The organism is Salirhabdus sp. Marseille-P4669 (assembly GCF_900240405.1).
Taxonomy (GTDB): Bacteria; Bacillota; Bacilli; order Bacillales; family Alkalibacillaceae; genus OEQK01.
Map to the genome: position 1 here is coordinate 115,343 of NZ_OEQK01000001.1, position 57,671 is coordinate 173,013.

Sequence of the window (57,671 nt, forward strand, 5' to 3'; positions counted from 1 at the left end):
CTTTTAACAAATGTACAACGAGAGGATTTGTTTTCTTCCGAAGAGGAAGCTATCTCGGTATTAGGTGAACCTCATGACAAGCAATATATAGAGGAAATAAATATCGAAAGCTTAATTTACACACTAGACCAATATGAGTTGTCTGTTTGGATTGATGCAGAGGATAACGTTACAAAGGTTATGCTGTATGAGATTCAACCGAGTGATGGGAATGTAGATGATAACCAAGGTGAACATAGCGAAGAAGCTGAGCGAGCTATAATAACAGATGAAATCACGACAGACCTTATGGATGGGAGCTTTGTAACCATTCAGTTTAAACTCGTAACGGATTCGGAACAAAGTAAAGTTGAATTAGAAGATAGAGGATTTCAAGTTACAAATGTTTTAATGAATGAACTTTCTCAAATGACAGCAGCCCAGCTGGAGCAGGTTGAATTTGTGCAGACTACTTTTAAAGAAAGTATTAACCAGCTCCTGAGTGAGGGCGGTATTATCGAGGTTGAGATGATTAATAAAGCTATACGATGAGAAGTTAAAATCGTTGTATGAAATATAATGAGGGTATCAGATTTTACATAATTTGATGCCCTCTTTTTAATGCTATTCCTGTGTTAAATATTATAATGAGGGGGATGTAGTTAAATTTGCAAGGATTGTAATAATTGCTGGATTGTTGCAGAGAAAAATAAGGTGTTTAATAAAATGCATTAATAGTTAAAAAAATAATTAAATTCCTAGCCTTTACACTAAATTTAAATTTCAAACTAGATCCATTGTTAGCCTAATAAGCAAATCCTAAATTTCACATAAAATGTGATTCAAGAGAGACATTAGTAATAAAAGGAGGTATTAAAAAATGAACTACTTATTTTTCCATTATTTCTTCGGTCGTTTTTTTATTTTACCAATTCCAAGTACTTTTGCTTCCTGTCGTAATGCTTTCAATAAGCTTACTGCCATCAAGGCAATGATTATGGAAAAGGGTAAGGCAGCTATAATCATCATATTTTGCAATGCTTGTAAGCCACCGGAGTAGAGAAGAACGACGGCTATTGCCGATAGTAAGATGCCCCATGTGAATTTTATTTTATTACCTGGTGAATGGGATCCGTTCGTTGTCATCATGCCTAATACATATGTTCCCGAATCAGCAGACGTAATGAAAAAGGATCCGATAAGTACCATTGCTGTAATTGAAGTTACAAATGACCAAGGATAATGAGAAAAGACCCCAAATAGTGATTCCTCTGTAGAAAGACTTGAGATGTTCGCTATACCATTGTGTTCCAGTGAAATTGCCGAACCACCGAATGTAGAAAACCATAAGAAAACAACGAGTGAGGGGATGAGTAGGACAAAAAAGACAAACTCCCGAATACTCCTTCCTTTAGAAACCCGTGCAATAAAGATGCCTACAAAGGGTGACCATGCAATCCACCAAGCCCAATAAAAAATAGTCCAAGAATTTATCCATCCCCGAATGTCTTCATTTAACGGGGCAATACGAAAGCTCATTTGTGGTAGCGTTTGAATATAGGTACCAATTGTATTGGTGAATAAATTTATAATAAATAACGTAGGACCTACTATAAACATAAGTAAAAATAGAGCCCCTGCTAAAATCATATTAGCGTTACTTAATATTTTTTATTCCCTTGCCTAATCCAGACCAAGCAGAAATCAAAAATAATACAGTAACAACCGCAATAATAATAAATTGAATCCAAATAGAAGCTGGTACATCGAATAGATAGGCCAAACCACCATTGATTTGCACTGCTCCAAATCCTAGTGATGCCGCAACCCCTAGTACAGTTGCCAAGACGGAAAAAACGTCGATAGATTTTCCGGTAACGCCATTCACCTTATCCCCGAAGATAGGGTGTAAGGTTGCACTTATTAAGCCCAATTTATTATGCCTAAAATGAAAATTATGCTATTGCTAGAGCAACGATGGCGTATATAGCCCAAGCATGAATGCCCCAATGGAAAAAGGTAAATCGAAGGGCATCCTTTATTGCTTGATTGGTACCAATTTCACCAGTAGGGGAACTGATTGCATAGTGACTGATTGGTTCCGAGGATCCATAAAATACAAGCCCTATTCCCATACCAGCACTAAATAACATCGCAATCCAGGTAGGTCTAGAGAATTCTGGCTTTTCATCCTGATTGCCAAGCTTTATCCGACCAATAGGCGATATTAGTAGGAATAGGCAGATAACAAGTATAATGGTGACCAATATCAAATAGTACCAACCGAATGCATCAGAAAAGAAGGATTGAATATTAGAAGTAACCTCCTCTAATACATGTGGCATTAGAATTCCAGCAATAACAAGTAAAGAAAGAATCGATATGGAAATATAAAATACGATATAGCGTTGTTTCATCAAGTAACCTCCCTAGATGTGTCAACGCTTTTAGTATCTTCTTTTTCACTGATATCATGTAAAAAGTAATGAAAAAATTGGTCTTGATTGGGGTCATTTTAGTATTTTAAAGGTCTATTGTACTGTGAGTCATTCCTACTCTCTACCAATTAGCGAATTTTTAAAAGTGTTTACGAATCTAAATCATACGTATTAAGATAGATATAATACATTACAATTTTCAGATAATTTACTGGGGTGAACGTATGTATACGATTGGACAGGTAGCTCAGTTCCTAGGTATTTCTCGAGATACATTAAAGTATTATGAGGAAAAAGAACTGGTTAAGCCAGTGCGTGATGATAATGGTTATCGTAAATATAATCCATTTGATATTCATGATGTGATTACAACTAATTTTTATCGAGAGCTCGACCTTGGGATTAAAAAAATTCGAGAGATAAAAGAGAGTAGTAGCATAGAAACAGTAGAACATATTTTAGAGGAGAAGGAAGCGGATATACTGGCGGAACTAGAGTATAAAAAACGACTTTTAAAACAAATAAAAGCAGCGAAGGAGGAATGTAATAAAATAAAGGAGCTTTTGGGGACGTATACGATTAAAGAGATGAAACCACTTGAAGTAATTGGGGAAATTTCAGACTATAAAGCTTACCATGAATATGAAATGATCCGGAGACATACGGAGGGCTTGAAAAAGGCAGTGACATTAAAAAGTGTGAGACGTGTTATCCATTTTGATGAAAATGGGATAAAGGATGATCGTTTTATCGTAGTGAAGCAAGTAGAAGATACAGATGATTCTCTTAAAGGGGAAGTCCTTGCTCATCCGAAGTGTATTTATATGGTTGTGGAAAATGGTAGAGCTGTAGAAGGTGAAAAAAATATCGATAATGAGATTGGGGAAAGAATTGTAACAATTGCGAGTCAGGAAGGTTATGAATTAACAGGTATTACATACATTAATATATTATTGACGATATATGAAGATGGATTTGAACGTGTGTTTTTAGAATTATACTCCCCTATTACATAATGCTTGAGCTGGGGGTAACCCACAGGTTTAAAATGAGGCTATTAAGTAATCGTTGTGTTTTAAAGGAGTGGGTTATCATGAATAAAGCCTTCAGAAGGCCGTTGTTAAACTTTGTTCTCTTAAGCTATGGTATTTTTTGCATTTTTTACGGCAATTGGATTTGGTATATTGCTAGGTGTACCTAAAAGCATTATGACTATTTTACAAATTATCTCGGCATGGTCCTCCACCTTTGCATTTATTTTTTTATTTAAGCGAATCTATCCCGGAAAGACTTTAAAGAAATTTATCAGAGATCAATTTGCTCCAAGAATTAAGGTTTCCGTTCTTTGTACAGCAGTAATTGTACAAGGGATTATCATAGCCTTGTCTTTCACCTTGCTCTCAGTTTCAACAGAGACTTCACTATCAAATGCTGGTTTGGGGCTATTCATCCTTGTATTTATCGATAGTTTCGTAAGAGGGCCATTAGGAGAAGAGTTGGGCTGGCGCGGATATGCATTAAATGAATTGCAAAAGAATCACTCTCCACTGAAGTCAGCACTAATCGTTGGTGTCTTGTGGGGATTTTGGCATACGCCACTATGGTTTGCTTCAGGGTATGTGGGTCTCGATTTAGTTACCTATATTCTGCTATTTATGATTGGTATTGTATCTTTTTCCATACTTGTGACCTTGTTTTTCAATTTAAATAAAAACCTAGTAATACCGATTGTTCTCCATCAATTCTTCAATTTTTCGCTTGCATTATTTCATGGGAAATTATTAGATGTGTTGACATATGTAATGCTGTTATACTTTGTTGCTGCACTCCTTGTAGTGGTGCTGAATCCTAGGGGAATTTTGTATAAAAGAATCGAAAAAGACCATCTATAAATAGACGGTCTTTCCCCAGTAAAATCAGACTGTAGCCAAAACCTCAATGTTTCGGTGTTCTAATTTCCGATATAGGAAAGCTAGCAGAATAGAAGGGATTGTACAAACAACCATTCCAATAAAGGCAAGTCTTGGCTCGATTTCGTATAAGTATCCACCGAAAATAGTAAATACAGCGGTGCTCCAGCTAAGTGCTAGTGCAGAGTATATACCTTGTGCTTTTGCGATTTGAGCGTGCGGGATATTTTGAATTAAGTATTTCATAAATGCATAATGTGCCATGGCGAACGAAAAAGCATGCAACGTTTGTGCGATACTGAAAACAAGGACATTTGGAAATAGAAACACCAATATCCAACGTACAGTGGAACCAATAGCCGCAAGCGTCAGCAGGGAGCCTACTGAAAAATTACGAAAGCCTTTGTCTGCAATTGAAAAAAATAAAATTTCTGCCAATACCGCAATGTTTATAATTAGGCCGATTAAGTAAATCGGTGCATTAATATCCTGGAGAAAGATATAACCATAATTATAGTAAGTAGCATGGGCTGCTTGTAGTAAGATTGCAATTAGTATCACTAAGCCAAAGTGTTTAATACGAAATAACTGGAGCATACCCACTTTTTCTGTTTGATCCACCTTTGGCTTTTCCGACAAGATATCTGGTGCACGCATAAACCCTAGAGATACAAAGCCAACTGTCCCCAGTAGTAGCGCCCATAAAATGATTTCATCACCGAATTTCCCTGTGAAAACAGTTAAAAGAATACCTACGGACACAAAGCCAATGGATCCCCACTGCCGACTTCGACCATAATGCTTTAATTGTTTGCTTTGTACAAGTACACTTGCTGCACTATCTAATGCAGGCATAAGTGTTGGGTAAAATACGTGTATGACCATCGTTACGATTAACAAACTCGTAAAGGAATTTGCTGGTATATAACAAAGAATAGACACGAGAGTACCGATCCCAGCAACACGTAATATTCCTTTACTGCTAAACTTACTAGATAAATAAGGAAATGCAAATAAAGTAGCAAGTCCTCTAGCAGCTAATCCTAAACTCATAATTAAACTCGCCTCAGGTACGGAAATGCCTTTTGTATAAATCATCCACCCTGACCAATAAGGTAGAAATATCCCCCATGTTAAAAAGAAACTAAAAAAGTGCATACTCATCCAACGCTGTGTGTTCATTCTATCGCTCTCCTTTGCTAGCATGATATAATGAATTGGTGTTGAAAAATAGGAGATATCTCATATTTTGGGGTGAATCATGGAAATTTATAAAAATGAAAAAAGACAACGTTATCTGGATGAGACTAGATTTGAGCAATTGTTTTCTTTTCCAATTGATGCATTCTTAGAGGTGCATGAGTATAAACGAGATGAGTGGATCATCAAAGAAGGGAAAAGACCTTATTATTTATATTATGTCATTGAAGGAAAAGCAAAAATATATGTAACACATCATAATGGAAAGGTGTCTTTAATTAATTTTGTTAACCCAAATGAGTATATTGGGGAAATGGAATTATTACATGATGTGTATTATACAAAAGGGATACAGGCCGCCACGAAAACCATTTGTTTTGCTCTCCCTATATCCCACTATCGGAAACATTTGCTAGAAGATACAAAGTTCCTACGTGAGTTAACTAAAATTCTCAGTGTAAAGGCCACTGTTATGGCAGCTAAATATTCACAAAGTCTCGCATTCCCGCTTGAGAATCGCCTAGCCGATTTTATATTGCAAACAGGGGACGAAGGAGTGTACAAAGAAAAACATGTTACAGTTTGTGATTATTTAGGTGTATCCTATCGACATTTATTACATGTGCTTACCCAGTTTTGTAATAAAGGCTACTTGAAAAAGCTTGGTCGAAATTATCATATTGAACAATATGATGCCTTACGTGAACTTGCTGATGTATTGAGGAATAAGTGATGAACTTATTCTTCCCTCCCCTTTTCTTCGAGATTACTTCAAAGTTATTCCCTTTTAAAAAAGCTTAAATGACAATCATATAGACTCTGAGAATGAGAGATAAAGGAATGGAGATATTATTTATCTACTTTTCTATGTATAGAATCTATTTTTTATGGCTAGGATGACATCTAAAGAGAGGTGTTATCAAATGAAACAACAATTATTAAGAGGAAGCTTAATCATTTTAATGGCTTTAAGTGTATTCTGTGCAACCTTTATTACGATTTCGCATGTGTCTGCTATGGATATCAGTGTAGATACGTATCAAGAAGGAGCGCAAATGGACTCTAGTAATCTAGAAATGTTAGGAACAGAGATTGCTAGATACCAATACCATGAAGAGCGAAATATAGAGTTACGTAAAAAAGAACTAAAGGAAAAAGCACAAGATAAAGCCACCATGTCAAAACAAGAAAGTACAGAACAAGATAGCTCCATCCCAGATGAATCAAAGGAAGTGAAAGAGACTCCTAAGACATTAGAAGAAGCAGCAGATTTGTCACAGTATCCATCAGTAACAGTTATGGCTACTGGCTACACAGCAGGACCAGAGTCCACAGGTAAAAGCCCTGGACATCCTCAATATGGGATAACCTATTCTGGTGTTGAGGTACGAAGAGACTTATATTCTACGATTGCAGCAGACTTAACTAAATTTCCAATTGGAACAATCCTGTTTATTCCAGGTTATGGTTATGGAGTAGTAGCGGACAAAGGTGGCGCGATTAAAGGAGATAAGATTGATCTTTACTATGAGACTGTAGAGGATGTTTATAATTATTGGGGCAAGAAGGAAGTAGAGGTCTACGTAATTAAAAAAGGAAACGGTGACATAACGAGTGAACAATTGGATGAATTAAATGAGAAGGAATCCTTACAAGTATTCCGTCAAGATATTTTAGAAGAATAGACTTTGATTTCGGACTAAGAAAATAGAAAAGAGGAAGAACCCCTTTAAGGTGTTTCTTCCTCTTTTTACTTCCATTATTCAGCTGCTACATCTGCCCATTTGTATTCATATGTTGCACCAAATGGATTTACAAAGACTCCTTTTACTTTTGGAGAAATCAATTGTGCTCTAGAAGCTTGGTATACCGGTGCAATGACCGCATCTTCAAATAATAGCTTTTCTGCTTCTAAGAAGTTTTCATAACGTGCTACATTATCCGTAGCAAGTGCAGAAGCGGTATCTAGTACAAGCTTGTCATACTGCTCACTAGAATATCCTGTCTTATTGTTTCCACTATCTGTAGTAAATAAGTTCATAAATGTAAATGGATCAAGGAAGTCTGGTCCCCATCTAGTAAGCTGAAGCTCATAGTCCATATTGTTATCTAAATCAAGTCGTTGTTCTTTTGGAACCTGCTTAATTTTAACCTCTAAACCTTCTAGATTTGTAGAAAGCTGGTTCGCAACATATTCAACCAACATTTTAGTAGTTTGGTCATCATCCGTTAATAATTCAATTTCAACTGTTTCCGTTCCTAGCTCTTCAAGTCCTTTTTCCCAATAATCCTGTGCAGCTTCCAAATCGTATGTCACAAGATCTCCACTAACCTCTCGGAAATCCTCTCCAGTTTCAGGCATTGGCGTAAAATCAGCTGGAACAAGTCCATTTGCAACAATGGAACCATTATTTAGAATTTCACTTACTAATGCTTCTTTATCGAACGCTCTGCTTATTGCTGCACGAATATTTTTATTCGCTAAAGCATCTGTTGTTGTTTGATTAAACTTTAAGAAGTAAACAAATGTATCTGCTGAAACAACATACTCATCATCTGTAGCATATTGATCCACAAGGTCAGAAGTCAAATCGATTCGGTCTACTGTACCCTCTTCATATAAATTTAGAGCAGTTTGAGGATCTTTTACAACCTGGAATGTTAATTTATCCATGTTTACACTAGCTGCATCCCAATAATCTTCATTTTTTACAAGATCCCAGGAATTACTTGTGCTTTCCCATTCGGAAATTTTATAAGGTCCGTTTGCTAATAGATTGTCAGAACTTGTTGCAAAGTCATCCCCTTTTTCTTCCACAAATGCCTGATTTAATGGGAAGAATGTTCCAAATGTCGTTAATGTTTCAAAATATGGTGTTGGGTTTTCCAATTCTACGACTAGTGTATAATCGCCATCAGCAGTAACGCCTAAGTCTTCAGCAGGAAGCTCACCTTGACTGACTGCAGTAGCATTTTTAATAACACCATTCATCATGTAAGGACCATACTCTGATCCAGTTTCAGGGTTAACAGCTCGTTGCCATGCATAAACAAAATCATGTGCTGTAACAGGTTCGCCGTTTGACCAAACTGCATCTTCACGTAATGTAAACGTCCAAGTAAGACCATCATCACTTACTTTATGTTCAGTCGCAATACCAGGAGATGGTTTCGCACTTTCATCTAAACGATATAGCCCTTCCATTGTGGCAGCTAAATATACAAATGAAGATTCATCTGTAGCGATAGCTGGGTCCATTGATGGAATAGCCTCTGGGTTTACAAAGTTTAGTACCTTTTCATCTGCGCTTTCTTCACTATCCTTACTAGATGAATCTGCTGCCTTATCGTCAGAACATGCAGCCAAAGCACCTAGTACCAATATAAATGATAAAAATAATAGCCAATTTTTAATCTTCATCTACTTTTCCCCCTTAGCAAAATAAAGTTTTTCGAATATTTCATATGTACTGAAAATTAAAAAGTATAAAAAAGATTATATCTATATCTCGTGAACTTGTAAAGCTATATTTAAATAATGCATCTTGTTATTTATCGCGTTTAAAGTCCAACTCTTTCGGTTAAAGTACTGTAAACATACTAATACAGAGGCTTTTATAAATCTTTGGTCTTCATAAAATTTGCAATAAATCTTTGGTGTTAAAGAGGTCATATTGTTAATGGGAAAAGGATAAAGGGGAGGATTGCCAAAAACTTTATAAAAATTACTTATAAAACAGAAAGGATATTGCAAATATAAAAAGTAAATAAATAGAGTGCGTTTTTTTAAAACGTGTATTCGGAAGGAGAGATATATTGGAATCTATTTTATTAGAATATGCTTGGGCGTTGCTTATCTTAATCGGTCTCGAAGGTTTATTGTCTGCTGACAATGCTCTTGTTTTAGCTGTCATAGCAAAGCACTTGCCTGAAGATCAAAAGAAAATAGCAATTAACTACGGCATTATCATGGCTTTCGTTTTTCGGTTTGCGGCGTTATTTGCAATTTCTTTCATTGCAAATGTTTGGCAGGTTCAAGCTATTGGTGCAGCATATCTTCTCTATTTAGGGCTCAAACATATTATCCAGGCCCGCTTTGGTAAAGAGAACGAAAATATTCGCGAGGATGTAGAGGAAGAAGCGGATGGCAAAAACTTTTGGCCTACCGTGGGTAAAATTGCTTTAGCGGATTTAGCGTTTGCAATTGATTCGATTCTTGCGGCTGTTGCGCTTGCCCTTGGTCTTCCTGATTCGCCACTTGGAGATTTTGGCGGTATGGATGGAGGTCAATTCATAGTAGTTGTACTGGGAGGTATCGCTGGCTTAATATTAATCAAATACGCTGCTACCTGGTTTGTTAAACTGTTAAAGCAACGACCTGCATTGGAGACAACTGCATATGCCATTGTTGCATGGGTAGGTGTTAAACTGGCAGTTATTACTCTTGCGCATGATCAAATTGCGATATTAGATCACGATTTCCCGCATAGTACAGGCTGGACGTTAACGTTTTATGGAATTTTAATTGCCATTGCGTTAATAGGCTGGTTTGCACCGTCAAAAAAAAATCAAACTGAAGAGACATAGAAAGCAGGAGAAAGTATGTTCTGCTTTCTCCTGCCTATATCCTTACTAAAGAATTATGGATTCGTGATAAACACCATAAAGGATTTATCTTCTTCAATATTCCAATCAATAAAAATGTCCTTTATGTCTTCCTTGAAAATTTCATTAAATCGTCCATATCGATGAAAATAACTTTTTTCAAGATTATCTTTCGTTAGGATGAGCTCGGAGGTAAAGCCCTTTTTTATCAGTGCTTTCTCTATCGGGATTAAGATGTTTATCCGTTCTACTAAGTAAAGAGATGGGGATAAGTGAAAAACATTTATTTGATCAGGTGCCTTCTGTACTAGTTCACTAATTCTTTTGACTTCCTTTTCTAATAAAGATACATCAACAATCGAATTTTGATGTTCCTGCTTTTCAGTATTGTTAAAAACAAAGATGATTACCCCTGACTTATTGGGGATATTCCAGTCATGATAACATTCATCTACTTCCATATCCAATGATACTTGTACTACACCTGTTAATTCCTCTATCATATGATCGATAATAACAGTCCTTGCTTTTTCTACTTGGTCCCGTTGCCCCTGTGACAATAAAACCTCTTCCATTGGGGATAAAAAACCTTGAATATAGGTAACAAGAAAATGGCGATTTGCTGTTGTACGACAGGACTTTGGCCCCCTACCAAACTTCTTTCTTATTAATTTACTAACATAACTACTTATTGTATTTAACTGGTCATTGTTCACACTATACCCTCCTAAGACAGCCGATACTTAAAGTAAATGGACAGGAGTTTTACGATACATTTCAAGTTAATTGCCAATTTATATTAAGAGTATAACCAGCATGAATTTAATTACTCATTTACCATACCAATGGAATGTCTCTAAGGAATTCAGTGTAAAGAAAATCATATCTAGAGCGGAATGGAGGGATTCCACTACGTTTCGGTAACCTATAATTTACTGAAAGGAAAAGAAAATAGAGCATTGTTCTTTTTGATAGTCCCATATCATGTAAATATCATTTATCACTCTATCAAATAGCTGCTCAAACTTATTTATTTGACTTCGATATACTTCTCGAATCTCTCTTGTTCGAATTCTTAAAATATCTGTATAGCCTTGTTCGTATAATACGTGCTCTATCTTAAGCAAAACGTGCTCACATTTTATGGCAAACAATTTATGGTTTAGCATAGTCATATGTAATGTTGAAGGAGCCTTATGATAGTTAGCACTTACATTCCTAATAGTCTGCATGAATGCCGAATGTAATCTAGCATTTTCAATACCTCTCCAATTGGAATTTTCGTTCTCAAAAACAATGATACCCGCGTTTTTCTTGAAATTCCAATCGCTAGAAAAATGACTAAATTCTAATCCAAGCACTTCTCTAATTTCCTCAGCAAATTCTTTATAAATGGTATCCATTACCCCATAGCGAAAGTCATAAGCTAAATTCAGGTTATTATTTTTAATTAACGTTTCCTCTGCAGGAGTTGCAAAATTTTTAACTTGAACGATTAATATATTTTCATATAAAGTAGTAAAACAATTTTCTGGCCCTTTTCCATATAATCGTTTTAAGAGCTTGCTAAACGTAGCATTAAGTGTTAGAAGGTTCTCCTGGTGTAGGCTATTACTGTTATTCATCTTTCTGCCACCTTTTATGATATTTAAAGTCAAAAAAAGGCCTAACTCCTTATGGTATAAGAAGTTAGGCCATGGATAGACGATCTATTATTTGAATAGTTTCTACCATTTACCATACTATTTTAAACGTAAGTCTCTATTAAATTAATAAGTAGTGAGTCAAAATCATTACTAATGACAGTAAGACATTAGTCTTAAATATCTTATCATCATGGAATTTATTATGCAAACCTCATTCCTCGAAGGATAAAATTTCACCAATGATATGCTCAATGTGCTTTATATCCTTTTTCATTTCGCGGAAGTATGCCTCGTCTTGAACTCCATTTTCCATTAGATTGATAAATCCCTTTATACGAGTAATGGGATTCTCGATTTCATAGGCCATCCCTCTTGCAATGAATAGGGGTAAATCAAGGTTATGCTTTGTTTTATTAACCTCTTTTAATACAATGTGAATCATCTTTGATTTGGCATATAAGGTTGGTAATGCATTAACTTCAACCTCAACGATTTCCTTGTTAAGTTGAATGAATCTAAGTTTATCAACAGTTGGAGTAGCTTCTTTCTGTACCTTGTTGATCATTTCTAGTGTGGACGGAACATCATCATTATGTATAAATGAAAATATATTTTTACCGATAACATACTTCCTGTTAAGAGACCCCAGTAATCTCATACCATAGCTATTAATATGTTTTATTTTATTGTCGTAAACAACGATAATTCCATAAGGGTAATCCTCTATTAAATTGTTATAGTTCTCATCACTACCTCCATTATTTAATCGTTTTCTATTCATCACTTTTTCTCCTCATAACAAGATATTTTCAAAAGTAATATAGTTTGGCTATGTTTACGTAATCGATAAAAAAGAAAAAGCCAAAACAAGGGTAGTCTTTACTACCACTTATTTTGGCTTTTATTTTTAAGCATTAAAAACTGAAAAATCATTACCTATTATTCAAATATAATGTATTTTTGTGTTTTCATCTAAGGTTCAGGCGTATATTCCTAAATCCCTTCCTAATCGTACCTTATTTAGTCGTTTTATACAAATAATTCGAAGCAGGATTTGATAATAAAAGCCTGTCTTATAGGAGAATTGTCCGAATTGCATTAAGCAAGTCTTCCTTTAAAATCATCATATCCAAATTGGCGTACGATTTCGCAATCTCCATCCTTATGTTTCACAGCAATTGCTGGTAAAGGCATGCCATTAAATGTGTTTGTTTTAACCATGGAGTAGATTGCCATATCGCCAAAAACTAATCGATCACCACTCTTTAATGGCTGATCAAAGGAATAATCTCCAATGACATCACCAGTAAGGCACGTTTGACCAGCAAGTCGATAAGTAAAGGGCTTTTCAAAGGCTTCACCTGAATGGAAAAGTGGTGGTCGATATGGCATCTCTAATACATCTGGCATATGGCAGGTTGCAGAAGTATCTAAGATGGCAATATCGATACCATTTTGATGAAAGTCTAAGATAGATGTTACGAGATAGCCAGCATTTAAGGCAATGGCTTCACCTGGCTCTAGATAAACCTCTAAACCATATTGATCCTGCATTCGTTTAATACAAGCTTCTAATCTTGGAATATCATAATCTTCTCTTGTAATATGGTGTCCCCCACCGAAATTAATCCACTCCATTTGTGACAGCCATGGACCGAACTTCTCTACAACCGCATGAAGGGTCGTTTCTAAGTCATCTGAGTTTTGCTGGCATAATGTGTGGAAATGGAGTCCAGAGACACCATCTAGTAAGTCTGGTTGGAAGTCTTCTTGCTTCACGCCAAATCTGGAACCAGGAGAACAAGGGTCATAGATTTCATGTCCTACTTGAGTGGAGCATTCTGGATTAATGCGTAAGCCGACTTTTTTTCCAGCCTGAAGCACTTTCTCTTTGAATTTTTCCAATTGGGAGAAGGAGTTAAAGATAATATGATCACAAATCGATATAATCTCGTCTATTTCGTCATCCCGATAGGCAGGGGCAAAGACATGATTTTCTTTGCCCATTTCCTCATAGCCAAGACGTGCCTCATATAATCCACTAGCTGTAGTACCAGTTAAATACTCCCCAATTAGTGGATATAAGGTACTCATAGAAAAGGCTTTTTGTGCTAATACAATCTTAGCGCCAGTACGATTCATAACCCCATTTAAAATCTTTAAATTCTTTTCCAAAAGGGCCTCGTCGACTACAAAACATGGTGTTGGTAGATCCTCAAAGCGCATCTTATCGAACGAGCTCCTTCTCTTTAATAGGTTCAGAGTCTACTAGTTCCGGATTATGATCCTCCTGCCAAGGAAGCCCCCACTCATTTAATGCCTCCATAAATGGATCTGGATCAAATTCCTCAATATTGTAAACTCCTGGCTTATTCCATTTTCCTGTCATCAACATCATGGCACCAATCATGGCAGGCACACCAGTCGTATACGAAACAGCCTGGGATCCTACTTCTCGATAGCATGCTTCATGGTCACATACATTGTATAGATAGTAGGTTTTCTCTTTACCGTCTTTTTTACCTTTAAAAATACAGCCAATATTTGTCTTACCCTTTGTGCGTGGTCCAAGTGAAGCTGGATCTGGAAGTACAGCTTTTAAGAATTGAAGCGGAATAATTTGTTTTCCTTCAAATTCAATTGGCTCAATAGAAGTCATGCCGACATTTTCAAGACATTTTAGATGTGTAAGGTAGCTTTCTCCAAAGGTCATGAAGAAACGAATTCGTTTAATTCCAGGAATGTTTACCGCTAGAGATTCAAGCTCTTCATGATAAAGGAGATACATATCCTTCTCGCCTACTTCAGGGAAGTTATAGACCCGCTTGATTTCCATAGGCTTCGTCTCAATCCATTCGCCATTCTCCCAATATCTGCCGTTAGCAGAAACTTCACGAATGTTAATTTCTGGATTAAAGTTAGTAGCGAATGGATAGCCATGATCACCAGCATTACAATCTAGAATATCGATATACTCAATTTCATCAAAATGATGCTTAAGTGCATATGCAGAAAATACACCTGTTACGCCAGGGTCAAATCCACTTCCTAGTAGTGCTGTAATACCTGCTTCTTCAAAACGTTTGCGATATTCCCACTGCCATTTATATTCAAATTTTGCCGTATCTTCAGGCTCATAGTTTGCTGTATCTAAGTAGTTTGTTTTCGTTGCAAGACAAGCATCCATAATAGTTAAATCCTGATATGGTAGAGCCAAATTCATCACAACATCTGGTTGTACCTCTTCGATTAATGCAATTAGTTCATCAACATTGTTTGCATCCACTTGTGCTGTTGTGATTTTGGTTTTGCCACCATCCAACTTTGCCTTTAATGCATCACACTTTGATTTCGTACGACTTGCAATACAAATTTCCTCAAACACATCACTGTTTTGAACACATTTATGAATGGCAACAGATGCCACTCCACCACAACCGATAATAAGCGCTTTTCCCATTCCTCTATCCCCAATCGTTTTAGATTCTTTCCATAACTACTTATGGTTTTTAAAGCTCAAAAAAAGCAAGTGTGTGCATAAGAACGCACAACACTTGCTTGAAATATATCAAATATAAAAAAGCATAAGGATACCTAGAAAGATATGTATGCAAAAACTACTATGGTATTTTGAAGCTTTTCATATTCAAATATATTCTTAAAAGGATCAGAGTCTATATAGCAAATAATTACTTTTTGCACTCTTATTGACCGTTTCACAAGTTGTGTGCATATGCACTGGTTGTAAAGTTACCAACTTATAAAATTTGAGCTTTTAACTCAATCAATAAGGCAACTAAAGTTGCCAATCGGCATTTGACCCGGCACACCGTTTCCTTAACTTTCCATTTGGAAAGTGGTCAAAATTATCTGCTTGGAAAGACTCTCCAATCGCTTGAATATTAGCTTCCCAATTCATGTTTTTTATATTATCAGTATGAATGCAAAATAGCAATCAGGAAGTGAAAAAAATTTCAAAAAAATTGTAACGATAAAAAGCGGGATACAATGCATCATACATTGTATCCCACTCTAGCTTTTATTGATTATCTGTTTAGATCTGTAGAGCTTTGCTTTACAGATTTATTGTCTATTGCTCCTTTTATTAAATCATAGATTAGGAACAGGACTGTACCGACAATCCCTAGAAATAATTCGCCTGCAATACACAATATTGTAAAAATAATAAATGTTAATAATGATCTTTTTATGTATCCAAGGGAATGAAAAACATATGTATTTGTTAATCTTGTAAGTAGCCCAATCCCAATTATTTGCCCTGCAATATAACCGATATTCTCCATATCGTCACCTCCTACATCACTGATAAAAGAGTACCTAATTTTTACATGATTACCAATGTGTAGAAGTTACTATATATATAAAATAGAAGGAGAAGATTAAGGGAAAAGGGACTAGACCTTTAGGCCTGCCCCTTTTTATCCCGTCCAATAATTCGAACCTCGCGTTCTAATTCTACCCCGAAGTTTTCTTTTACTGTTTTTTGAACATGCTCAATTAGAGAAATATAATCCTTTGCAGTTGCATTACCTTTATTTACGATAAAGCCGGCGTGCTTTGTTGATACTTCTGCATCCCCAATGGAAACACCTTGAAGCTTACTATCTTGAATGAGCTTACCTGCAAAATATCCTGGAGGACGTTTAAACACACTTCCGCACGATGGATATTCTAAAGGCTGCTTGGACTCTCTTTTAAAGGTTAGATCATCCATTATTTCTTTAATCTTAACAGGGTCCCCTTTCGTAAGCTTAAAGGTAGCTTCAAGGACAATATAGCCATTATCGGGAACATTACTTGTGCGATAGCTTAAACCAAGATCTTCTGCCTTGATTTGGAGGAGTTCGCCTTGCTTATCTACGGCGATGATACTCTCTAATACATCTTTCATTTCACCACCATATGCACCAGCGTTCATGTAGACTGCTCCTCCAACAGTTCCTGGAATACCACAAGCAAATTCCAATCCTGTTAAAGACTGATTTAGTGCCTCTCTTGATACATCAATGATTCGAGCGCCGCTTTGCGCTTTGATCCAGTTTTGTTCACAGGAGATTTCAGACAGCTCTGTTAGCAAAATAACAATGCCCTCAATTCCTCCATCTTTTATAATAAGATTCGAACCATTACCTAGTATCATATAGGGAATATTGTTTTGGTTGGCATATTTCACGGTATCTGCTACTTGTTGATAATGATTTGGGATAACCAGAATATCTGCGTTTCCGCCCATTTTTGTATACGTATGCCGTTTCAGCGGCTCATTTTTCTTTAATTTGTCAGAAGGGTATATATGTTCAAGTTCGATTGTCAAGTCTCAAAACTCCTTTAACCTTATTCATATAAGATTATACAGAAAATCGATGCGAATGATAAATTAAAATTATGTTTCAAAAGGAATGTTTAATCCTTACACCTATACAAAAAAGGCAGAATTAAAATCTGCCTTTTATTATATCACTCTTTCTGTTGTAAATATCGTTTATCTTTCATGAATAAGGTCCAAAAATAGATAAACCCAGGAAACAGGATAGCAAAACCAACTATGTATGTTGTAAATACGGCACGAAAGGAATTTGGATCTGTAAATGAAGCGCCTATTGTAATATCAGGATATATAATATATGGCAAATGCGCCTTGCCATATACATAACTTGCAATCAAATATTGGATCGTGACAGCTACAACAGACAAACGTGGCATTCCTCGAATCTCTCTTTTAAAAATGGATGGAAGAAATAGTCCTAATCCCCCAATTAGAAAGAAACCGATAGAAACAAATAGAAGTGGCAAGTCATCCATCATCCGGTTATATAACCAAGGTGCTTCTGTTTGTAGTGTGAACATGATAAAAACAGCCATTAACAAAGTGATTGGCCCGAGAATCATGCCATCTCTTCGATAAACGTGATAGGCATCCATTTCCCCCGACGTTTTGGAATAATCAGCTAGTAACAATGAGGATAAAAATAACGTACTCGAGATCGCAAAACCGATAAATGCATATTCATTTGGACTAGAAAAAAGCCGCTCTAGGTTTAAGTTAGCTGTACCATTTTCATAATCAATAAATTGACCATGTGTAATTGGTAACACACTTATGAGAATACCCGGAATTAAAATCCCTGTAATACCGGAAATATATGTTAAAGGCTTTTTGTACTCTGTTGCAATATTGGAAAACACTAAAAAGGCACTTCTTAATGCAAGTAATAATAAAATGACACTACCAGGTATAATTAGTATGGTACCAAGTGTATATGTAGCCTTTGGAAATAAGCTATATACCGCAACAACTAATGCAACAATAAATGTGTTCGTTACTTCCCAGGTTGGAGACAAGTAGCGGTTTGCGATATTCGTTGCTCTTGTTTTCTCCTTATTTAGATAAACCATTGACCAAAATCCTGCACCGAAATCCATCGTTGCCATGACAGCATAGATGAATACAAACCCCCAAAGAACGGTTATTGCAATGAGTGCATCTGTCATTATACTGCCTCCTAATTATTTGATCCAAATAAAGGAATTCCCTTTTCTTCAGCTCTTCGGAAATCATCCAATACGGTATTTTTTCGGAAATAATATAAAAGTACGGTAACAACCGCAACACCTAAAATGAGATAAACACTAAAGAATAGGATAGAGAGAACTCCAAGGTCTGTTGCAGTTGTAGCTGCATCAGCAGTTGTTAAAATGCGATAAATGACCCAAGGCTGACGGCCTGTACAGGCAAATATCCAACCACTTTCAATGGCGATGATGGCTAAAGGTCCAGAAAAAACCATTACCCAAAGATAGCTTCTCGGAAATTGCTCTTTTTTGAGAAATTTTCTCCAAATGAGTGCGAGTAAAGACAAGAGGATTAGCAGCGATCCGATACCTACCATTACATTAAATAACGTGTGAATAAATAAAGGTGGCCAGAGCTCTTCTGGAAAATCATTTAATCCAACGACTACCGTATCAAAGCTATTCCCAGCTAAAAAGCTTAGCGCCCACGGAACTTCAATTGCCCATTTTACTTCTTGAGTTTCTCGATCCGTAAAACCACCAATAGCTAGAGGTGCGTGAGATTGAGTTTCAAAAAGCCCTTCTGCTGCTGCGAGCTTTTCCGGTTGATATTTATGTAAGTACTGAGCTGATTCATGTCCATTTATGGCAGTTAAAAAAGCAAATATACCTCCCAAAACAAGGCTAAGGATAAGGGCTTTTTGATGAAAATGATAAAGCTTGGAGCCGTACTGATTGCGTAGCATTTTAAAAGCAGAAACAGATGCTACTACAAATGCCCCAACAACATAAGCAGAAAAAGCGACATGTAACGCTGTAACGAAAAAGCTCGGATTAAAAAACGCTTCCCACGGATTTACATCAAAAATTCGTCCATCCTCATAGCGGAAACCTGCTGGTGTACCTTGGAACGCGTGTACATTTGTAATGAGAACAGCAGATCCTAATGCTCCTAGTGCAACAAGTATTAAACTAATGATTCGCATCCAAGGTGCAATTCGTTCGGCAGCATATACATAAATAGACATAAAAAGTGCTTCAACAAAGAACGCGTATATTTCAATTTGGAAAGGAAGCGGCATAACGCGTCCAATGACTTCCATAAAACCTGGCCACAATAGGGATAACTGGACCCCTGCAATTGTCCCAGTAGGAATGCCTACTCCAAGTAAAACAGCAAACGCCTTTGTCCAACGCTTTGCCATTACGACGTATTCATAGTTCTTTGTCCTTTGGTAAAGAAGCTCTGCGGAAAGAATCATCATTGGTAGGCCTACACCAATAGTTGCAAATATAATATGAAAAGCCATTGTAGTGCCAAATAAAGAACGTGCTATTAGAATATCATCCATAAATTCTTCGTCCTTCTCATTTTTACTGTTATTGTTTTCCAATGGATTGGTAGGTATGTATTTTAAATGGAATGTTTTTTAGGTAGCAAAGGTACATTTTTATTGTTTAGGTGGGGACGAGTTGGACCTGGTCACATAGAGGTCGTCAATGAACCTGAAAACCGGAGAATAAGAAAAAACTGGTCACATAGGAGTCGTTTATGACCCCGAACCTAGGCGTATAAGTAAAAATCGGTCAAATAGACACTGTCTATGAATCCAAAACGGCTTAATAAATAAAAAACCAGGCACATAGCAATAGCATAAGATGGTCACCAAGCAACCGCTTAGTGACCATCATATAAACAGCTCCAAACATAATCCTAGTATCCCTATTTCTTAACAAGATAATAGGATAATCTGCCATAACCTAATTGGATAAAATTAATAGAGATCGAATACATACAGTCGAGATTAGCAATTAAATACGAAGGCATTCGTTACATTTGCTCGACCACTGTTTTTTTAATCCCTATTTAATAAACTGTGATTTTTACCATAACCAAAATAAAAGAGTAATCCAACAGCAAACCATATACTACTTGTAATCCAAGTTTCAAGAGATAATTGCGTTATTAAAAAGAAACAAAATAAGAAAGAGACTATTGGTAAAACTGGAAAAAACGGAACTTTAAAACCACCGTCGGGTATGGTTTTATCCTTTCTTAAATATATAATGCCAATCGATACAATTGTAAAGGCTAATAAAGTTCCCATGTTTACTAGTTCCGCGAGCTTAGAAAGCGGAATAAATCCAGCGCAAATGGCAATGAGAATAGCGAAGAACCAAGTGTTTTTAACTGGTGTTTGGTTCTTATCCACATCACTCATCCATTTTGGGAGTAAACCATCTCGGCCTAAAGCGTAAAGCAGTCTTGTTCCACCATAAATTAAGACGAGAATGACGGTCATCATTCCAACGATTGCCCCAAGTGAAATCATTCCTGCTACCCAATCCTGATTAATAAATTGCATAGCAAAGCTTACGGGATCACTAACGTTTAAATTGTTGTATGGTACAATCCCAGTTAAAATCAATGAAACGGCAACGTACAATAAGGTACATACAAATAACGAGCCGATAATTCCAATGGGCATATTTCGTTGTGGATTTTTTACTTCTTCTGCTGCAGAGGATACTGCATCAAAGCCAAGATAGGCAAAGAAGAGAATGGCTGCTCCACTAAATACGCCATTTACCCCAAATGGCATAAAAGGTTGCCAATTTTCAGGTTGTACATAAAATATCCCAACCACAATAAATAAAAGGATAACCCCTACTTTAACAAATACCATTATTTTATTTAATTTTGCAGATTCCTGAATGCCGAATGTTAGGACAAATGCGATTACCAAAATAATGCCGATAGCAGGTACATTGATATAGGTGCCTTCAGCTGGATTGAATGGACCTGAAATCGCAGTCGGTAATGAAATATTAAATCCTTCTAATAAGGTGGTTAAATACGAGGACCAACCTGTTGCAACAGATGCTGCAGCTAATCCGTATTCAAGTACTAACGCCCATGCAACAAGCCATGCAATGATTTCACCGAATACAACATAACCATACGTATAGGCACTTCCTGTAACTGGAACGGAGGAAGAAAATTCGGAATAGCACATGCCTGCTAATGCACAAGCAATTCCAGCGATAATAAAGGAGAAAATAATACTAGGGCCAGAATAGGTTGCTGCAACTGTACCAGGAAGGATAAAGATACCTGTTCCAATAATAGCTCCTACTCCAAGCATGACTAAATCGAATGACCCTAATGTTCTTTTTAGCTTTGCCTCCCCGCTTGCTTTTAATAATTGAGAAATACTTTTTCTTCTAAATAATGTATGTTTCACAGCTGACCCTCTTTTTTCTAAGATGTATGTATAATAATATGCCTTAAATCGTTTATCGTTATAGCTTAATTTAGACTTTTTAATCTGTAAAGTGGGTGAAAAATTTTATTATTAAAAAAATTTATAGATTTGGAGAGTGATAAGTTTTTGATGAGCTTTGCATGTATGGTGCCCTATCAACCTTTTTCGATAAAAGGAATATGCTGCATTTTTCCCTAGATAGAATCGCATAACAAGGAAAAACCCCTACATGATTCCATCCTGTAGGGGTTAAGCTTCATTAATTATCTTTAATGTCTTTACGGTTTTTCTTAAATAGCTTGGATAAAGCTTCATAGACAATTGGTACGATGAATAAGGTTAGCAATGTGGAGCTTGCTAGACCGCCAATTACGGTAATACCTAAGTCTTTTGAAACTAATCCTCCGCCACCAGATCCAATTGCTAACGGAATTAATGCGCCGATAGTTGCAATTGCTGTCATTAGGATTGGGCGAAGACGAGTAGAACCAGCCTCAAGGATCGCTTCACGCATGGACATGCCATCACGTTCCATATGAATGATGCGGTCTACTAACACAATCGCATTTGTTACGACGATACCGATGAGCATTAATAATCCCATCATTACCGTTACCGATATGGTTTCGCCAGCTATGAATAGTCCAACGAATGAACCGATAATCGCAAAAGGTAAAGAGAATAGGATGGTAAATGGTGCAAGACCTTCACCAAATGTTACAACAAGAATGAAGTATACAATTGCAACTGCTGCAATCATTGCAACTCCAAGTTGTGTAAAGGTTTCTTCCATGTCTGCTGTAACCCCAGCAACACCAATTGTTACACCTTTTGGCAAATCAAGTTCGTCTATTTTTTCATCTACAGCTGCAGTAGCTTTTGAAATATCCTCATCTGTGATTGTACCAGTTACAGTCGCATAATATTCGCCACCACTACGAGCGAGTGTATTTAATGTTGTACCTTCTTCTACTGTAACAAGCTCAGATAGCGTTACAGTACCAACTGCTGTTTCTACAGGAGTAGCTAGCAATTCATCAATGTTCTTAGGTGGGTTAACCTGTTCTTGTTGAACAATGACGTCCATTGTTTCTCCGTCTTTTTCAATCGTTGTAAGAACATCTTGTGTTGGTGATGCATTTAACAACATAACCACTTGACCAGTTGTTAAACCATATTGTAATAGGTGCTCTTGATCTACGTTAAATCGATGTTCTACATATGCATCTTCTGCACTTGAAGTAACGTCTTCAAGACCTTCTGTTTCACTCATAACACCTTCAACCATATCGACTGCTTCATATAGTTTATCTAAATCTTCACTATAGAATGTGTAGCTTACTTCATTTGATGCACCTGCCATAGAAGTAAAGTCTTGACTCTTCCATTCACCAGATTGATCAATGTTGAATACATAATCTTTAATTTCTTCTCTTACTTCAGGGAAGTTTTCCATATCGTCATCAAAGATTACATATAGTAAAGCTCCGCCAGCAGTACCCATCATAGCTGCTTGTGTATTTCCTTCTTCCATAACGGAAAGCTGAAGAATGTCTACATCCTTACGTTTTAACAGTTCTTCTTCCACTACAGAAACGTTTTCTAAAGTTTCCTCTTCTAATTCACCTGCTTGTGGAGTGTAAGTTAAATACATAACCTTTTCTTCTTCACTACCCATAAAGCTAAAGCCAATTAGTGGAGTAAGAGCTAAACTTCCAACTAACAGAAGAACAGCAACTAATGACGTAATGATCTTGTGATTTAATGTCCATTTAAGACCCTTTTTATAAGCATTCGCTAATTTACCAGGTCCTTTATGTTGTTTCTCTGTTTTTACACTGTACAATTTCTTCTTAAACAAGAAGTGAGATAGAGCTGGTACTACTGTTATCGCAACAAGTAGGGAAGCTCCTAATGCGAATGTCATCGTTAAAGCAAATGGCATGAATAATTCTCCAACCATTCCTCCAACAAAAATAAGTGGTGCAAATACCGCAACCGTTACTAATGTAGAAGATAGGATTGGCTTGAACATTTCTATGGTTGCTTCACGAACTAATGCGCGTCCAGATAGTTTTTCTTCTTCTAAGTGAATACGACGATATATATTTTCAACAACTACAATAGAGTCATCAATTACACGACCAATGGCAACTGTTACAGCACCGAGCGTCATAATATTTAAGGTAATATCCATCCAGTTTAGTAACAACAATGCCATGAAAATGGATGTTGGAATAGAAATGATGGATATAATTGTTGATTTGTAGTCACGTAAGAATAACAAAATAATCAATACGGCAATCAAACCACCAAAGAGTGCTTTTTCTACCATTGTGTTGATGGATTCTTCGATTGGCTCTCCTTGGTCTAAGGAAATATCAACAACAAGTCCTTCAATGTTTTCCTCTTCTTCTTCGATTAATTCTTTAACTGCATTTACAACGTCAACCGTATTATCCTGTTGACCTTTGACAATTTGAATTGCAATGGCATCTTCACCATTTGTACGAGATACAGACTCAACACGACCAACTGTTTCTACTTCTGCAATGTCGCTTAGTCTTACAAAAGGAGATGGATTTGTTTCTGTAGGAGTTACAGGAATAAGCATTTCTTTTAGCTCATCTACTGTCATGAATTTTCCATCTACCGCAACAGCTTGCTCGCCCTCTTCAAATTCATAAAGACCTAATGAAATGGACATATCGCTTGCCTGGATCATTTCTTTAACATTTTCTTCTGTTATTCCAAGTGTAGCCATTAATTCTTCATCATAAGTAATAACGACTTCTTCTACATGTTGTCCAGTAATTGTTGCAGAAGCTACTCCATCAATCTTTTCGATTTTTGGGAGGAGAATATCATTAACTGTCGAAGTAAGTTCAACAATATCTTCTGTTGTACTACTTACACTTAATGCAACAACTGGCATCATATTCATGCTGATTGCCGTAATTTGTGGCTCATCCGCATCCTCTGGTAACGTTACACTGCTTATTGCAGCTTCAAGTTCTCGTTTCTTTTCATCCATATCTACCCCGTAGTCATACTCTACCTGAATATTTGAAAGACTGGATGAGGAATTGGAATATACAGCTTTCACATCTTCAAGTCCCTCTATTGCCTTTTCTAATGGCATGGAGACATCTTCCATTACTTCTTCTGGTGTTGCTCCTGGGTATACGTCCAAAACCATTAAATAAGGAATTGATATATCAGGGATTGTCTCTGTTTTCATTTGTGTTGTAGCGTACATACCTGAAGCTGTAATTATAATCGTTAATAACCATACGGCTAATTTATTCTTTAGTACAAAATTGACTAAACCTTTCACTTTGACACCTACCCTTTAATTGACTTAAGTTGTACATTTCCATATAATAATTGACTGACTGGTCATTGTCAACGAAATACACCCTAAAGGGGGTAAATTTAATGAATAAAAAACAAATCATTATAGATAAGGCATTAGAATTGTTTGCAGAGCATGGTTTTGCAGCAACTTCAGTGCAGCAAATCACGGAAAAGTGTGGTATTTCCAAAGGGGCGTTTTACTTAGTATTTAAATCAAAGGATGAGCTTGTCCTAGCTATTATTGATCAGTTTATGAGGCAGATCACATCCGATATTGACTGGATAGTCAAAAATGAAGAAATGGACGATAAACTCCTGTATCGATTCTATTATGCCAATTTTCAATCGCTAAAACAGTATTCCAATTTTGCCAAAGCCTTTATGAAGGAGCAATCTCATACGTTAAATGAGGAACTACTTCGGAAGGTTCAATATTACAATAAAATTTTAGATGAGACGATTTCGTATATGGTGGAGCGGTTGTATGGCAATCAGGTTAAAGGAATAAAGTATGATTTAGTGTATAGTATCAAAGGCTTTCTTAAGAATTATACAGAGCTATTTCTGTTTTTTGATCTCCCTATTGATTTAGATCGATTATGCACATCATTAGCAGAAAAAACGGAGATTTTAGCGAAATATACAACCATACCTTTTATGTCAGATGATTTCCTTCGTATCTATCACTCATCTATAGAGAAAGAGGTTTCCACCGATTCTATTATTGAGATGATTAACGAAAGCCTAGAGGGAATGGAGGAATCCATTAAAAGGGAATCCTTACAATTAATTAAAGAGGAATTAACCAATCCTTCTTTAAGCCCTGCACTTAAAAGAGGGTTGTTAGAAAATATTCGACAGGACTCACGTTGTAAATGGATTGCCTATTTGCTTGAGAATTTCAGTGGCTTTTAAGAAGAAATTACCTCCTAGCTTTCGATAATACCTATGATTTGGAGGCATTTTTACCAAGAAGAATATTTTATTGAAATAATTTAAAGATAAACCAAATCTTACCAAAAAAATGGTACGTTTAATAGATTGCTTTTTTATTAGAATCACATTAATGTTATAAATGGACTACACTATAAGGAGCATTAGATATGGCAAAAGAAGGATATTACAATATATCAGTAAACAATTCAGCAAAAACAATCGATATGGTAATTGAAGGTACATTCACACCACAACAAGTAGAAGCTTTCGTGAAAGATTATACTACGAAAGTACAAAGTGTGAATGCTGGTGATTTTACATTAAACGTAGATTCAACAGATATGGATGTTTTAACACAGGATATGGTTCCTGCAATGGAAAACACGGTAAAGTTATACCAATCATCCGGATTCGACAAAATGGTTATTACCATTAAGAAAAATCCAATTCTTAAAATGCAATTGAATCGAATCCTACGTAATGCAGGCTTTGCAAACGGAGAGATTAAGGAAGTATAACAAATAAGTAGACAAGTTCTTTTTGGCTTGTCTTTTTCTTTAATAACTTTTGTAATGTTAGGAGCAGAGACAACTAATGAAAAACGTAAAAATTAAGGAAATCGCAATCTATCATCCAGAAAATGTGGTAGATAATGCTTTTTATCTTGACCATTATAAAGAAAAAGGTAGAGATGCAACAAAGTTTTTGGTAGATGTTTTAGGAAGAGATAAACGCTACATTATCGATAACGAAGAAGAAAATGCATTAACGATGGCTGTCGAGGCATCAAGGAATGTATTAGCAAAAGCGGGGGTAGCTGGTGAAGACTTAGATATGATTGTTTTCTCCTCTCAGACTCCAGAATATACAGCTCCAGCTAATGCGATTCATCTACATCATGTGTTAGGTGCAAGTCACAAAACGATGACAATGGATTCCAATGCAAACTGTGCTGGAATGACTGTAGCGGTGGACCAAGCATCCCGTTATTTACTTTCCAATCCGCATATGAATCTAGTATTAGTAGTTGGATCTGACTATAATTCACTAATGAGTAATAAAGAGCAGGAGATTACGTTTGGTAACTTTGGGGATGCTGCTTGTGCAGTTTTACTAGAAAAAACAGAGGAAGAAACAGGCTTTATTGATTCTCATTATTATGTAAACTCTATTACGCATGATAAAACGTATTTCCCGCGTCACGGATTAACAAACGCAATTCAAAAGCCTAGCCAAGACCAAAGCATTGATTGGCTTCCTTTTGATGGGGACATGGCTTTGCAACCAACGTACGATATGATGGAAATGCTCCTAGAGCGTAATCATATGTCAATGGAGGATGTAAATGCGTTTTGCTTATCTCAGTTCTCGATTGCCAACATTAAGCGAGTTCAAGAGCACTTCCAATTGGCAGATGAAAAAATCATGTATGTAGGCGATCGTTTCGGCTATACCGGTACTACTAGTCCTTTTATTGCTTTACATGAAGGGATAGAATCTGGTCGAATTAAACGTGGAGATACCGTTCTATTTTGGACAATAGGTGGCGGTTTCCAGCTAGCTACAATGTTATTTAAATATTAATGATAAAAAATCCAAACCCTGTCTGTAAGTGGGTTTGGATTTTTTAATTTTAAGATAGGTTGATAGAATGGGAAATTTGGAGCATATTTTTCACTATCCGGTTAACCTACACACAAATAGAATTACACCCAGCCCACATCTCTACCCTACTGTTACGTCCGCAACTTCTTTTGTTTCCTTTCTACCGTGCATAAAATAGTAAAGAATCGTTGAGAAACATACTAATATTCCAAGTAGTACATACAAATTCGAATACCCAGTTATTGGAATGATTACTCCGAGCAGGTATGGGCCAAATCCTAGACCTGCATCTAGAAAAATAAAGAAGGTGGAGGTTGCTAGTCCCATACGATGGGTTGGTGTTAGCTTGACTGCAATTGCTTGTGTAGCGGACTGCATATTCCCAAACCCAAGACCGATAAGAACTCCTGACAATAATAAAAGAAAGCTGCTATTGGCAACACTTAGCAGCAATAGCCCACCTCCGAACAAAGCAAACGTTGGATACATGACATAGTTCGCTCCTTTTACATCCATCAATCTACCGGTAAATGGCCTTGAGATTAAAATGGCGACTGCATATACGATGAAAAAGAAGCTTGCAACCTCCACTAAATCGATCTCAATTGCATAAAAGTTTATAAAGGATAGGACACTAGAGTAAGAGAATGCTAGTACTAAGGTTACGATTGCAATTGGTAATGCTTTCGGTTCAATAAAGTTTGAAAGCTTAATGCCTTTGGTTTGTTCCGATATCTTTGTGCTGGTAGCCTCGGGTATCTTTGCGAATAAAGCAATAATAAAGCTAATAATACCAAGAGCTAAGCAGAAGCTAAAAATAACATCAAATGTCGTGTGTTGACTCATATATAAACCGAAGAATGGTCCAACCGCTGTAGCTAAAGTTGTACTCATACTAAAGTATCCAATCCCTTCACCTTTACGAGACGCTGGTATAATTTTAGCAACAATTGTGCCAGTAGCAGTACTTGCAACCCCTAGCGCGATACCATGGATAAAACGGTTTAGTAGCAAGAAGATAATACCAATATTTGCGAAATATAAGAAGGAGGTTATCGTAAAAAATCCGAGCCCGATAAATAGCATCCTTCGATTCCCTATTGTATCAATAATTTGGCCGATAAAAAGCCTTCCAATTAATGTACCAATAATAAAGATACCAGTTACTAAGCCAGCCTGACTTTCGGAAGCGTTATACTGTTCGACTGCATAAACAGCCATGGTTACCAATAGTAAATAAAAAATTAAATATAAGAAAAAATTAACGGACGATATAATGATAAAATCCTTCGTCCATAATTTTGGCTTTAAATGTTCCATACTATTAACTCCTTACTTCATGATGTTGTTTCGTATTTGCTGCATAATACGAATGACTTCCAGCTGTTCCTTTACGGAAATTCCCGTTAAAATCTTCTGTTCGTATTCATCTATTGTAAGACGTACCTTGTTGTATAAAGTAACGCCCTTTTTGGATAGTTCTACCCGTTTCTCCCGTTTATCGGTGCTTGGTATCTGTTGAATGTACCCTAATTCTTCTAATCGGTTCATGGTTCTTGTAACAGTTGGTTTTTCCACTCCTTGGTAGTTGGCAAGTTCTACGAGTGTAGCCGAGCTATAATGGAATAAGTAATACAAAATGGTCCATTGTGCTCGATGTAGATTATGTTTGCCCAATTCAACGTTTAATTTATTCTCAAACGGTCGATACAACATAATAAAATGATGGAAAAACTTTTGAGAAGGGTTCATAAAAATCACCGCCTTAAATAGTTACGAAAGCTAATAGTTATCAAGGGTAACTATAATAGAATAACAATAAATGAAGACACGTGCAATACATAGAAAAACCTCCCAATCTAAGAGAGGGAGGTAATGTTATAATTCTTTTTCTTGAAGGTAGTATGTTTGTTGTTTTTCGAGATGTTTTTGAAACTTAATGCAATTTCAAGAATTAATATTGTAAAGATAATAACTGTACCATATTGTATGATCATATGTTGAATAACGCTATGCGACTCTAATAGTGAGGTGAAAGTATAAAACATAGCGAAAGTAAAGATTCTACTCCATTGTGAAATCTCATAAGTAAAAATTCCTTTGCCCCACCCATATTGTTTGATTCGTTTTATCATACGTACAATTTCAAAGGACTCTACAACTAAGAAAACAAACAATACCAAATACCAGAGAGCAAGAATAAGATTCATTGTTATCACATTGGAAACGACGCAAGCAAGGCCGGAAATGGATAGAGCTCCATGGAGAATACAATTCGTATTATTCCAGTCCTGTTCGATCTTCCATTTGTTCCTTATATATCGATTCAAAATCAAAACAGCCGATAGGATATAAAATAAAATCCCTGTGGAGATAAGACTGTACGTAATAAAGATCGGTATATGTTGAAATATAGTATGAAGCAAAAGGACTATCGATTGTGTACTAACAGTTGTTAAAAGTAAAATGCCATGTACGTTCTTAATTAAGTTCTGTTGAATTATTTCTTTGAATGCAATGACACTTATGGCTATATAACCTAGCCATAGCAATATATTCATATACGTTACAAGCTCGGCTATGAAGCTTATACTTTCGAATTGCTTGGAAAATAGAATGGTACTAATCGATGTTCCTGCAATCCATGTACCTATTCCGAACCGATTGATTGGATTGGAATAGTAGAGAGCAATAAATTTCCTTTGAAAGCCTGCCAGTAGATAAGAATAAAAAAACACAAACCATATGCTAACGATAAGCATTGTGATTAGTTTGCTGAAAATAGTAGGGTCGACTATATCATCTGCAAAATGAAAAAGAACACCTTGGATAGTGATGCCTAAAGACATCACAGCAGCCATTGCCGATGATGGTACATATATTTTTTTGCGCGTTATAAATAAAGCAATTAAAGTAAAAATTATAAAAAAGGATACAATATATAACATTTTCATCACCAGTATAAGAAAGGATTTCATTATTATAACATACGCATGAAAGCACAGAAGAAATCTATTCCATTATAAATTTATGCTACAATCAAGTTTAGCAAAATACATACAGATTGGATTTGAAATGATGCCAAAGGAAGTTCAAATAAAGGTTATCAGTAATTTTGTGAAAAAATATAAAAGTGGCTTTCCGTTAATTACCTCCGATGCACTTATAAATGGACAGGTACTAAAAGAGGAAGGGACCATCATAAAGCTGACAGATGAAAAGGGTAATTTCATCGGAAAAGGATATTATGGAAAACAGAATAAAGGATTAGGTTGGATTCTTACGAATAAAGAAGATCAACCATTTAATCAAGCATTTTTTGTAACCAAAATAACCAATGCCTTAAACCACCGAAAGCAATTATTTGCTGACCCCAACACAACAGCATTTCGCATTTTTAATGGAGAAGGTGACGGAGTTGGTGGAATCACAATAGATTATTTTGATAGGTTTTATTTAATCAATTGGTATAGCATCGGAATTTATCAATTTCGAAATGTCATTTTAGATGCATTAAAGGAAGTAGTGGACTATAAAGGGATTTACCAGAAAAAACGGTTCGACGCAAAAGGTCGTTATGTAGAAGATGATGATTTCGTAACAGGAGAAAGAGGTGAATTTCCGCTCATCGTAAAAGAAAATGGTGTGCATTTCGCCATTTATTTAAATGAGGGGGCAATGGTTGGTGTATTTCTAGACCAAAGGGAAGTTCGTAAAACAATCCAGGAAAAGTATGCAAAAGGCACGAACATGCTAAACACATTCTCCTATACAGGTGCTTTTTCTGTGTTTGCTGCATTAGGTGGAGCGATCAAAACAACGAGTGTAGACCTAGCAAATAGAAGTAAAGCAAAGACAATCGAACAGTTCCAATTAAATGGTATTGACCATGAAGCTCAAGATATTATTGTGGAGGACGTATTTCATTACTTTAAATATGCAGGACGTAAAAATTTAAAGTTTGACCTAGTCGTTTTAGATCCACCGAGCTTTGCAAGATCGAAAAAAGTGGTTTTCAGTGCTGAGAAGGATTACACCAATCTACTGAAGGAAACGATAGCAATAACTTCTGAAAATGGCGTTATTGTTGCTTCAACAAACAGTAGTGCCTTCGGGATGAAAAAGTTTAAAGGATTTATACAAAAAGCATTCGAGGAAACCGGTGAATCCTACCGCATCTTAGAGGAGTTTTCACTCCCATCCGATTTCCGCACCATAAAGGAGTATCCGCAAGGGAATTATTTAAAGGTTGTATTCATTAAAAAAGGATAGTAGTGCCGTCCTACGTGGAGGTACATTTTGTTTTTTTAACCCAGACACTCAATGCTTAATAATAGGTATTTGTACATTAGTCTCTTTTTTTAAGGAAATATGGAGCTTCTTATTCCGATCAACCGCTGCGTAGAAGATTTCCTTTTTATTGGAAATTCCTTGATGTAATAATTGCTTTTCCAGCCATGCTTCATCTAAATCGAGGCTTTTTAGCACATCGGAATAAACAGTGCCCTCCATTACAACTGGTAGTGACAAGGAAGAAGATCTGATTATATCTAGATCTTCTCTTGTTACTGTACTTTTCTCGGGCTTTTTTAACACGCTCATATTCCCGCTAGCTTCGATAATAGCTGTTTCCACGTCGCTAATTGTAAATATATTTTTTTCCCGTAGCATTTGTACAATATTGTCGATCGAGTATCTTATTTTTCTAATGTTCTGCTCCATGAGTTTACCGTTTTGAATCACGACAGTAGGTTCAAAGGTTAAGAGTCGGCCAATTTTTCGATTGGCAATTTTCCAATTGGCGACTATTCTTTGAAATAAACCGAGCACCACAATGGCAAGTGCCGTTGGAAAATGATGAATATTTGGGTCAGCGATATCTGCTCCAACAACAGCACCTAGGGTAACTATAATAAGAAAATCAAATACAGGTAGCTGACCAATCGCTCGTTTTCCCATAAATAGTGTAATGACTAAGAGCAAAGGTAAAATTGTTATTATACGACCAATGATAACTAGGTTTTCCTTTAAAAAATCGACCATAATGATACGCCTTTCCGTTTTTACCTAGTTTTTGCTCTAGAAACATAATTTATCCTATTACTTCCATTCATATGGAGTTTCTTGATAAACATAGTAATTTAGCCAATTCGAAAATAATAAATAAGCATGTGAACGCCACCGATTTGTAGGTTCTTCATTCGGATTATTTTTCGGGAAATAATTTATAGGTAGTTCTGCCCTAATTCCTTTTTTCTGGTCCCGTTCATATTCTAGGGCTAATGTAGTGGCGTCATATTCCAAGTGTCCCATAACCATAATGTGTTTTTCGTCTTTAGACATAACAAGAAAGGGGGCACTCTCCTCTGATAAAGATAGTAGGGTTAATTTATCATTTGCTTGGATTTCTTCTACTGAAACACTAGTATACCTTGAATGTGGAGCTAAAAAGACATCATCAAATCCACGGACAATTTCTACGGTTGAATCTAGTAGTGTATGTTGATAAATCCCTGAACACTTCTGCGGGAGTTCATATTTACCAATTCCGTAATGATAATAAAGAGCTGCCTGTGCCCCCCAGCAAATGTGTAAAACAGAAGTAGTATGATCCTTAGACCAATTCATAATTGTAGTTAGCTCATCCCAATAATCAACCTTTTCAAAAGGTAACCGTTCAATTGGTGCACCTGTAATAATCATTCCATCAAATCGTTTGTGCTTTATATTTTCAAACGTATTATAAAACTGGTTTAAATGCGATGCACTCACATTTTTCGATTTATGTGTAGCAGTATGAAGAAGGGTAACATTTACTTGTAATGGCGAATTACTTAATAAGCGAAGCAATTGGGTTTCTGTTCGCTCCTTTTCTGGCATTAGATTCACGATGACAATGTTCAAAGGGCGTATATCTTGCATTGTTGCACGTTCGGTATCCATTAAAAAGATGTTTTCCTTTTCAAGAATATGCCGGGCAGGTAATTGTTTCGGTATATTAATTGGCATGTATATATTCTCCTTCTATCCATTTTGTTCATTATAAAATAGGTATTACTTAACTTCTAAAGTCATGCTAAAAAATCCTGCTAATGCTTTAAAGTAATAAAATGTTTTTCGTAAAGATTTCCTATCTTAGTAAAATATATATTTGAGTCTCTTTTTTTATTTTGCTATAATACATTCTTGGCTCACCTGTTTATCAGGAAGGAGCGGGTAGGGAGAGGGATATAATTTAGATAGGTCGTTTTTTATGAAGAAAGTTTTTAATAAAATGTTTGGTCTAGACCGGTACGAAACTTCTGTTAAAAGAGAAGTGATGGCGGGTGTAATCGGTTTTTTTGCAATTGTGTACATCATAGCAGTCAATTCTCTTATTCTATCAGAAGCAGGCATCCCGCTTGAAGGTGCGATTGTTGCAACCATCTTAACATCCTTTGTTGGGTGTTTGATTATGGGTCTTTGGGCAAATGTTCCAATCTTATTAGTTCCAGGTATGGGGATTAATGCTTTATTTACGTACACGTTAGTTCAATCAATGGGGCTTACGTGGCAGGAAGCATTAGCTGTAGTATTTGTTTCAGGGATTCTTTTTGCAATTGTAGCCTTTACTAGAATTGCAAATAAACTAAGTGATTCCATTCCCCAATCTTTAAAGGATGGAATTACAGTGGGACTTGGTTTGTTTTTAATGCTGATCGGCTTGGAAAAGGGTGGCATTGTCGAAAAAGGAACCAATTCCATATTAGCTATTGGGGACTTTGGTTCTCCTTATGTACTTGCAACCATAATTACTTTTGTTCTTGCGATTATTCTTTTTCTACGTAATGTACCTGGAAACTTTATCATTACGATTATTGTAGGTACGGTTATTGCTTGGATGTTTGGAACTATTCAAGTAGAAAAGGATACAGTTGCGAGCTCCATGAGCAGCGAAGATTACCTGTCTATTTTTGGCGCAATGTCATTTGGAAATTTCTTTTCGATGACCTTTTGGATTGCAGTGTTCTCGTTAACCATGGTTATGGTATTTGAAAACATCGGGTTAGTGCACGGGCATGTTCAATTTATTAATCGACCTGATGGATTTAAGCGAGCATTCCAAGCCAATTCCATTTCCGCAATCACTTCAGGTGTTTTCGGAACGAGCCCGACAGTATCAACGGTAGAGAGTACCGCAAGCATGGCTGCAGGTGGTCGAACTGGTCTTACGACGATAACAACAGGATTCTTATTTTTGCTTTCCATCTTTTTTATTCCAGTAATCAAATTGATACCAAACAGTGCAATTGCACCAATTTTAATCATTATTGGAACGTTGATGCTTCAAAATATACGGAATATGGACATGAAGGATATGAGTGAAGCAATTCCTGCCTTACTAATAATGGCTTTAATTCCATTTACGTACAGCATTGCAGATGGAATTGCAATTGGATTTATTTTATATCCAATTTTAAAAATTGCTTTAGGAAAGGCGAAGGATGTATCCTTTACGCTGTATATTATAGCGATGTTGTTCTTCGTGAATTTTGTTTTTCATATAATGGGTTAATCTCCAAAGAAGAGGGTGTTGTTTAACTCCCTCTTTTTTTATATGAAAAAATGGAGGAATGTTTACGCCTTTGTGGAATTTAGATTACATCGATAAAAGGTGAGGAGCTATGTAAATGAAGGTAGAAAGAGTAACAAATGAGAAGGTCCAAGATTTCATTGAATACTGTAAAACCTATAGAAGCGAAGTGGATGATTCTTTTTTATACGATGATGATTTAGACTCTTTTCTACCAAATGAGGAAAACCCCACTTATATTAAAAGAAATAATAGGGGTAAGGTTATTGCTGCTGCCTCTCTTATTATGGATGATTATGCAAAACGAGGTCGAAAGGGTCGATTTCGAATTTTCCATTCTATTAGAAATAAAGTAGAAATATACAAGGAGTTATTGACAAGCATCAAAAGACATGTGAAGGGTTTAGATAAGGTTTTTGTCTTTGTTCCGACGGTTAATCAGAAGCTAGATCAAGCAATTAAAGCAATTGACTTTGAAATAGAAAGGTATGCATATCTTTTACTACGTGAGGATCTACCTGTCCCTACGTATCAGCTACCGAAAGATTTTCACATAAAGCCTCTCCAAATAGGAGATGAAGAAAAATGGTGTACGGTTCGAAATGAAAGTTTCGCAACCTTAAAAGGAAGTGAAACACCCATTACAACGAAAATGGTTCGGAAAATGATGATGGAAAAGGACTTTATTAAGAATGCTGCTTTGATTTTGTATGATCACAATCGACCTGTTGGAGTGATTAAAGGCTCTCATGATGAATATGAGGGGAAGCCTATAATGGATATTGGTCCTGTAGCCATTATCCCAGAATATCAAGGGAAGGGGTTAGGGAGAACAATTCTACGTATGATACTGCAAATAGCGAAGGAAAAGGGTTATAAACAAACCATCTTATCCGTTAATGCCGAAAATGAACACGCAAAATCACTTTACATACAAGAGGGATTTAAGCAGGTTGAAGCGGTAGCGTGTTATGGTTACACATTATAACGGTATCCATTTAACTTGGGACTTGATTTATGTGAGGGGAGGATTACGTTGAAAAAAGGCATTGCATTATTACTTGTTGCAACTGTACTATGGGCGGGTAATTACATTAGTGGGCGATATTTAGGGCCAGCTCTACCACCAACATTGTTGAATACGGTACGTTGGGCAATTTCGTCTGTAATTTTACTTGCTATATTAGGTATCCAACGCAAAAGATTACCCCTTATTAACATGTGGAAAGAATTCGGTTTGTTGGGGTTTACAGGGATTTTTGCATTTTCAACGCTAACCTATTATGCACTAACAAATATAAGTGCATCACAAGCAGGAATGATCTCTGCAGGTATTCCAATTGCAATTCTGATTTTCACCCCGATTTTTTTGAAAGAGAAAATTGGAATGCAGGCCTGGATTGGAGCATTCATCTCAATAATAGGAGTTATGATTTTATTTCAAGGGAAAATGGAAGCTGGCTTCACATCGGATTCTATTGTGGGCAATTATCAAGTTGTTATGGCGGCAATTGCATGGGGAATCTACACGGTTTTAGGAAAAAAGTATGGAGCAAAAACAGATCCACTCATTTTAACAGCTGGAGCTAGTATCTATGGAACCCTTTTTAGTGGAGTAAGCATGGTTGGTTCAGTGGATATGAATTTGGTTGATTTGACACCTAGTGTAATGCTTTCTATAGGATATGTTAGTACATTAGCCTCTGTAGGTGCCTTTTTAGCGTGGAATATTGGAGTTAAGATTGTTGGTACAGGAAAAGCCGCGCCATATTTAAATATGCTACCTGTTTGGACAGTGCTATTAGGCATTATTGTGTTAGATGAAGAAGTGTCGTGGTTGTCTTGGATAGGTGGCTTCATTACGATAAGCGGGGCAGTATTGGCTAGTTTGCAACGAACAAGCATGTCCAATAGCGTAGCTACTGAAGGTCGCCTCGATCGTACCCAGAAAAGGGAAGTCTAAGGCAAAAAGAGAAATAGGGGAATGTGGATTAAGAAAAACCACTAACGAATGTCGCGTTAGTGGTTATTTCACTTTTGTTTGTAAACAAATCCTGAATGGCAGCAAATAATAATGGAAAGGATGAAAAAATGAAACAAAAGTGTTACGAAATACGTATTTTAAATGTGAACATTTTATGACACGTTGTCGTAACATTATTGACCTATGACATATCGTCATATAATATAGAAGTATAACATAATGACAAAGTGTCACTTGAGTATTTAGGAGGTAAATCAAAGTGCCAAAGCAAACGTTTTATAACCTACCAGAACATAAGAAACAAGTCTTGCTAGAAGCACTTGAAAAAGAATTTTCTAGAGTACCTTTATACGAAGCCTCCATTTCGAACATAGTAAAGTCTGCGGAGATACCTCGAGGTAGTTTTTATCAGTATTTTACAGATAAAGAAGATGCCTATTTCTTTTTATTAAACGAGCAGGCTGAAAGAAGCAAAGGTACGTTTATGGCTATCCTACAAAAAAATAATGGGGATCTATTTGAAACATTTACGGAAATGTTTCGCTGGACACTTGAACAAATATCAAAAGGTGATGGACTAGATATCCTAAAGAATGCCTTTTTAAATATGACACATAAAGTGGAAACAACCTTTTATACTATTTTTAATGGGGATAGCAAGACACAGTTTCAGGAAATTTGCGCGCTTATAAATAAGGAAAACTTAAATATATCAACAGAGAAAGATTTAAGATTTGTTTTGCAAATTCTTACAACAATCACCTTTCACAATCTTATTGAAAAGCTCGCACGAAACACGTCAGATGAGGAAGCTATAGATAGTTTTATTGCAGAAGTAGAGATTTTGAAACACGGTATGTATAAAGGAAGTAATAAATAAATGTCGAGGAGAGGGGTTTTATATGAAAGTCACGTTATTTGGTTCACCTTCATTATCAACGAGGAAAGCGAAAGAATGGTTAAGAAATCATGAGATTGCATTTGTAGAAAGAGATATTAAAAAGTATCCAATCACTGCGAATGAATTGCAAAACATTTTGCGATTAACGGAATACGGAACCGATGAAATAATTGCTACTAGATCAAAAATATATAAAGAACTAGCTATTGACTTTGACTCTTTATCCCTAAATGAACTACTACAATTATTTCAGCAGTATCCAGGATTGTTAAGAAATCCAATTATCATTGATGAGAAGCGAATTCAGATTGGATTTAATGAAGATGATATTCGCCAGTTTCTACCTAGAAAAACAAGAGAATATATTTGGTCAAAATGGAAGATGGAGAACCTTTTATTAGCAGACGGGTAAATGGTTAGGAAGGATTACCAAATACCCCGTCATAAATTCTTTGTACTTTTTCTTCGAATTTATCCATATGAACAAAACGAGCCTCACGAAAGGCTTCTTTCCCATGGACAAATAAAATTAATGCTGGAACCGTAAAAATAGACAAAGAGCCCGTAATTTCTTTTAATACAGCAGCGTTCACTTGAGCACATTCTATTTTAGGAAACTTACTTAAAACCTCCTCAACCTGAGGAAGTAATGCATGACAAACCGATCAAGCGTTTGTGTAGAAATACAAAAAGCTAACGTCTTCGTCATGTATGAATGTATCTACTTGTGTAATGGAGTTTATTTCCTTCATCCTTATCACCATCCTTGTGAACAGATTTACTGTTCCTTATACTGTCCATTTTTCTTTTTCATTATAAATAACTTTTGGAACGAGGCCAAAGGAGCGTATACACCCCTATTATTATTTTGGGGGTGTTTTTGTGTTTTAAAAATAAGGAGTTCACTTAGGTCTATGAAACTATGTATATCTTATTCGAATTTGGAAATAATAGGGTATAAAAATAGTTTGGAGGAGCAGGTCATTTGGTTGCAAAAACGAAAAAAAGAATGATAACGATTGGTAGCTTTGTTTTAGGATTTGGGTTTATGGGTGCAATGGACGGTATTATTTTTCATCAATTATTGCAATGGCATAGTGTCGTAATGCAAACAGACCGGGCGGGGCAGATTGCGAGTGATGGTGTTTTTCACTTTGCTGTTACGATAACACTTGTAGTTGGGGGTATATTATTATGGCTAGCTGGTAATCCGAAAGATTTAACAAGTGGGGTGCGAAAGTTAATAGGAGGGTTTTTACTAGGTATGGGCGTTTTCAATCTAGTAGAAGGGATTATAAATCATCATCTTCTCCAAATACATCGGGTAAAGCCTGGTGATGCGAATGCGCTCCTTTATGATCTCGCCTTTTTAGCTCTTGGTCTCGTACTTGTTATAGTTGGTCAGCTTATTAATCGAAGTAGTAATCGTGAAAATATTACGTTTCGTGCATAAGGGGTCTAGGGAATGTATCGGTTAATAAGCTTTGTTGTTATCTTTACATTTGTTGTAGTGTTACTCTATTTTCACAATCAAAATAGTCACTTTACTGCCTCCAATCATGTAGACCATCATAATGAAAATATCATTGAAATACCGCTGACTTATAAAGATGTACCTTTCATAACTGGGGAAGTGAAGCAAGATTTTTCAGGAGAATGGTTTCTCTATATTCAACCGTCTCATTTTACCTTTGCACCCAATAAGGTTGGTTTAGAGAACGTGAACTATCATGAAGGTCATGCTCACTTATATATTGATGGAGTTAAAATTAACCGTATCTATGATCAATATTATAATATTGGTAGATTAGATGAGGGACATCATGAAATTAAGGTCACACTAAATGGCAATAATCATGGGGTATTCGTATATAATGGAGAGCCAATATCTTATACAGAAACCATTATAGTTCAATAAAAATGGAAGCTAGTTCTTAAATTAAAGGAACTAGCTTTCTTGCTGTCTAGGACACTTACTGCTAGCAATAGGTAAATAGAAGCGTGTAAGTTCGTCTAATTATGTAACATTTTGACGAATGCTACCGCAATGCAGGAGTTTTTTCGTGCTTTAAAGAAATACATTTTATATTAGTCGTATGAATATGTATGATACAGAGTGATTTTGGAGGGAGGTGGATTAATGTCTTGGCTCTCAAGGGATGACGTTCGGTTATATTATGAAGTAATCCAGTCCGACAATGAAAATGCGAAAGATACCCTTGTGCTTATCAATGGAATCGGTCTCGATGTACATTCGTGGGACCTCATTTTGCCCTATTTATTGAAGCAATACCATATACTCCGCTATGATCTGCGTGGACATGGGAAAAGTGAAGCGGGAGAGAAGGTTCGAACGATTGATTTATTAAGTGACGATTTAGTCGCGCTTTTATCACACTTACATTTAACCTCCTATCATATTATAGGTCAAGGAATTGGTGGATTGATAGGTATTAAAGTAGCGTCGTTACATTTAAAAGGTTGCCGTTCTTTAGTATTAATGGGCGTTCCCATCCAATATCCAGAGGAGCTCGGAAAACCGATTATAGAAAAACGAAAAGAGATGGTAAAGGGACATGATTCAATGTATTTAGCGGGTCATGACATTGCTAAAGCGTCCATTTATCGACCTACTCCTAAAAAGTTAAATCTACTGCTGAATGCCTATAAAAAAATATCACCTAAAGTGTACTTTGAACTTTTTCATACAGGTTTTGGTGAAGCAGCATCGAGAGATATGCAAAAAATAACTATGCCAATCCTTTTATTGTGTGGTTCAGAGGATGAAATTTTTCCACCAGAAGTAACAAGCGCAATTCTCAATTTTAATTCCACTGCAAAATTTTACACAGTACCAAATGCATCCTTTATGATTCAACTCGACCAGCCTAAGCTTGTAGCGAACTGGATATTTGGTTTTTTTCAGAAAAATGCAGAGAACAGTCAATCCTTTCTCGAACGTGGCAATTATAAAAAGGACTTAACGAGCCACATGTATTCGCAAATACGGGGACTGCTTCAACGTCAAGAACAAGAAAATAAAATACTCGTGAATCGCATTCAAGTGAATGTATTAAATGGGTTTACTGTAACGGTTAATGGTAGCCGCGTATTAGAGGGCTGGGGAAAACGAAAGTCGAAGCAGCTTTTTACCTATTTAATTTTGCAGCAAACGGTATTGAGAGATGAGCTTTGTGATGTATTCTGGCCGGATATTGAATTAGAAAGTGCAAGAAATAGCTTAAGGGTCGCTCTTCACTATTTAAAAAAACAAGTTGAACATTTTCAGATGGACAATACTGACCCAATCATTGGAACAGATCGAGAACATGTGTTTATAAATGGTAATGTTCAATCGGATTTGCTTGCCCATTTAGAAAGTGTTAAGCGTGCTTTTCAAATAGAGGAGCAGCAAAAGAAGAAAGAAGCATATATTCAAGTTTTAATGGATGCAACGGATACTGCAATCCCAGGCTTTTATGAAGACTGGTTTTTAAGGCTAAGAAATAAAATAGAGAAGGATTGGGCTGTAATGGCGGTGTTTCTATCAGACATTTTTCTTGTGGAAAAGGATTTTGAGAAGGCTCTTTACTATGCTCAGCTAGCCATGAGGTTTCATGATGATGAGGGGAAAATACAAAAGCAAATTGAACAAATTAAAAAATTCGAAAATATAAGTTAAATCTCCCTGAAACAGCTCCCCGGTAATGATGCTGTAATGCACCATTTGGTATGATTTCTCTAGAGATGATGTTAAGCCTAAAGCGAGAAGTGCAAGTAGAATGGTGGAATGGAGATTGGTGTTAACAACATAGCTAAAGAACGTTAACATCTATTTAGGGGAGGTAGTTATGCACGGGGGAAAGCTTGATTTGGAGTGGGTGGAACTAATAATAGAAGCCAAGGATTTAGGAATCAGCCTAGAGGAGATCGAATCATTTTTGTTAGAAACAAAGACAAAGAGAGAAACAGAAAAGAAAAAGTACGATTTTATTGAAAGTAAGTAGAAATCAGTTTGTTGCTGGTTTCTTTTTTTATTTTCTAATTTGAGACAAGCGGATGTCACCTTCCACATTTTCTTAAATCACTTAAAATTTTGAAAAAACCATTGAATTGGATTTAGGAAATCTTTATAATGTCCATTATAAGTAAACAAATGTGTTTCTTAAACGGACTGGATGAAGTGGACATAATTTGTTTTGGAGAGAGGATGAATGATAGTTGGGTAAGAAAAGGGTTAGAGTAGGCTTAATGGGAATGGGTACAGTTGGAACAGGAGTGTATCGTTTGATTCAAGGACACCAAGAAGATTTATTGCACCAAACCGGGGTGGAAATCGAAATCGCGAAGATATTAGTTCAAAACAAAGAGAAAAAACGTACCATTGACATTAACTCTGACTTACTGACGGCTGATCCATATGTTGTATTACACGACCCATCTATTGATGTCATTGTGGAGGTTATGGGTGGAGTCGATGAAACTAAAGAATATGTGCTTCATGCCCTTCAGCATGGGAAGCATGTCATAACAGCAAATAAGGATTTAATGGCATTGAATGGCGAGGAATTACTCAATGAAGCCGTAAAAAATGGCTGTGATTTATTTTATGAAGCAAGTGTTGCAGGAGGAATTCCAATCTTACGGGCGCTAGTAGAAGGTTTCTCTTCGGATCGCATTACAAAAATGATTGGGATTGTAAATGGAACTTCTAATTATATTTTAACGAAAATGAGTCAAGATGGAGCGTCTTATGAAGACGCTCTCCAGGAGGCACAGCGTCTAGGCTATGCAGAGTCCGATCCAACTGCTGATGTGGGTGGCTTGGATGCAGCTCGGAAAATGTCCATATTAAGTACACTTGGATTTCATGTTGGCATGAATTTGGATGACGTGACATGCAAAGGAATGGAAAATGTAACGATTGAGGATATAAAATATGCAGAAAAACTAGGATACCGAATTAAACTAATCGGTATTGCCAAAAAGGATAATGACCTTATTGAAGTGAGTGTGGAGCCTGCAATGGTGAAACAGTCCCATCCTCTTGCATCAGTAAATGGCGTATTTAATGCCGTATATGTATATGGTGAAGCGGTAGGAGAAACGATGTTTTATGGACCAGGAGCTGGAGAATTACCGACTGCTAATGCAGTCGTTTCGGACTTAGTGACAGTAGTAAAAAATATGAAGCTTGGGGTTAATGGCCGAGGAATGGTTGCTCCTTACAATGAAAAAAGATTAAAATCCAATGATCAAATTTTTGCTAAGTACTTTATGAGATTAGTCGTCCATGATGAAAGTGGTGTGCTAGCAAAAATTACAAAGCTATTAGCAGAGCACAATGTAAGCATTGAGCAAGTTATCCAAAAGCCACATCAATCAATCCATAAAGCAGAGCTTGTTATTGTAACACATGTCTCATCGAAGAGCGGAATCAATTATGTGTTACAGGAGTTAGAAGGTTTAGAGCATGTGGATGAAATAAAGAGCTTTTACCGAGTCGAAGGTAATGGAGAGTAACTTGAGAAAAGAGTGCAATGTAACTGCGCTCTTTTTTGTTTGGATAAAGAAATATTACACCCAGCTTTAGCACTTATGTGGAGATTCTTGACATCTTGCTGACATCTTTTCATGATATAGTTAAGCAAACAAACTCTGTAAATGATTTTGGGGATGATTCATTTGAATACTATTTTAATTGTTGAAGATGAGTTTCCAATAAGCCAAGTAATAAAAGCCTATTTAAAAAAGGCAAACTTTGGGGTTGTCCAAGTATTTACGGGCATGGAAGCACTAGAAACGTTTCGTGAAGTGAATCCAGACCTTGTGTTACTTGATGTCATGTTGCCAGGTAAAAGCGGCTGGGATATATTAAAGGAAATTCGTAAAGAGAGTACTTGTCCCATCATTATGCTAACTGCTCTTGGGGACATTAACTATAAATTAGAAGGGCTAAATAGTGGAGCAGACGATTACATTCCAAAACCTTTCGAAGGAGACGAGGTAGTTGCTAGAGTAAAAGCAGTTCTCCGGAGGTCAACGAAACAAAATGATTCTGTTAAGCGCTATGGTAAGCTTGAGGTGGACCTTCAAGCGCATCGTGTGTTTCTAGACGGTGTGGAAGTCATGTTTACACCAAGAGACCTATCTTTACTGATGTTTTTAGTAGAAAATCCAAATATAACATTTACGCGAGAACAGCTCATTGATCATGTTTGGGGCTATGATTATGAAGGTAGTGATCGAGCTGTTGATTTATCCATTAAACGTATTCGCAAAGCATTAAAGGAATGGCCAGTTTCGGAAGGTGAAATTCGGACTTTGCGGGGATTGGGGTATCAATTAAGTGTCTATAAAAACGAAACGTAACAGTATTTCCCTACAACGGTATTGGACAACACGCTATGTACTTACACTAATAATAGGGTTAATCATCGTAACGATTGTATCAGCGATTTGGATAAGACATAATACCTTAACAAGTCGTTTAAGCATTATGGAATTTATCGCAGAGGAAACAGCAAATCGATTTTTAAATGTAAGCGATGAAGAAGTGACACCTAATGAGGATGTAAAAAACTTTCTAACGAACAGAGGGCAATTTACGTACAAGGATAGTAATCCATATATTTATATCACGACAACAGACGGAACGATACTATCTAGTAATAAACCAAGGAGCCCCATGCAATACCAATTGCACCCATCCATCTTAGCAAGTGATAAAGATGTTCTGCAGTTAAAGATTGAAAATAGTGAAGAGCTCAATGGGAATTATTATGTTATTAAAAAGCCAATAGAATACGAATCTTACTTGTTGGGGTGGGTTGCTGTTTTTGAAACTGAAGAAAATTTAACGAAAGTTAACCAAGAATATCGGCAGCTGTTTATTATGATTATTAGCCTCGCCATTTTAGGATGGGCAGCCATTTACTTCGTATCCAAAAAATTATCAAAGCCGATAAAAGAAGTAGCCCGCGCCTCTCGACAAGTACAGGCAGGGGATTATAATATTCAATTGTCCGATAATGGAAAGATAGAAGAGGTTCACGATTTGGTGTATTCCTTTAAGGGAATGTCGAATCAGCTCCAGCAATTGGAAAACCTCCGAACCGAGCTATTAGCAGGTGTAACCCATGAATTAAAGACACCCGTTACGTCTATTAGCGGACTATTACAAGCTGTTAACGATGGCATTGTGAGTGGAGATGAAGCAAAGGAATTCCTGCAAATATCTTTAAAAGAAACAACAAAAATGCGGAAAATGGTCGAGGATTTACTAGCCTTTAATGCCTTTGCCGCAAATGCAGTCCCTTTATCGACTAATGTATATTCTATAAATAAATTAATTAAAGATTTTATCCATCAATGGGAAATTACCAGTCAAGACCAAAGTGTTATAATCCATACTACTTACTTAACGGCTGAGCAGTATGTAAAAGTAGATTCCATTCGATTGCAGCAAATCATTACAAATCTTCTAAACAATGCACAACAAGCAGTAGAAGAAAACGGCACGATTGAGGTTGTAATAGGGAAAGATGTGAACAATGTAACGATTGATATAAAAGATAATGGCATTGGAATACCAAAAGAGGAGCAGTCCTTTATTTTTGAACGTTTTTATAGAGGAGAAAGGAAGAAGTACAAAGTAGGTGGACTCGGTCTAGGATTACCATTTAGCAAAATGATCGCCCAATCGATGAATGGAAATCTGGAGCTTCTCGATAGTTCTCCGTCTGGTACCACATTCAGAATTACCTTGCCGATTGTCAGGGGAAATTAAGAAACATATCTAAACAAAAATCCAAATCAGGTACAACATTCTACTGTGAGAGGTTGTATGGGTTTGGATTTTTTGTTTTATTAGGATGCTTTAGCTATTAAAAAAGAGTAATATTTTTTTTCAAAAGATGACTACTAGCTCGAAAAATTCACTTCGCGAACCTTAGGGTAGCTGCTAAGCCTCCTTAAGCTAACGCGAGGCTGCAGCATTGTGTGCATGCACTCCTCACCAATTATAGGAGCGAGAACAGGGAAATCAATTCACTAATGTAAGTATATGTTGCATAAGCATACTAAACTTTTTTCAATCTGACATTTTCCTGACATATAGACGCTTTATAGTTAGTTATGTGAACAAGAGAAGATCACAGCTAAACCAAAGAGCGAGGTGGTTTAATTGGAACAAGAGGAAACAAAATTTAAAGAAAAAGAGAAAAAACGTTCAAAAGGAATACTAACTGCACTTTCAGCTGGTGTTTTAGGTTCTGCCCTTACACTAACCATTGCCCCGCAATTAGACGTATTTGAATCGGAATCGGGTGTAGTAGACCGCCAAACAGAGGTAGCTACGAATGAAGAGAAAGCAAACTCAGCTGTTTCTGTACAACCATTATCTACATCAAATACTACGAATTCCGTTGCTGATATAGTAGAGCAAACTTCAGAAGCAATCGTTGGTGTAGTGAATATTACGGAACAATCAAGTCCATTTAGTAGATCAATAGAGGAAATGGAGAATGGTACAGGATCTGGGGTTATTTACAAGGTAACAGATGATGCGGCTTATATTGTAACGAACCATCACGTAATTGAAGGGGCTTCGGAGATACAGGTTTCCTTATATGATGGAAAAGTGGAAAATGCCAAGCTTGTTGGTACAGATGCGTTAACAGATATTGCAGTATTAAAAATGGAGGGTAGCTATGATGTGACGCCGATTCCTTTTGGGGACTCGGACGGACTCCGAGCGGGTGAACAGGTCATTGCGATTGGTAATCCTTTAGGACTAGATTTATCTAGAACGGTAACGCAAGGGATTGTAAGTGCGACAAATCGTACTATAACATCTTCTACTACAGCTGGTGAGTGGGAGGTAGAAGTTATCCAAACAGATGCAGCTATTAATCCTGGTAATAGTGGTGGTGCCTTAATCAATACTTCTGGTCAGCTAGTAGGTATTAACAGTATGAAGATTGCAAATGCAGGAGTAGAAGGATTGGGATTTGCCATTCCTATAAATGACGTAAAAGGATTAGTGGAAGAGCTGGAGAAAAATGGCCAAGTATTGCGTCCGTATTTAGGAGTTGGTTTAGCAAGCTTAACGGAAATTCACCCATTTTACTTACAAAATTATGAAGGTGAATATGGTGCAATGGTCGTTTCCATAGATGAAAACTCACAAGCCTATGAATCTGGACTTCGTGTTGAGGATATTATCGTTTCTATAGACGGAAATAAGATTGAGGAATCCGATGACTTGCGAAAGTATTTATATACAGAAACAGCGATTGGAGACACCGTAACCATTCAATATTATCGGGACAATCAATTAAAGACTACGAAAGTTACATTAGCAAGCAATGAAAACTAATTATTAAAGGAGTTTCAAATGGAAAAGAAATCGAATCGAAAATTATTATATGGCTTGCTCTTAACTGCAAGCATTATCTTAATCGTAATAGCGGTTCTTACTTTAGGTAATAAAGAATATGTGGCGAAAGTGGGAAACGAAAAAATAAGTGAAGAGGAATTAAATGATGTACTTACCTCTCAATATGGTGCAAGTGTGTTGGATTCGTTAATATCCAATAGCATTATTAATCAAGAAATTGAAAAGCAAGGAATTGAAGTTTCTCAAGAAGAAGTAGATAAGGAAATCGAGGAGTATAAAGAATATTACGGTGGAGAAGAATCCTTCTTATCTGTACTGGAATCTAGTGGTGTCGATTACAATACGTTTGAAAAAGATATAAAGACCTATCTTGCAACGAATAAAATATTAGAAAAGCGTATCGAGGTAACAGAAGAAGAAATAAAGAAGTACTTCGAGGAGAATAAAGAAAGCTTTAATCAGCAGGAGGAAGTTAAGGCAAGTCATATTTTAGTTGAGGATGAAGCAACCGCAAATGAGGTATTAAATAAGCTGAATGCAGGCGAAGACTTTGCTACTTTGGCAAGTGAATATTCCATTGATGAATCGAATAGTGAATCTGGAGGAGACCTAGGCTACTTCGGAAAAGGGGAAATGGCGGAAGCATTTGAAGAAGCGGCATTTGCTATGGAAATCGGAGATATAAGTGAGCCGGTAGAGACAGAGCACGGCTTCCACATTATAAAATTAGCTGACAAAGTAGCAGCAAAAGAAGCAGAATATGAGGATGCAAAAGAAGAGATAAAGCAACTATTGACCGACTCGAAAATAAACGAAGAATATGCAGTATGGTTTGAAGAAGTATCGGCCAATTATGAAATTGAAAATAAACTAGAATCCTAAAAAATAAGATAGCGTCTCAAGAAGTGATCCGATAGAACGGTAAAAGAGGCTAGGACATCATGTCCTTAGCCTCTTCTTTATTCTAAGCTTAACGCTGTCTGTTTTGAGTCAATCCCGACATAAAACCGATATAAAAGGAGCGCGATTAGCGATAGTAAAATTCCTGAAATATATGGAAGCCCAATGGATATGGAGTACAATATCCCCCCTAATGGTGGACCAATTACTCTCCCTAAAGAATCCATAGAGGAAAGTAACCCCGTTGTGTTGCCGTGACCAGTATCGGATTTTTTAGTTAATAAGGAAGAGACACTCGGTCGTATAACCCCATTGCCTATTCCGAATACAGATAAAAAGATTGCAGCAGTAACAAAGTTATCTACAAACAATATAAGGAAAAACCCAATAGCAGAAACAAAGATCCCCATTTGGATAACCGGGCCTTCTCCGAATTTCTTGGTTAACCTTCCGACTAGACCACCTTGAACGAGTGCTCCTGCAAATCCCATAATCATAAAAATGTATCCTAATTCTAAAGTACCTAATCCGGCCGTTTTAGCAGCAAAGTAAGCGAAAGTTGCCTCCAAACCAGATAAAGATAGGGAGACAAACAATTGAAGAACGTACAATACGGATAAGGGTCCTTTAAAGGATTGCCAACGAGAAGCCTTTTGTTGACTTTTTTCTTTTTGCCCTAAGGATAACGATTCTTTTAAGAATAACAACACGAAAATAGTCGTAACAAGAGATGAGATTCCGGCTATATAAAAGGGTGTGCTTAAGCTGCCTTTTGAAAAAATCCCTCCAATAGCTGGGCCGAATACAAAACCTAATCCTACTGCAGCGCCAATGATTCCCATTCCTTTACCACGGTCCTCTTCCGATGTGATATCAGCTACATAGGCCATAGCAGTAGGCATGTTTGCGGAGGATAAAAATCCACCAAAGATTCTTGCTGCAAACAACATCCAAAGAGAATTTGCAAAGGCCATTAGGAAGAAGGAAAGGGATAAACCTAATATTCCAATCGTAATAACAGGTTTTCGACCAATTCGATCGGAGATTCTTCCCCACATTGGCGCGAAGATTAGTTGCATGATGGAATAAACGGCCATTAATAATCCAAGTTCCGTAGGGCTTGCACCTAGCTCTTCTGCATAGAAAGGTAAGACTGGTATAATAATGCCAAACCCAATCATGACAAAAAACATAACTGCAAATAATAGTGGTAACGCTCTCTTTGTCTTCAAATAGGTTCACTCCGGATTTTTCAATTTCTACTTTTACATTAATCATAAAGTAATTAATAAGGAAATGCGAATCAAAATCCATTTTGTCAATTTTTCGAAAAAAAAGCGTTGCTCTGATATAGTAGGAATAACAATAAAATTGAGGTGGGAATATGGATTCAGGGTTAATTCTAAGGAAGTTACAAAATCATCATCCATTCATCTTAGGCCATGAACATTTTTTAAAGTCTTCTGTTTTACTTCCTCTAATAGAAAAGAACGGCGAAGTCCATGTTTTATTTGAAGTTCGATCGCAGCAGTTAAGAAGACAGCCTGGCGAAATTTGTTTTCCTGGTGGGAGAATCGAATCGCAGGACGCTTCAGAAATGGATGCGGCAATTCGAGAAACGACGGAGGAATTAGGAATTGGCTATGATCACATTTCAAATGTCTATCCAATCGACTATATGGTTACCCCTTTTGGGATGATTGTTTATCCATATGTAGGGTGGATAAGAGATGAAGCGCTTATTAAGCCAAACACAGCAGAAGTTGATCACGTATTTACCGTGCCATTGTCCTTTTTTATGAACCATAAGCCAGACATATATAAAGTAAATGTGCGTGTGCAGCCGGAAGAAGATTTTCCATTTGAACTTATTCAAGGGGGCAAAGACTATAATTGGCGTACAAGTAAGGTTGAGGAACACTTTTATTTGTATGAGGATAAAGTCATTTGGGGACTCACTGCTCGGATACTCATGCATTTTATTAACTTATTAAAAAAAGAAGAATAGCACACCTAGGTTTGATAGCAGTTGTCGCAATAATATTGGTACATGAACGGAGTTAGTATACAACACAGGCTGCAAGTTACAGACAACTTGCAGCCTATTTCTATTCAATACCACAATTTTTTGGCAAGTTTAACTAGTTTAAAAATAATTTTGCAATCTAGCAAATGGTCTTGTATATTTGGATAGGGTAATTATAACGATATTTTGATAATGAAAACAGAGGAATTTTAAGTATGAATGATTTGCGATCACAACGAGATACTTGGACGTTTGGTTTTTTTATGTTCGCGCTCTTTTTGGGTGCAGGAAATATTATCTTTCCTCCTACGCTTGGTCAGCAGGCGGGAGATTCCCTTTGGTTGGCGATTTTTGGCTTTCTACTTACCGGAGTAGGATTACCTGTTCTGGCAGTAATTGCTATTTCTATTAGTGGAAGTTTAGATGAAATTTCTAGAAAAGCACATCCTGCTTTTGCAGTTTTGTTTCCTTTTATCGTTTACTTAACAATTGGTCCCTTTTTTGGAATTCCACGAACAGCTACTGTTGCCTATGAAATTGGCATTGTTCCATTTCTGTCGGTAGATGGGGCTACTAGTTTGTTTTGGACAACGCTTTTGTTTTTTGCCTTAACCTTTATCCTTTCCTTAAATCCAACGAAACTAGTGAATCGAATTGGAAAAATAATGACTCCGCTGCTACTATTACTAATTATCATTATAGCAATTCGAGTCTTTATTTCTCCAATCGGATCAATTGAAAAACCGATTGATAAATATGCACATAATACAATGATTAGTGGCGTTTTAGAAGGCTACCTTACTATGGATGCTATTGCTGCACTTGTTTTTGGAATGGTTGTCATTAATCGCATAACGGAAAAAGGCATAACGAAAGCTTCCGATATAAAAGCTTTTACGATTCGTGCTGGAATTGTAGCAGGAATTGGCTTGTCTTTTGTTTATATAACGTTAGCCTTTATCGGTGCTACAAGTGTCAATGTAATCGGTATGCAACAAAATGGTGGAACAATCCTTTCTATGGTCGTAGAAAACATCTTCGGCATATATGGCACAATGATTTTAGCCCTTGTAATTGCATTAGCTTGTTTAACGACGTCCGTAGGCTTGGTTTCTGCATGTGGTGAGTATTTATCCAAAACGTTTAAAAAGCTACCGTATATCGTCGTTATTGCTATAATATGCTTATTTAGTTTTACAATGGCAAACTTAGGATTGAATCAACTCATTTCATTTTCATTACCAGTTCTTTATGCGATATATCCAATAGCCATTGTCCTAATTCTTTTATCTATTGTAAATGCAAAGTGGAACATAACGAACTCTATCTACCTTGGTGCTGTTATCGGTGCAGGAGCGGTTAGCATACTCGATGGTTTGAAAACGGCGGGATTTTCATTAGGTCTAGTGGAAGGATTGCTACAGGCACTCCCGTTTTATGCGAATGGCATGGGGTGGATTTTCCCGAGTTTTATACTTGGACTGTTCGGTGCCTTCTACAAAAAATAACTAACAGAGTAGATAAATGTGGTGGCTATATTGGTTCGATAACCTTATAGCCTTTTTTGCGTTCAATTTAGTAAGATATAACTGTAAATCATGGTACAATAGAGGAAATAAATCCCTTGTAGGTAAGGAGCGATGTGTATCATGCTATGTCCTGTTTGTGACAATGTACGGATGAAGGAAATTGAAAAAGAAAATGTGTTAATTGACATCTGTCCAAATTGTAAAGGAGTTTGGCTAGACCGGGGCGAATTAGAGAAAATAACGCAAGGATTACGAGAAGAACAGTCCTATTATATGGAATCCAATAAGGTAGAAGATTCCTATAAGCGAGAGTATAAGGAGCCTAAATTCGAGGATACCGATCGTAAACACGATATCTATGACAAATATGATCGCTATCGCAAACATGATAGCTATAAAAAGTATGATAAGTATGGTCACCCATATAAACATAAAAAGAAAAAGTCTATGATTGATATATTGAGTGATTTTTTATAAAAATTCGAAGCGTAAATTTTTTAAACCGAAAATGGAAGCGTATTTTCCATTTTCGGCTTGTTTTCGTTTAGTTCGGATTACGAGGGCATTAAAGCATATTTTACAGCGGAAATAGCCATATTCTTTTTTAAATAAAAAGTCTCTCCTCTCCCTCAGTTCGTGATAATCAAAACGGTAGTAACGTTAAACCCTTAACGACCCTCGAAAGCCTCTTGCACCGTAGTAAGAATCTGCACCATTGTGATAGACAAAGACATGACCGTAACGGCGGTCACAAAATAGAGCGCCACCTCGTCCTCTAATATCGGTAGGTGTGTGCACCCAACTGGATGTTTTCAAATCAAATTCATCCAGCTTTTGTAGCTCTCGATATTGTTCCTCAGTTAACATTTCAATGCCCATGTCAGTAGCCATATCCATCGCACTGTTTTCTGGTTTATGCTTTTTTCTCGCTTCTAATGCTTCTCGGTCATAGCAAATACTTCTGCGACCTTTTGGGCTTTCCTTTGAACAATCATAAAAAATGTATTCGTCCTTTTCTTTATCATATGCAACAACATCTGGTTCTCCTTCTGTTGCTTCCATCTCATGAAGTGACCAAAGCTTTTCCGGATTTGCTTCTAGCTTTGCTTCGATATGTATCCACTCCAACTCACTGTGACGATGCATATTTTTTTCAAACCGTTCCTTCAACACTTGGAGTAATTCTCCTTTTTGCTCTAGTGACAATTCCTTCGCCATGCTTTTGCCTCCTTTAATTATTCATCCTTGCTTTCAGTATATCAAAATTTGGTTATTACTAAATCCCTTTCAAGAAATAGGTTTCTTTTAACTAGACGTTATGTATAGAATTCTTTGAGCAGAAGTCCCGTTTTAGAAAGGGTCGCATAAAATAAGGAAAAATGGTTGTAAGGGATGTGAATGCATGGCTTTATTTATTAATTCAGGAGATCATCCAAATGTCTATAAGAATAACACGCAGCTGAAGGAGCCGAATCAAGGATATTTACGTATTGATTATTTTTCCGAGATGGTCAAGGAACAGAAAAAACTAAACAAAACGATGGTGACCTCATTTCAGGATTTACAGCGAGCATACGAACAACAGCGGAATATACAGATTAGCCAGTGGAAGGAAGTCGGAAATCGTTTAAAGGAGCTGCAGCAAAGCGATATGCAGCACGAGGAGTTTGAGACAAAGACGAAGCATTGGATAGCAGAATTGAACCAAAACAGTGAACAGTTACATGCAATGTTAGAATCAGAAAGTGCATTAAATCGTGAAGTCATAAAGCAAATAAATGAATTAAGCCAATCTCATAATGAAGTATTAAATCAAATTAGCCAGTATGACTTGTCTAACCAAGAATTATACAATCAGATGAGCCAATTAATGGATCTGCAAAAGGACATGTTAAACAGGGTTCACGTTCAAGATGAAAAACAAAATCAAATGCTAGGTAAGTTAGATAATCAAGAAGCATTAATGGAAAAAACACATAGACAAGTGACACATTTGCGTTCCATTTTATATGAGCGTGCCAGCTTTCTAGCGGAGAAAATGGAAGAAAGCTATAATGTTATGGCTTCGTTCTTCTATAACCTACTAACAGGCTCGGATCCATCTTTAAATCTTTTTGTAATGAAAAAGAAAGATGTAGAAGATAAAAAAAGTCATAATGGTTGACCCGATTGCAGTACAAAGGCACTTCACTCTTATTCCAAAAGTGCTTTTGTACTGCTATTTACTTATGGAGGTTGATCGACTAACCTTTGGCTTTGGACGAATGGATTTCATACTATGAAGAATCATTCCAAATACAACAAGTAGAATACCAAATATAGAAACGGTGCTTGGAAGGTTGGAATTTAGGAAAAGCATTTCCCCAATCAGTGCAAAGACAACCTCACCTGATTGTGTTGCTTCTACTGCTGCTAATTTTTGGTTATTACCATGGACAAGCTCAGTGGCGTAGAAAAATAGAGTAGTAGCTATGATTCCTGAGCTAATAGCAATAATTAGGGTTTGAAGTATTTGGCTTGAGCTTGGGAGTCCGTGCATGAAGAAGCCGTAAATAGATAATAGAATCCAAAATGGAGTACTAGCAATGGTCATTCCTAAAATTCGTTGAAATGTATTTAATTTGCCATCGACTACCTGCATCATTTTCCGATTTCCTAGTGGATAGGCAAATGCAGATACAATAAGGACAAGCACACAAATGATTACACTCATAACAGGTACAACGGAAGCGTGCTCCAATTGCATTAGAAAAACCCCAATGACAATAATGGAAGAAATAAGAACGCTCTTGATTGGAATCCCTTCTCTGTCTGTGTGCTTCCCATTTAAAAATGGTACCAGTAACGACCCTGCTACAATCGTAATTTGAAATGTTGCTGCTACTAGCCAACCTGGCCCGTAGACTGTGGCAAAAGTGATGGGTGCGTAAAAAAGACCAAATCCAACTGTACTCCACCCTATCCAAGCAATGGGCTTTTTTTTCAGGTGCTGAAGTACAGGTTTTACCCGTTTTTGCATGCCTACAATAATGAATAATATTGGGAGCATAAAGAAAAAGCGAAGAGAGGCGCTCCAAACCCAACTCCCACCTTCTAATTCCATGGATCGGTTTAACACGAAGGTTGTAGAAAAAAACAAAGCACCTAAAATGCCTAAAAGGATGGCTTTCATTTGATCGTCTCCCTGCGAATTTAACTATTTTGTATTATCTAAAGATAATGAAAATTTAAGAATAATTCAAGTTATAACGAATCCATTGACTTTATTCTATTTGTCCGTTATGTTAGATAACAATATAAAAGGAAATGCGCTCACGTATAGGATCAGTAATAAGGTCTGATCGTTTCTACTTGGTGACCAATGTAAATACCGGACTACGAGAGAAATAGCTTTAAATAGGCTTTTTTGTATACATTTGTGTCAAAAGTCCAGTTAAAGATTTCTCCTCGAACAGGAAATCTTTGACTGGGCATTTTTATTATTTGGGGTTCATTAGAGAATACTATTTTTTACTAGAAAAAATAAAAAAATAGAAAGGAAGATTTATGTGTGGGAAGACAAATTTAAAAAAGAAGCATTAACATTTAATGATGTACTACTAGTTCCGGCAAAATCTGAAGTTTTACCTCATGACGTAGACTTATCTGTTCGATTAAGCGACAAGGTGAAATTGAATATTCCCATTATGTCCTCTGCAATGGATACTGTAACGGAAGCGAAGTTAGCAATTGCAATTGCTCGTGAAGGTGGAATTGGCGTGATTCATAAAAACATGAGCATTGCGGAACAGGCTTCTGAAGTAGATCGGGTAAAACGCTCTGAAAATGGTGTTGTCACGAACCCATTTTCTTTAAAACCAGAGGAACAAGTATATAAGGCAGAAGAATTGATGGCGAAGTATCGTATTTCGGGGGTTCCCATTGTAAATGACGAAAATACATTAATTGGAATTATAACGAATCGTGATTTACGTTTTATCCATGACTATTCTGTAGCCATTCGTGAAGTGATGACGAAGGAGAACATTATTACTGCTAAAGAAGGGACTACATTAGAAGAAGCGGAAGCCATTTTAAAGAAACATAAAATCGAAAAACTGCCAATCGTAGACAGTCATAATAAATTGAAGGGCTTAATTACAATTAAGGATATTGAAAAAGCGATTGAATATCCGAATACAGCAAGAGATGAACATGGGCGCTTATTAGTAGCAGCTGCAATTGGTGTTTCCAAAGATGCATTTGATCGTGCCGAAGCATTAGTAGAAGCAGGGGTAGACGCTTTAGTTGTAGATACGGCTCACGGACATTCACGAGGTGTTATGGAGACCGTAAAAGAACTACGCAAAAAATATCCAGACCTCACGTTAATTGCTGGCAATGTGGCGACTGGCGAAGCTACAAAAGACTTAATTGAAGCGGGCGTATCGGCAGTAAAAGTTGGAATCGGACCAGGCTCTATATGTACAACTAGAATTGTTGCGGGTATTGGTGTACCACAGATAACAGCTGTTTATGACTGTGCGACAGTGGCAAGGGAATATAACATCCCAATTATTGCAGATGGTGGGATACAGTTTTCCGGTGATATTACAAAAGCACTTGGAGCAGGGGCAACTTGTGTCATGCTAGGTAGTCTACTCGCTGGTACAGAGGAGAGCCCAGGAGAATTTGAGCTTTTCCAAGGACGTAGATATAAAGTATATCGTGGTATGGGCTCGATTAGTGCGATGGAAAAGGGAAGTAAGGACCGTTATTTCCAAGAAAACGCGAAAAAGCTAGTACCAGAAGGAATTGAAGGACGCACACCGTATAAAGGACCACTTTCTGAGGTAGTATTCCAGTTAGTAGGTGGTATCCGTTCTGGTATGGGTTATTGTGGTGCGAAAGACGTAAAAGCATTACAAGACAACGGACAGTTCGTTCGAATAACAGGTGCAGGCTTAAAAGAAAGTCATGCACATGATGTACACATTACAAGAGAGGCGCCTAATTATTCTATTAATTAATTGGCGGTAATGAAAGGGGATTACTTTGGATAAACAACAGGAAACAATTATTGTATTAGATTTTGGTGGGCAATATAATCAGTTGATTGCAAGACGTATTCGGGATCTAGGGGTGTTTAGTGAGCTTTTACCAAATGACATTTCCATCGAAAAGATTAAAGAATTGAATCCTAAAGGAATTATTTTTTCTGGGGGACCAAACAGTGTGACAGATGATGGAGCTCCGAAGTGTGACGAGCGTATTTTTGATTTAGGTATACCTGTTTTAGGCATTTGTTACGGTATGCAGCTTATGGCACATCATTTTCAAGCAAAGGTAGACCGAGCAGAGTTTCGAGAGTATGGAAAAGCTACACTTCAGCTTACGAACGAATCGAAGCTGTTTAAAGGTTTAGATAGAGAGCAAACGGTTTGGATGAGTCACGGCGATTTAGTATTAGATGTACCTGCGAATTTCAAGATTGACGCACAGAATCCATCCTGTCCAGTAGCGGCCATGAGTAATGAAGCAGAAAACTTATACGCTGTTCAATTCCATCCAGAAGTACGACATTCTGAAAATGGAAATGAAATGCTACGCAACTTTATTTATGAAATTTGTCAATGTGAAGGAAACTGGACAATGGATGAAATAATCAAGCAGTCCATTTCAGAAATCCAAACAAAGGTTGGCAATAAAAAGGTGTTGTGTGCACTTAGTGGTGGTGTCGATTCCTCTGTTGTGGCTGTGCTTCTTCATGAAGCGATTGGGGACCAGCTAACGTGTATTTTTGTAGATCACGGTCTATTACGCAAAGGGGAAGCAGAAAGTGTAATGGAGACCTTTGCAGATAAATTTGATATGAATGTTATTAAAGTCGATGCAAAGAAGCG

The 57,671-nt window shown here is 36.8% G+C and carries 51 protein-coding genes, 2 pseudogenes and 1 riboswitch (2 of these 54 running past the window's edge); of the genes and pseudogenes, 30 read left to right on the forward strand and 23 right to left on the reverse strand.

What is annotated here, in order from left to right:
* Positions 1-531, forward strand: the final stretch of a protein-coding gene (locus C1A05_RS00545) for a hypothetical protein (RefSeq protein WP_102026225.1). Its footprint begins 690 nt before the window's first position; only the last 531 of its 1,221 coding nucleotides appear in the window; its start codon lies off the left edge, out of view; the stop codon is at positions 529-531.
* 348 nt (positions 532-879) lie between these two features.
* Here the strand turns inward: C1A05_RS00545 and C1A05_RS00550 are convergent.
* Positions 880-2,396 (reverse strand): annotated as a pseudogene (locus C1A05_RS00550) (glycine betaine uptake BCCT transporter).
* Positions 2,397-2,641: 245 nt separating this feature from the next.
* Between C1A05_RS00550 and C1A05_RS00555 the strand changes: the two are divergent.
* Both C1A05_RS00555 and C1A05_RS00560 read left to right on the forward strand, forming a co-directional pair.
* Positions 2,642-3,433: a MerR family transcriptional regulator gene (locus tag C1A05_RS00555; protein WP_102026226.1), complete on the forward strand. Its 792-nt coding sequence runs from the start codon at positions 2,642-2,644 to the stop codon at positions 3,431-3,433.
* Positions 3,434-3,625: 192 nt separating this feature from the next.
* A complete protein-coding gene (locus C1A05_RS00560) occupies positions 3,626-4,309 on the forward strand; it encodes a CPBP family intramembrane glutamic endopeptidase (RefSeq protein ID WP_234998234.1) in 684 nt (227 codons plus the stop codon).
* A gap of 24 nt (positions 4,310-4,333) precedes the next feature.
* On the opposite strand, the gene C1A05_RS00565 is transcribed toward C1A05_RS00560, so the two are convergent.
* Positions 4,334-5,509: an MFS transporter gene (locus C1A05_RS00565; protein ID WP_102026227.1), complete on the reverse strand. Its 1,176-nt coding sequence runs from the start codon at positions 5,507-5,509 to the stop codon at positions 4,334-4,336.
* A 79-nt stretch (positions 5,510-5,588) separates the two neighbouring features.
* Between C1A05_RS00565 and yeiL the strand changes: the two genes are divergently transcribed.
* Together yeiL and C1A05_RS00575 are read left to right on the forward strand one after the other, a co-directional pair.
* Positions 5,589-6,260: a transcriptional regulator YeiL gene (yeiL, locus tag C1A05_RS00570; RefSeq protein ID WP_102026228.1), complete on the forward strand. Its 672-nt coding sequence runs from the start codon at positions 5,589-5,591 to the stop codon at positions 6,258-6,260.
* A 190-nt stretch (positions 6,261-6,450) separates the two neighbouring features.
* Positions 6,451-7,212, forward strand: a complete 762-nt coding sequence (locus C1A05_RS00575) for a 3D domain-containing protein (RefSeq protein ID WP_102026229.1) — start codon at positions 6,451-6,453, stop codon at positions 7,210-7,212.
* A 74-nt stretch (positions 7,213-7,286) separates the two neighbouring features.
* On the opposite strand, the gene C1A05_RS00580 is transcribed toward C1A05_RS00575, so the two are convergent.
* A complete protein-coding gene (locus C1A05_RS00580) occupies positions 7,287-8,948 on the reverse strand; it encodes a peptide ABC transporter substrate-binding protein (protein ID WP_102026230.1) in 1,662 nt (553 codons plus the stop codon).
* 395 nt (positions 8,949-9,343) lie between these two features.
* On the opposite strand from C1A05_RS00580, the gene C1A05_RS00585 reads away from it, so the two are divergent.
* Entirely contained in the window at positions 9,344-10,114 is a 771-nt protein-coding gene (locus C1A05_RS00585) for a TerC family protein (protein ID WP_102026231.1), read from the forward strand.
* Positions 10,115-10,167: 53 nt separating this feature from the next.
* Here C1A05_RS00585 and C1A05_RS00590 read toward each other — a convergent pair whose 3' ends face one another.
* From C1A05_RS00590 to C1A05_RS00640, 11 genes are all read right to left on the reverse strand, one after another.
* Positions 10,168-10,848: a Na-translocating system protein MpsC family protein gene (locus C1A05_RS00590; protein WP_102026232.1), complete on the reverse strand. Its 681-nt coding sequence runs from the start codon at positions 10,846-10,848 to the stop codon at positions 10,168-10,170.
* A gap of 216 nt (positions 10,849-11,064) precedes the next feature.
* Positions 11,065-11,757 (reverse strand): DUF2294 domain-containing protein, encoded by a 693-nt coding sequence (locus C1A05_RS00595; RefSeq protein ID WP_102026233.1) that lies wholly within the window; start codon positions 11,755-11,757, stop codon positions 11,065-11,067.
* Between the two features lie 232 nt (positions 11,758-11,989).
* Entirely contained in the window at positions 11,990-12,559 is a 570-nt protein-coding gene (locus C1A05_RS00600) for a histidine kinase dimerization/phospho-acceptor domain-containing protein (RefSeq protein WP_102026234.1), read from the reverse strand.
* Between the two features lie 317 nt (positions 12,560-12,876).
* Positions 12,877-14,004, reverse strand: coding sequence for a carboxynorspermidine decarboxylase (gene nspC / locus C1A05_RS00605; RefSeq protein WP_102026235.1), 1,128 nt, complete (start codon positions 14,002-14,004; stop codon positions 12,877-12,879).
* A gap of 1 nt (position 14,005) precedes the next feature.
* Entirely contained in the window at positions 14,006-15,238 is a 1,233-nt protein-coding gene (locus C1A05_RS00610; RefSeq protein WP_102026236.1) for a saccharopine dehydrogenase family protein, read from the reverse strand.
* 586 nt (positions 15,239-15,824) lie between these two features.
* Positions 15,825-16,082 carry a hypothetical protein gene (locus C1A05_RS00615; protein ID WP_102026237.1) on the reverse strand — a complete coding sequence of 86 codons (258 nt, stop codon included), beginning with the start codon at positions 16,080-16,082 and terminating at the stop codon, positions 15,825-15,827.
* 119 nt (positions 16,083-16,201) lie between these two features.
* Positions 16,202-17,113, reverse strand: a complete 912-nt coding sequence (gene murB, locus C1A05_RS00620) for a UDP-N-acetylmuramate dehydrogenase (protein WP_102026238.1) — start codon at positions 17,111-17,113, stop codon at positions 16,202-16,204.
* Positions 17,114-17,256: 143 nt separating this feature from the next.
* Positions 17,257-18,291 carry a cytochrome d ubiquinol oxidase subunit II gene (locus C1A05_RS00625; protein ID WP_102026239.1) on the reverse strand — a complete coding sequence of 345 codons (1,035 nt, stop codon included), beginning with the start codon at positions 18,289-18,291 and terminating at the stop codon, positions 17,257-17,259.
* Between the two features lie 11 nt (positions 18,292-18,302).
* Entirely contained in the window at positions 18,303-19,664 is a 1,362-nt protein-coding gene (locus tag C1A05_RS00630; protein ID WP_102026240.1) for a cytochrome ubiquinol oxidase subunit I, read from the reverse strand.
* A gap of 504 nt (positions 19,665-20,168) precedes the next feature.
* On the reverse strand, positions 20,169-21,557 hold the full coding sequence (locus C1A05_RS00635) for an amino acid permease (RefSeq protein ID WP_102026241.1): 1,389 nt from the start codon (positions 21,555-21,557) through the stop codon (positions 20,169-20,171).
* A 280-nt stretch (positions 21,558-21,837) separates the two neighbouring features.
* Positions 21,838-24,915 carry an efflux RND transporter permease subunit gene (locus C1A05_RS00640; protein WP_102026242.1) on the reverse strand — a complete coding sequence of 1,026 codons (3,078 nt, stop codon included), beginning with the start codon at positions 24,913-24,915 and terminating at the stop codon, positions 21,838-21,840.
* A gap of 101 nt (positions 24,916-25,016) precedes the next feature.
* On the opposite strand from C1A05_RS00640, the gene C1A05_RS00645 reads away from it, so the two are divergent.
* The 3 genes from C1A05_RS00645 to C1A05_RS00655 all read left to right on the forward strand — a co-directional run bounded on the left by C1A05_RS00645 (position 25,017) and on the right by C1A05_RS00655 (position 27,455).
* Positions 25,017-25,850: a TetR/AcrR family transcriptional regulator gene (locus C1A05_RS00645; RefSeq protein WP_102026243.1), complete on the forward strand. Its 834-nt coding sequence runs from the start codon at positions 25,017-25,019 to the stop codon at positions 25,848-25,850.
* Positions 25,851-26,038: 188 nt separating this feature from the next.
* Positions 26,039-26,389, forward strand: coding sequence for a hypothetical protein (locus tag C1A05_RS00650; protein ID WP_102026244.1), 351 nt, complete (start codon positions 26,039-26,041; stop codon positions 26,387-26,389).
* A gap of 76 nt (positions 26,390-26,465) precedes the next feature.
* Positions 26,466-27,455, forward strand: a complete 990-nt coding sequence (locus C1A05_RS00655; protein WP_102026245.1) for a ketoacyl-ACP synthase III — start codon at positions 26,466-26,468, stop codon at positions 27,453-27,455.
* 141 nt (positions 27,456-27,596) lie between these two features.
* Here C1A05_RS00655 and C1A05_RS00660 read toward each other — a convergent pair whose 3' ends face one another.
* From C1A05_RS00660 to C1A05_RS00670, 3 genes are all read right to left on the reverse strand, one after another.
* Positions 27,597-28,796, reverse strand: a complete 1,200-nt coding sequence (locus C1A05_RS00660; RefSeq protein WP_102026246.1) for an MFS transporter — start codon at positions 28,794-28,796, stop codon at positions 27,597-27,599.
* A gap of 12 nt (positions 28,797-28,808) precedes the next feature.
* Entirely contained in the window at positions 28,809-29,228 is a 420-nt protein-coding gene (locus tag C1A05_RS00665; protein WP_102026247.1) for a MarR family winged helix-turn-helix transcriptional regulator, read from the reverse strand.
* A gap of 107 nt (positions 29,229-29,335) precedes the next feature.
* Positions 29,336-30,424, reverse strand: coding sequence for a hypothetical protein (locus C1A05_RS00670; RefSeq protein ID WP_102026248.1), 1,089 nt, complete (start codon positions 30,422-30,424; stop codon positions 29,336-29,338).
* 130 nt (positions 30,425-30,554) lie between these two features.
* Between C1A05_RS00670 and C1A05_RS00675 the strand changes: the two genes are divergently transcribed.
* Positions 30,555-31,748: a class I SAM-dependent rRNA methyltransferase gene (locus tag C1A05_RS00675; protein ID WP_102026696.1), complete on the forward strand. Its 1,194-nt coding sequence runs from the start codon at positions 30,555-30,557 to the stop codon at positions 31,746-31,748.
* A gap of 48 nt (positions 31,749-31,796) precedes the next feature.
* Here the strand turns inward: C1A05_RS00675 and C1A05_RS00680 are convergent, their stop codons facing one another.
* Together C1A05_RS00680 and metA are read right to left on the reverse strand one after the other, a co-directional pair.
* Positions 31,797-32,519: a DUF421 domain-containing protein gene (locus tag C1A05_RS00680; protein WP_102026249.1), complete on the reverse strand. Its 723-nt coding sequence runs from the start codon at positions 32,517-32,519 to the stop codon at positions 31,797-31,799.
* Positions 32,520-32,576: 57 nt separating this feature from the next.
* Entirely contained in the window at positions 32,577-33,485 is a 909-nt protein-coding gene (gene metA / locus C1A05_RS00685; protein WP_102026250.1) for a homoserine O-acetyltransferase MetA, read from the reverse strand.
* A gap of 244 nt (positions 33,486-33,729) precedes the next feature.
* Here metA and C1A05_RS00690 point away from each other — a divergent pair, with 244 nt between their 5' ends.
* The 5 genes from C1A05_RS00690 to spx all read left to right on the forward strand — a co-directional run bounded on the left by C1A05_RS00690 (position 33,730) and on the right by spx (position 38,346).
* Positions 33,730-35,031, forward strand: a complete 1,302-nt coding sequence (locus C1A05_RS00690; protein WP_102026251.1) for an NCS2 family permease — start codon at positions 33,730-33,732, stop codon at positions 35,029-35,031.
* Positions 35,032-35,146: 115 nt separating this feature from the next.
* Complete coding sequence (locus tag C1A05_RS00695; protein ID WP_102026252.1) at positions 35,147-36,037, forward strand: GNAT family N-acetyltransferase; 891 nt, start codon at positions 35,147-35,149, stop codon at positions 36,035-36,037.
* 48 nt (positions 36,038-36,085) lie between these two features.
* Positions 36,086-37,012, forward strand: a complete 927-nt coding sequence (locus tag C1A05_RS00700; RefSeq protein ID WP_159461949.1) for a DMT family transporter — start codon at positions 36,086-36,088, stop codon at positions 37,010-37,012.
* Positions 37,013-37,292: 280 nt separating this feature from the next.
* The gene (locus C1A05_RS00705) at positions 37,293-37,913 is read left to right on the forward strand and encodes a TetR/AcrR family transcriptional regulator (protein ID WP_102026254.1); all 621 of its coding nucleotides are present in this window, start codon (positions 37,293-37,295) and stop codon (positions 37,911-37,913) included.
* Positions 37,914-37,935: 22 nt separating this feature from the next.
* A complete protein-coding gene (gene spx / locus C1A05_RS00710; RefSeq protein WP_102026255.1) occupies positions 37,936-38,346 on the forward strand; it encodes a transcriptional regulator Spx in 411 nt (136 codons plus the stop codon).
* A 4-nt stretch (positions 38,347-38,350) separates the two neighbouring features.
* Here the strand turns inward: spx and C1A05_RS17825 are convergent.
* Positions 38,351-38,581: pseudogene (locus tag C1A05_RS17825) on the reverse strand (thioredoxin family protein); the annotation flags it as partial.
* A 338-nt stretch (positions 38,582-38,919) separates the two neighbouring features.
* On the opposite strand from C1A05_RS17825, the gene C1A05_RS00715 reads away from it, so the two are divergent.
* The 9 genes from C1A05_RS00715 to C1A05_RS00755 all read left to right on the forward strand — a co-directional run bounded on the left by C1A05_RS00715 (position 38,920) and on the right by C1A05_RS00755 (position 48,216).
* The gene (locus C1A05_RS00715) at positions 38,920-39,387 is read left to right on the forward strand and encodes a DUF2243 domain-containing protein (protein ID WP_306373168.1); all 468 of its coding nucleotides are present in this window, start codon (positions 38,920-38,922) and stop codon (positions 39,385-39,387) included.
* A 12-nt stretch (positions 39,388-39,399) separates the two neighbouring features.
* Positions 39,400-39,852: a hypothetical protein gene (locus C1A05_RS00720; protein WP_102026256.1), complete on the forward strand. Its 453-nt coding sequence runs from the start codon at positions 39,400-39,402 to the stop codon at positions 39,850-39,852.
* 222 nt (positions 39,853-40,074) lie between these two features.
* On the forward strand, positions 40,075-41,616 hold the full coding sequence (locus C1A05_RS00725) for an alpha/beta fold hydrolase (RefSeq protein ID WP_102026257.1): 1,542 nt from the start codon (positions 40,075-40,077) through the stop codon (positions 41,614-41,616).
* Positions 41,617-41,785: 169 nt separating this feature from the next.
* Positions 41,786-41,941: an anti-repressor SinI family protein gene (locus C1A05_RS00730; protein WP_102026258.1), complete on the forward strand. Its 156-nt coding sequence runs from the start codon at positions 41,786-41,788 to the stop codon at positions 41,939-41,941.
* 214 nt (positions 41,942-42,155) lie between these two features.
* Entirely contained in the window at positions 42,156-43,457 is a 1,302-nt protein-coding gene (locus C1A05_RS00735; protein ID WP_102026259.1) for a homoserine dehydrogenase, read from the forward strand.
* 162 nt (positions 43,458-43,619) lie between these two features.
* Positions 43,620-44,306 carry a response regulator transcription factor gene (locus C1A05_RS00740; RefSeq protein ID WP_102026260.1) on the forward strand — a complete coding sequence of 229 codons (687 nt, stop codon included), beginning with the start codon at positions 43,620-43,622 and terminating at the stop codon, positions 44,304-44,306.
* Positions 44,284-45,723, forward strand: coding sequence for a HAMP domain-containing sensor histidine kinase (locus C1A05_RS00745; RefSeq protein WP_102026261.1), 1,440 nt, complete (start codon positions 44,284-44,286; stop codon positions 45,721-45,723). Before C1A05_RS00740 ends, C1A05_RS00745 begins: the two co-directional genes overlap by 23 nt.
* Before the next feature lie 396 nt (positions 45,724-46,119).
* Entirely contained in the window at positions 46,120-47,313 is a 1,194-nt protein-coding gene (locus tag C1A05_RS00750; RefSeq protein ID WP_102026262.1) for a S1C family serine protease, read from the forward strand.
* Positions 47,314-47,331: 18 nt separating this feature from the next.
* Positions 47,332-48,216, forward strand: coding sequence for a peptidylprolyl isomerase (locus C1A05_RS00755; protein ID WP_102026263.1), 885 nt, complete (start codon positions 47,332-47,334; stop codon positions 48,214-48,216).
* 77 nt (positions 48,217-48,293) lie between these two features.
* Here the strand turns inward: C1A05_RS00755 and C1A05_RS00760 are convergent, their stop codons facing one another.
* Entirely contained in the window at positions 48,294-49,466 is a 1,173-nt protein-coding gene (locus C1A05_RS00760; RefSeq protein WP_102026264.1) for an MFS transporter, read from the reverse strand.
* A gap of 152 nt (positions 49,467-49,618) precedes the next feature.
* On the opposite strand from C1A05_RS00760, the gene C1A05_RS00765 reads away from it, so the two are divergent.
* The 3 genes from C1A05_RS00765 to C1A05_RS00775 all read left to right on the forward strand — a co-directional run bounded on the left by C1A05_RS00765 (position 49,619) and on the right by C1A05_RS00775 (position 52,266).
* Complete coding sequence (locus tag C1A05_RS00765) at positions 49,619-50,242, forward strand: NUDIX hydrolase (protein WP_102026265.1); 624 nt, start codon at positions 49,619-49,621, stop codon at positions 50,240-50,242.
* Between the two features lie 233 nt (positions 50,243-50,475).
* Entirely contained in the window at positions 50,476-51,768 is a 1,293-nt protein-coding gene (gene brnQ / locus C1A05_RS00770; protein WP_102026266.1) for a branched-chain amino acid transport system II carrier protein, read from the forward strand.
* Positions 51,769-51,909: 141 nt separating this feature from the next.
* Entirely contained in the window at positions 51,910-52,266 is a 357-nt protein-coding gene (locus C1A05_RS00775) for a TFIIB-type zinc ribbon-containing protein (protein WP_102026267.1), read from the forward strand.
* A 183-nt stretch (positions 52,267-52,449) separates the two neighbouring features.
* On the opposite strand, the gene C1A05_RS00780 is transcribed toward C1A05_RS00775, so the two are convergent.
* Positions 52,450-53,007, reverse strand: coding sequence for a DUF4256 domain-containing protein (locus C1A05_RS00780; protein ID WP_200816454.1), 558 nt, complete (start codon positions 53,005-53,007; stop codon positions 52,450-52,452).
* A 184-nt stretch (positions 53,008-53,191) separates the two neighbouring features.
* Between C1A05_RS00780 and C1A05_RS00785 the strand changes: the two genes are divergently transcribed.
* A complete protein-coding gene (locus C1A05_RS00785; RefSeq protein ID WP_102026269.1) occupies positions 53,192-53,953 on the forward strand; it encodes a hypothetical protein in 762 nt (253 codons plus the stop codon).
* A 54-nt stretch (positions 53,954-54,007) separates the two neighbouring features.
* Here the strand turns inward: C1A05_RS00785 and C1A05_RS00790 are convergent, their stop codons facing one another.
* On the reverse strand, positions 54,008-54,961 hold the full coding sequence (locus C1A05_RS00790; RefSeq protein ID WP_102026270.1) for a DMT family transporter: 954 nt from the start codon (positions 54,959-54,961) through the stop codon (positions 54,008-54,010).
* Positions 54,962-55,083: 122 nt separating this feature from the next.
* Positions 55,084-55,187: riboswitch (purine riboswitch) on the forward strand.
* A gap of 150 nt (positions 55,188-55,337) precedes the next feature.
* Here C1A05_RS00790 and guaB point away from each other — a divergent pair.
* Together guaB and guaA are read left to right on the forward strand one after the other, a co-directional pair.
* Positions 55,338-56,798 carry an IMP dehydrogenase gene (guaB, locus tag C1A05_RS00795; protein WP_102026271.1) on the forward strand — a complete coding sequence of 487 codons (1,461 nt, stop codon included), beginning with the start codon at positions 55,338-55,340 and terminating at the stop codon, positions 56,796-56,798.
* A 25-nt stretch (positions 56,799-56,823) separates the two neighbouring features.
* A protein-coding gene (gene guaA / locus C1A05_RS00800; protein WP_102026272.1) for a glutamine-hydrolyzing GMP synthase crosses the window boundary here: on the forward strand, positions 56,824-57,671 show its 5' portion. Its footprint extends 691 nt past the window's final position; 848 of the gene's 1,539 nt are visible here — the first part of the coding sequence; the start codon lies at positions 56,824-56,826; the stop codon falls past the right edge of the window.

Coding starts and splice junctions, on each gene's coding strand:
- C1A05_RS00555 (WP_102026226.1), top strand. CDS start 2,642: ATGTATACGATTGGACAGGTAGCTCAGTTCCTAGGTATTTCTCGAGAT.
- C1A05_RS00560 (WP_234998234.1), top strand. CDS start 3,626: ATGACTATTTTACAAATTATCTCGGCATGGTCCTCCACCTTTGCATTT.
- C1A05_RS00565 (WP_102026227.1), bottom strand. CDS start 5,509: ATGAACACACAGCGTTGGATGAGTATGCACTTTTTTAGTTTCTTTTTA.
- yeiL (WP_102026228.1), top strand. CDS start 5,589: ATGGAAATTTATAAAAATGAAAAAAGACAACGTTATCTGGATGAGACT.
- C1A05_RS00575 (WP_102026229.1), top strand. CDS start 6,451: ATGAAACAACAATTATTAAGAGGAAGCTTAATCATTTTAATGGCTTTA.
- C1A05_RS00580 (WP_102026230.1), bottom strand. CDS start 8,948: ATGAAGATTAAAAATTGGCTATTATTTTTATCATTTATATTGGTACTA.
- C1A05_RS00595 (WP_102026233.1), bottom strand. CDS start 11,757: ATGAATAACAGTAATAGCCTACACCAGGAGAACCTTCTAACACTTAAT.
- C1A05_RS00600 (WP_102026234.1), bottom strand. CDS start 12,559: ATGAATAGAAAACGATTAAATAATGGAGGTAGTGATGAGAACTATAAC.
- nspC (WP_102026235.1), bottom strand. CDS start 14,004: ATGCGCTTTGAGGATCTACCAACACCATGTTTTGTAGTCGACGAGGCC.
- C1A05_RS00610 (WP_102026236.1), bottom strand. CDS start 15,238: ATGGGAAAAGCGCTTATTATCGGTTGTGGTGGAGTGGCATCTGTTGCC.
- C1A05_RS00615 (WP_102026237.1), bottom strand. CDS start 16,082: ATGGAGAATATCGGTTATATTGCAGGGCAAATAATTGGGATTGGGCTA.
- C1A05_RS00625 (WP_102026239.1), bottom strand. CDS start 18,291: ATGACAGATGCACTCATTGCAATAACCGTTCTTTGGGGGTTTGTATTC.
- C1A05_RS00630 (WP_102026240.1), bottom strand. CDS start 19,664: ATGGATGATATTCTAATAGCACGTTCTTTATTTGGCACTACAATGGCT.
- C1A05_RS00645 (WP_102026243.1), top strand. CDS start 25,017: ATGAATAAAAAACAAATCATTATAGATAAGGCATTAGAATTGTTTGCA.
- C1A05_RS00650 (WP_102026244.1), top strand. CDS start 26,039: ATGGCAAAAGAAGGATATTACAATATATCAGTAAACAATTCAGCAAAA.
- C1A05_RS00655 (WP_102026245.1), top strand. CDS start 26,466: ATGAAAAACGTAAAAATTAAGGAAATCGCAATCTATCATCCAGAAAAT.
- C1A05_RS00660 (WP_102026246.1), bottom strand. CDS start 28,796: ATGGAACATTTAAAGCCAAAATTATGGACGAAGGATTTTATCATTATA.
- C1A05_RS00665 (WP_102026247.1), bottom strand. CDS start 29,228: ATGAACCCTTCTCAAAAGTTTTTCCATCATTTTATTATGTTGTATCGA.
- C1A05_RS00670 (WP_102026248.1), bottom strand. CDS start 30,424: ATGTTATATATTGTATCCTTTTTTATAATTTTTACTTTAATTGCTTTA.
- C1A05_RS00675 (WP_102026696.1), top strand. CDS start 30,555: ATGCCAAAGGAAGTTCAAATAAAGGTTATCAGTAATTTTGTGAAAAAA.
- C1A05_RS00680 (WP_102026249.1), bottom strand. CDS start 32,519: ATGGTCGATTTTTTAAAGGAAAACCTAGTTATCATTGGTCGTATAATA.
- metA (WP_102026250.1), bottom strand. CDS start 33,485: ATGCCAATTAATATACCGAAACAATTACCTGCCCGGCATATTCTTGAA.
- C1A05_RS00690 (WP_102026251.1), top strand. CDS start 33,730: ATGAAGAAAGTTTTTAATAAAATGTTTGGTCTAGACCGGTACGAAACT.
- C1A05_RS00695 (WP_102026252.1), top strand. CDS start 35,147: ATGAAGGTAGAAAGAGTAACAAATGAGAAGGTCCAAGATTTCATTGAA.
- spx (WP_102026255.1), top strand. CDS start 37,936: ATGAAAGTCACGTTATTTGGTTCACCTTCATTATCAACGAGGAAAGCG.
- C1A05_RS00720 (WP_102026256.1), top strand. CDS start 39,400: ATGTATCGGTTAATAAGCTTTGTTGTTATCTTTACATTTGTTGTAGTG.
- C1A05_RS00725 (WP_102026257.1), top strand. CDS start 40,075: ATGTCTTGGCTCTCAAGGGATGACGTTCGGTTATATTATGAAGTAATC.
- C1A05_RS00730 (WP_102026258.1), top strand. CDS start 41,786: ATGCACGGGGGAAAGCTTGATTTGGAGTGGGTGGAACTAATAATAGAA.
- C1A05_RS00755 (WP_102026263.1), top strand. CDS start 47,332: ATGGAAAAGAAATCGAATCGAAAATTATTATATGGCTTGCTCTTAACT.
- C1A05_RS00765 (WP_102026265.1), top strand. CDS start 49,619: ATGGATTCAGGGTTAATTCTAAGGAAGTTACAAAATCATCATCCATTC.
- brnQ (WP_102026266.1), top strand. CDS start 50,476: ATGAATGATTTGCGATCACAACGAGATACTTGGACGTTTGGTTTTTTT.
- C1A05_RS00775 (WP_102026267.1), top strand. CDS start 51,910: ATGCTATGTCCTGTTTGTGACAATGTACGGATGAAGGAAATTGAAAAA.
- C1A05_RS00780 (WP_200816454.1), bottom strand. CDS start 53,007: ATGGCGAAGGAATTGTCACTAGAGCAAAAAGGAGAATTACTCCAAGTG.
- C1A05_RS00785 (WP_102026269.1), top strand. CDS start 53,192: ATGGCTTTATTTATTAATTCAGGAGATCATCCAAATGTCTATAAGAAT.
- C1A05_RS00790 (WP_102026270.1), bottom strand. CDS start 54,961: ATGAAAGCCATCCTTTTAGGCATTTTAGGTGCTTTGTTTTTTTCTACA.